Raw genomic sequence first — 55,207 nt, forward strand, 5'->3', positions numbered from 1 at the left:
GGCCCAGGATGCAGACGAGCTATACCAGCACACGCAGGCACGGGTCGATACCGCCCTCGCCCGTGGGCGTTGCGGTTTGTGGGACTGGGACATGGCGCGCGGGCGGGTCTACTGGTCACGTTCCATGTATGAAATGCTGGGCTATGAGGCGCATGATGCGATCCTCTCGCTCGGCGACATTTCGTCGATCATTCATCCCGACGACGACAAGCTCTATAATGTCGCCTCGCAGGTCGCGGCAGGCGAAATCAACCAGATGGATCGCGTCTTCCGCATGCGTCATGCCGAGGGCCATTGGGTATGGATGCGGGTCCGCGCCCAGGTCGCGGGCGAAGGCGACCTGCATCTCGTTGGTGTCGCCGTGGATGTGAGCGAGCAGCATCGCTTTGCCCAGGCGACCGCGCAGGCCGACCAGCGCATCCGTGAAGCGATCGAAAGCATCTCCGAGACCTTCGTTCTCTGGGACGCCGAAAACCGGCTCGTCATGTCGAACGGCAAGTTCAACGAGTATTCCGGACTTGCGAACGAGTGTCTCCTGCCCGGCATCGGCCGTGACGAGCTGGAGCCGCGCATCCGCGCCGTCGCCTTCGAAAAGCGCATGGCCAATGAGAATGGTCGCAACGGCGCGCTGACCTTCGAAAGGCAGCTTGCCGACGGACGCTGGCTGCAGGTCAACGAGCGTCGGACGCAGGATGGCGGGCTTGTCTCAGTCGGCACAGACATCACTCAATTGAAGGTGCACGAGGAACGGCTGGTCGACAGCGAGCGCCGCCTGATGGCGACCATTCACGACCTCAGCCTCGCCCGCAAATCCGAAGTCGAGCGTACGCTCGAGCTTACGGAGCTCAACAGCAAATACGTGGTCGAAAAGGAACGTGCGGAGGCGGCAAACCGCGCCAAGTCCGAGTTCCTCGCCAACATGTCACACGAACTGCGCACGCCGCTCAACGCCATTATCGGCTTTTCCGAGATCATGCATTCGGGAACCTTCGGCGAACTCGGCTCCGACCGCTATGTCGAATATGTGCACGACATCCACACCAGCGGCAATTATCTGCTTAACGTCATCAACGACATCCTCGACATGTCGAAGATCGAAGCGGGACATTTCTCGCTCGATCGCGAGGAAATCGATCTCTGCCCGCTCATCCACGAAACCGTCCGGGTCATCTCGCTGCAGGCGCAGGAGAAGGACATCAAGGTCGATACGCGCATTGCCGACAGCGTCACGATCGACGCCGACCGCCGCGCGATCAAGCAGGTGCTGCTCAACCTTCTCTCCAATGCCGTGAAATTCACCGATACGGGCGGGCGCATCGCGGTGCGGGCGCGCAAGGTCTCGGGCGCGCTGGTCTTCACAGTCGAGGATACCGGCTGCGGCATCCCGAAATCGGCGCTGAAGAAAATCGGCCAGCCCTTCGAGCAGGTGGAAAACCAGTTCACCAAGTCGCATGCGGGCTCCGGACTTGGGCTCGCCATTTCCCGCTCGCTCACGGAGCTTCACGGCGGCGCGCTGAAGATCCGTTCAACCGAGGGGGTCGGCACCATTGTCTCAGTGCGCATCCCGACGCGGGCGCTGGAAGTCGCCTAGCTACTTCTTTGCTTTCTGCAGCAATGAGTCAAACGTCTTGCGTACCGACATGGCTGTCTCCTGAAGTTGCGCCTCCACGCGATCAAGATCGGGAAGGTCGGAGGCCTTGCAGAGAAGATCGCCAAGCCCTGGCGGGAAATCCTCGCGCTTGACATCGCCATCGAGGCACAGGCGGATGATCTGGGTAACGCCGGTATAGAGGTTCGCGGCCTCGACAAGACGGTCCGCTGTTGCGGGATCGACGAACTCGGGCTTCAGCTTGCGCAGCACTTCTGCCGTGGAAAGGGCCACGACGGGCCCTTCGACATTGCCGGTGAGCACCGCAAACTGGGCGATGAATTCGAGATCGATGATGCCGCCGGCGACAAGTTTCAGGTCCCAGGCGTCGCTCGGGGGTTTCTCCGCTTCAATCAGAGCCCGCATTTCGGCGGCATCCTTGGCGATCTTCGACGCGTCGCGTGGCATCGCAAGGATGCCGGCCACGTCTTCCTGAATTTCGGGGAAGAAAGAGGCATCGCCGGCTACCGTGCGCGCCCGGGTCAGGGCCATATGCTCCCACGTCCAGGCATCATTGCGCTGGTATTTGCGGAAGGCGTCGATGTGCGTGGCGACCGGGCCCTTGTTTCCGGACGGCCGCAGCCGGAAATCGACTTCATAGAGAACGCCTTCCGCCGTCGGCGCCGAAAGAGCCGCTATGAGGCGTTGCGTCAGGCGCATGTAGTATTGCGACGGCGCCAGGCCTTTTTCGCCATCTGACTCGTCCGCATCCTCGTCATGATCGTAGAGCAGGATGAGATCGACATCGGAGCCGGCGGTCAATTCGCGGCTGCCGAGCTTACCCATGCCAAGAATGGCGATGCGTCCACCTTTGATCGAACCGTGTCTTACGGCGAATTCGTCGATCACCGCCTGCAGGGCGCGGTCGATGACGAGATCGGCAAGGTCCGAAAAGGCCTTGCCAGCGCGCGCGCCGTCGATCGCGCCGGTGAGCAGGCGGATGCCGATGAGAAAACGGTGCTCGGCGGCGAAGATGCGCAGCCGGTCGAGAATATCCTCGTAAACCTTGGAGGGCCCGAGAAAATTCTCCAGCCGCTCCGCAAGATAGCTGCGCGTTGGAACATCGGCGAAGATCGCCGGGTCGAGCATGCCGTCGAAAATATGCGGCTTGCGGGTGATGATTCCGGCAAGTCTTGGCGCCGCGCCCATGATCAACACCAGAAGGTCGAGGAGGCGCGGATTTGACTGCAGCAGGCTGAAGAGCTGTATTCCCGCCGGCAATCCCTTGATCATTTCGTCAAACCGCATCAGCGCTTCATCGGCACGGCTCGTCGCGCCGAAGGCCTTCAGCAGGACCGGCGTCAATTCGGTGAGGCGCTCGCGCGATTCCGCCGACTGCGTGGCACGGTAGCGGCCAAAGTGCCAGGTACGGATGACGCGGCAAATATCGCTCGGGCGTTCGAAGCCAAAATTGGCGAGCGTCTTCAATGTGTCCGGATCATCGACATCGCCGGTGAACACGAGGTTTCCGGCCTCGCCGGTAAGTTCCTGCGCCTGTTCGAACAGCGCGGCATAGTGTGTCTCGACGGTCGTGAGCGCCGCGCGGAAATCCGCCGCAAAGCTTTCGCCATCGCGATAGCCCATCAGATGCGCAACGCGCAGGAACTCCTCGTCGTCTTCCGGCAGCATATGCGTCTGCTCGTCGGCAATCATCTGGATGCGGTGCTCGACATCGCGCAGGAACCAGTACTCTCGCGTAAGCGTGTCGCGCGCTTCCTCGCCGATCCAGCCGAGGTCCTCCAGTGCCGCAAGCATATCGACGGTGCGCGAGCCCCTGAGCTTGGGAAAACGGCCGCCGGCAATGAGTTGCTGCGTCTGGACGAAGAATTCGATCTCGCGAATACCACCGCGGCCGAGCTTCACATTGTGGCCACGCACGGCAATTTCACCGTGGCCCTTATGCGCGTGGATCTGCCGCTTGATCGAATGCACATCGGCAATCGCGGCATAATCGAGATATTTTCGCCAGACATAGGGTGCAAGTTCCGCAATCACCCGCTTGCCAGCGGCGATATCGCCGGCGACGGGCCGCGCCTTGATCATTGCAGCGCGTTCCCAGTTCTGACCCCGACCCTCGTAGTAATTGAGGGCGGCGCCGACGGGAATTGCCAGCGGCGTCGAACCCGGGTCGGGACGCAGCCGCAAGTCGGTGCGAAAAACGTAACCGTCCGCCGTACGGTCCTGAAGGATGCGCACCAGCCGGCGCGTCAGTCGCGAGAACGTTTCAACGCAGTCATAGGGGTCGGGAATGGCCGGGCTGTGCTCGTCGATGAAGACGATGAGATCGATATCGGAGGAATAGTTCAGTTCGAACGCGCCGAATTTCCCCATGGCGAGGATGATCCAGCCCGAATCAACCTCCGGATGCTTCAGATCGGGGAGCTTCAATTTGCCGGCGGCATGGGCGTCGCGAAGGAGGAAGCGCGCGGCCGCTCCAACACTCTCTTCGGCCAGGCGCGAAAGCCAGAACGTGGCATCATCGGCCGAAAAAACACCTGACAGATCGCCGAGTGCGATAAGCAGATGCCCTTCGAGCTTGTGCTGCCGCAGTGCCGTCATCAGATCGGCTTCGGTGAGGTCTTCCGCATCGCTGCCGGCCGAGATCTCATGCAACAGCGCTTCAAGCCGCTGGGGGAGCGAACGCTCGAACAGTGGATCGAGCAATTGCGGACGCTGCAGGAGCGTACCGCGCAGATAGGGCGAAAGATCAAGAACGGCAGACAGAAAACCGGCAGCGGGCTTGTTGTCGTTCAGCGCGCTGCTGAAGCCGCAGCCTTTTTCCGCGGCATGGGCAAGAAACTCGCGCAAGAGAGCCGCAGCATTCTTCTTATCCAAGGGCGCCAGTTCCCGCAATACCTGCGAAAAGAATGGCGCATCAGCATTCGCCGCCTTGGATATTCCGCTCATCCGCTTTCCTCTCCCGCCGGAAATGTCAGGACCGCCCGTAACCCCGGCGCGTTGTCTGCTAGTTCCAGGGAACCACCGTGCAATTTCATGACCGCCTTGGCAAGGCTGAGACCAAGACCGGAACCGGGTTGCGAACGGCTTTCCTCGAGTCGCACAAAGCGTTCTGTCGCGCGCTCCATCTGATCGGCGGGAATGCCTGTTCCATTGTCCGCAACGATGACTTTCACCTTGTCATCCGCTCTCACGACGGAAAGCGAAACCTCCACGGGACGGTCGATGCCGCTGGCATATTTGATCGCGTTGTCGACAAGATTGGACACGGTCTGCGCGACAAGTTCGCGGTTGGCCCTGACAGGCGTTGCATCAACGGGTCCGAGCAAGAGCTGGACACCGGCTTCCTCGGCGGAAGGCTCATAAAGCTCGAACACGTCCTCGGCGATCACCGAGAGCGGGATTTGTTCGAGCGCTTCCGTTGAATAGCCGGATTCCAGGCGCGAGATCATCAGTATCGCATTGAAGGTGCGGATAAGCTGATCGGAATCGCTGATCATGCCTTCCATGGCAGCGCGCCATTGTTTCGTCGTCCTTGCGCTGGCGAGGGCAGATTCTGCGCGATTGTGCATGCGCGTCAGGGGCGTCTTCAAATCGTGGGCGATGTTGTCGGAGACATGCCGAACGCCTTCATTGAGTTCCTGAATGCGCGCGAGCATGCCGTTGAGATTCTCGGACAAGCGGTCGAACTCGTCACCGGACCCGCTGACCGGCAGGCGCCCGGCGAGATCGCCGCCCATGATCCGCTGCGATGCGACGGAAACCTTGTCGATGCGCTGCAGCGCGCGGCGGCCGACGAAAAACCAGATCAGGAACGCGCCAATGCCCATGGTACCGAGAGCGGCCATGAGCGCCCGGCGCACGACGAGGCGAACCTGCTCGGGCTCCCCGAGGTCACGCCCGACCATCACGCGAATCCCGTTTGGCATGACGATGACGCGGGCAATGGCGGTGTGGGTCTTTGCCTCGTTGCCCTCGCCGTAACGCTCATAGGTGATGGGACGTTCGATCCAGCCTTCAGTCTGGAGGACGCCGATTTCAATGCTTTGGACGTTTCCGGCAACGATCCGCCCGGCGGGGTCAGTCACCAGATAGAGATAGGCGCCCGGCTGGCGGCCACGCCGATCGATCGAGCGGACAAGCCCGGCAATGCCGCCGCGCTCATAGGATTGACCGATGCTTTCGATCTCTTCGTTGACGGCGGTCTCAGTTTGCGTGGTCAGAAGACGCACAGAAAGGCTGGTCATGTAGAATACGAGGCCCAGCGCGCAAACGGTAAAGAGCAGCAGGTAAAGTGCCGACAGCCGGACGGCCGTCATCTTCATCATGGCGGAGAAACGGCTCATGCACCGGTCTCGGCTGCCTTGAGCATGTAGCCGGCACCGCGCACCGTGTGCAGCAGCGGCGTACCGAAATCCTTCTCGATCTTGCCGCGAAGGCGCGACACATGGACATCGATTACATTGGTCTGCGGATCGAAATGGTAGTCCCATACATGTTCAAGCAGCATGGTACGGGTGACGACCTGCCCGGCATGGCGCATCAGATACTCAAGCAGGCGAAATTCTCGCGGCTGCAGGATGATGACCTGGCCCGCACGTTTGGCCGTATGGGAAAGACGGTCGAGTTCGAGATCGCCAACCCGGTAGACGGTCTCGGCCTCTTTTGGGCTAGAGCGGCGCTGAAGCACCTCGATCCGTGCGAGAAGTTCGGAGAAAGCATAGGGCTTGGTAAGATAATCGTCGCCGCCAGCGCGAAGACCGGTAACGCGATCATCGACCTGGCCAAGGGCGGAGAGGATCAGGGCCGGCGTGTCATTGCCCCGCGCCCGAAGCGCCGCCACGACCGAAAGGCCATCGCGACGCGGCAGCATCCGGTCGACGACGAGCGCATCATAGCTGCCCTGCTCCGCCAGCGCGTAACCGGTTTCGCCATCGCCGGCGACATCGGCCGTGTGGCCGGCCTCGGCAAAGGCCTTTTCCAGATATCGGGCCGCTTCGCGGTCATCTTCAATGACGAGAATCTTCATGGCGCAATTCTAAGCCGGTTTTGGTGAATGCGTTAAGTGGTGCCCCAAAAGAAGTGGGCGGCAGATTAATCGAAGGAGATCTGCCGCCCTTGTTTGCGTTGGCGCTTGCGGGGTGGGGGATGTGAAGCGCCGCCGCAACCTTTAGATCAGGATCAACCCTGATTGATCGGCAGCGCCACGAAGCGCGACTGATCGTTGGTCTGGACCTGCAGGAGGACCGCCTTGCGGCCGGCCTTCGTTGCAGAGGTGATCGCCGTCTCGATGTCCGCGCCGCTCTTTACGGGCAGGTTGTTGACCGAAACGATGATGTCACCCGTGGTGATGCCCTTGTCGGCTGCGTCGCCCTGGCGGTCGACGTCGGTAACCACGACACCCTTGCCGTCGTCGGAAGGCATGACGGTCAGGCCGTAGTCATCAAGAGCCGAAGGCTTTGCAGTCTCCTGGTCCGGCTGCGTGTTCTTCGAGGCCAGCTGATCGTCGCCCGGCATCGCCTTGATCGCAACGTTCAGGGACTTTGCTTCACCCTTGCGCCATACAGTCAGCTCGACATCCTTGCCCGGATTGATCGCAGCGATCTTCTTGGCAAGATCACGTGGGTCGGAGACGGTCTCGCCGTTCACGGCCGTGATCACGTCGCCTGCCGATACGCCAGCCTTTGCGGCGGGGCCATCAGCCTGCGGTTCGGCAACGAGAGCGCCCTTCTCTTCGGCAAGGCCAAGGGATTCAGCGATCTCCTTGTTGACCGGCTGAATCTGTACGCCAATCCAGCCACGCGAAACCGATCCGGTCTTGATGAGCTGATCGACAACGTTCTTTGCTGTCGTCGAGGGGATGGCGAAGGCAATGCCGACGCTGCCGCCCGACGGGGAGAAGATAGCGGTGTTGATGCCGACGACTTCACCGTTGAGATTGAAGGCAGGGCCACCGGAGTTGCCGCGGTTGACGGCAGCATCGATCTGCAGGAAGTCGTCATAAGGGCCTGCGCCGATATCACGGCCGCGAGCAGAGACGATGCCCGCCGTAACGGTACCGCCGAGGCCGAACGGATTGCCGACAGCAACGACCCACTGGCCGACGCGGATCTTGTTGTCGTCGCCGAACGAGACATAGGTGAACTTGCGCTTGTCATCGACCTTGAGGACGGCGAGATCGGTACGCTTGTCCTTGCCGATCAGCTTGGCGTCGAGTTCGGTGCCGTCATTCAGCACGACCGAATAGGCGCTGCCGTCTTCAACGACGTGGTTGTTCGTGACGAGATAGCCGTCTTCAGAGATGAAGAAACCGGAACCCTGGGCAGTCGGACGGATGCGGTCCGGACGGTTGTGATCGCGCGGGCCACCCTTGCGCGGCTCCATGCGCTGGCCGCCTTGGCCACCGAAATCGTAGAAGAAGCGCTTCAACGGATGGTCGTCCGGCAGCTGATCAAGGCCCGGCATGCCCCCCGAACCATCGTCAGCGGTCTGGTGAACGGCGCTCTTGACGCGGACGCTGACAACCGCGGGGCTGACCTTCTCGACAACGTCGGCAAAGCCGGGCTGCTGGGGAGCATCGACACGCACGGCCTCGGCCTGAGCCGGAACGATAGCGGCGAGCGGACCCGTTGCCAGAAAGCCCCCGACGAGCGCCGAGGACAACATTGCGGCAGCGATGCCCTTGCGGAAGTGTGAGGACTTGCGAATATTCGGCATGAATGTATCTCCTTGAAAGTCCGATCGTTAGGAGGACGATCGCTTTATAGCAGTAGTGATACAGATAGGAACGTTACCCCGCTATTTCCGCAACATGACAAATTTGTAAGATTGACGTTGGACGACATGTGGAAAGCTGGCTACAAACCGCAGGCGCTTCCACCTTCTGTTACCTGGAGACACCCATGCCGCCGCTTGGCTCAACGCTGCGTATCCATAAGCCTTACGAAGGCGTTTATGCCTTCTATGATGGACGGATTGACGGGGTGCGCGCCTATTCCGAACGTCCCAACTGGCTGGATGACGGCGCTTATTCGCTTGGCGTATGTTCCTATGCACTGCTGTCTGGAGATGAGGCGCTTGTCTATGACACGAGCATTTCTCTTCCCCACGCCCGAATAATTCGCAAGACCCTCGAAGATGCCGGAGCACGCAGGATTACGGTCGTGCTGAGCCACTGGCATGTGGATCACGTTGCCGGCAACGAAGTTTTCGCCGATTGCGAGATCATCGCCAATAGCCTGACGGAAAAGGCGTTGCGCAATCATCGCGACAATCTGGAAAACAGGGATCCGCCAATCCGCCCGCTGGTCATGCCCAACCGCATTTTCGAGGATGAATTGAGCTTGAAGATCGGTGCGTTCGAGGTCGATTTACGCGTCGTCGATATTCACAGCCGCGATGGCACGATGCTGCTGCTGCCGGCAATGGAACTATTGTTTGCCGGCGATGCGCTCGAGGATCCGATAACCTATGTCGCTGAACCCACCAGGCTGAAAGAGCATCTTGCCGATCTCGCCCGCATGGCGACCTGGGATTTCTCGAAGATCCTGCCCAATCATGGCGCGGAGGATATCATTGTCGCGGGCGGTTATGGGGCGAGCCTTATCGATGCAACAAGAAACTATGTCGAGAAGCTGATCACGGTACGCCAAAACAGGGATCTCGCGAGCGACGACCTTCAAGCATTTGCAGAAGAGGATTTTCGGTCGGGAGCGATCCATTATTTCGCTCCCTACGAGGTCGTGCACCGCGAGAACATCAAGGCAGTTCTCTCGGGAGAAGCGGAAGAATAGTCCGCCTTATTCCTTCGGAGCGGCGAAGATCTTTTTCAACTCGCGTTTTTCGCCATCCGTAAGCGGTGTGATCTGCGCAGGATTAGCGCGACGCCGCCGTATCGAAATAAGAATGGCGAATCCTCCGGCAACAAGCGCAGCGATCGGGAAGCCCCAAAGCAGGAGCGTCGAGAACTGCAGCCGCGGTTTCAGGAGCACAAACTCGCCATAGCGCGCGACAAGAAAGTCGAGCACCTGCTGGTCAGTATCGCCGGCGACCAGCCGCTCGCGCACCAACAACCGCAAGTCCTTGGCAAGATCGGCGTTCGAATCGTCGATCGACTCGTTCTGGCAAACCATGCAGCGCAATTCTGCCGAGATGGTACGGGCACGTTTCTCCAGGGCCGGATTGCTCAACATTTCGTCAGGCGACACCGCCTGCGCCGCGCCAGCCAGGCACAAAGAGAGGCCGAGGATAATTAGAACAAGCAGGCGCTTCATGCCGTCGCTCGCGCCTTCGATAGCTTGGCTTTCGCCGGCGCACCAATGCGAAGACGCCGGTCGAACAGCGAGAGACAGCCCCCGCCCATCATCGCAACGCCGCCGAGCCAGATCAGAGTGACCAACGGTTTCCACCACACCCTCACAACGACGCCGCCATCCTTGGCCGCATCGCCGAGCGAAACATAGAGCTGGCTGAACCAGAACGTCTTGATGCCCGCCTCCGTTGTCTGCATCTTGCGGACGGGGAAGAAACGCTTTGACGAAAGGAGAACCGTCACTTCGGTACCCGAACTGTTAAGGACCGTAAAGTGACCCTGATCTTCGGTGTAGTTGGACGATTTCACGGACTCGGTCCGGTCAAAACGCAACGTATAACCGCCCGCGGCGATGGTATCGCCGGGCTTCATCACGAGAACGCTTTCCGTTGCAAAAGTCGACACCGCCACAATGCCGAGCAGAGTGACGCCGAGTGCGAAATGCGCGAGCGTCGTGCCGAAAACCGAACGCGGCAGACCGACGAGGCGCTGGAAGGCAGTGCTTGCAGAGGTCTTGCCGAAACCGGTCTTGAGAACGAGATCGGTGATCGCGCCAAGCATCAGCCACACTGCAAGACCGATACCAAACGCCGCGAGAACGCCGGACGCCGACGTCTGGTAGAGCACGAGACCAACGGCAATGAGCGCGATAAAGAACGCGGCCATCAATCGTTGCGCTACGGCGAGAATATCTCCGCGCTTCCAGGCAAGGAGCGGTCCGAACGGCACCGCGGCCAGCAACGGTAGCATCAGCGGGCCGAAGGTGAGATTGAAAAAGGGCGCGCCCACCGAAATCTTCTCGCCGGTCAGCGATTCGAGCAGCAGCGGGTAAAGGGTGCCGATCAGAACAGTTGCCGCTGCCGTTGTCAGGAAGAGGTTGTTGAAGACGAGCGCTCCTTCGCGGGAGATCGGTTGGAACAGGCCGCCGGGTTCCAGCGTCTGCGCCCTCCAGGCGAAGAGCGCCAGCGATCCGCCGATGAAGAGCACAAGGATCGCGAGGATGAACAGGCCGCGTCCCGGATCGGTCGCAAAGGTATGAACCGACGTCAGCACGCCGGAGCGAACAAGGAATGTGCCCAGCAATGACAACGAGAAAGTGAGGATCGCGAGCAGTATCGTCCAGATTTTCAGCGCCGAGCGCTTCTCCATGACGAGCGCCGAGTGCAGCAGCGCCGTTCCCGCGAGCCACGGCATGAACGAAGCGTTCTCGACCGGATCCCAGAACCACCAGCCGCCCCAGCCAAGTTCGTAATAGGCCCAGTAGGAGCCCATGGCGATGCCGCCGGTCAGGAACAGCCAGGCGGTCAAAGCCCATGGGCGCACCCAGCGCGCCCAGGCGGCGTCGATCCGGCCATCGATCAGGGCCGCGACGGCGAAGGAAAAGCAGACCGAGAACCCGACATAGCCGAGATAAAGCATGGGCGGGTGGATGGCGAGGCCGATATCCTGCAGGATCGGATTGAGATCCTGGCCTTCGATGGGCGCGGGATTGATGCGGGTGAAGGGATTGGACGTCGCCACGATGAACAGAAGGAAGGCACTGCCGATCCAGGCCTGCACACCCAGAACATTAGCTTTGAGCGCCGGCGGCAAATTATTGCCAAAGAAAGCGACGAGCGCGCTGAAGAAGCTGAGGATCAGCACCCAAAGCAACATGGAGCCTTCGTGGTTGCCCCATACGCCGGTGAATTTGTAGAGCAGCGGCTTTTGCGAATGGGAATTCTCAAAGACGTTCTGCACCGAGAAATCGGAAAGGACATAGGCTGTCGTCAACGCAACGAAGGAGAGCGCGATCAGGGCGAAGACCGTGAAGGCCGCGGGAACTGCGACCGCCATCATCCGCTCGTCGTTGCGGCGCGCGCCCAGAACAGGCAGGACCGCCTGCACTATTGACAAGGCAAGGGCGAGTACCAGCGCGAAATGTCCAAGTTCCACTGTCATTGCTGCTTTGCCTCCCCTTGCCAGACACCCTTGGCTTTCAGACTGTCTGCAACCTCCTTGGGCATGTAGTTCTCATCATGCTTGGCGAGGACGCTATCGGCAACGAATGCACCGCCCGGCGTGAACCTGCCCTCGATCACCACCCCCTGGTCCTCTCGGAAGAGGTCCGGCAAAATGCCCTCAAACGTCACAGGCACGCTTTTGATGTGATCGGTAACGGCGAAACTTACTTTCGCGCCCTCACCGCGCACGACGGTACCCTTTTCGACGAGCCCGCCCAGCCGGAAGCGCGACTCCGACTGCATATCGGTTGCCTGAATATCCGACGGCATGCGAAAGAAGGCGATCTTCTGCTGAAGCGCAAACAGCACGAGCGCTGCCGCGACGCCGAGAACGAGCAGCCCGCCGCCGATCACCGAAAGCCGTTTCTGTTTGCGCGTCATCAATTTTTCTCCGGCGTCCCGGGCTCGTCTTCAAGCCCGAGGTCCTTGGCAACCGCATCAAGCTGAGCGACCTTGTCGGCACTCAGAACCAACTTTGCACGCCCAAGCGCTTCAATCGCATCGTTTGGGCGGTTGAGAACCACGTAGGAGCGAACCAGCCGTTCCCAGCCCTCCACATCATCAGGCGATTGTTTCAATTTTTCGGCAAGCCCGGCGACCATCGTTTCGATCATCTCGGCACGATCCTGGCTGCTCATGCCGGCTGCCGCTTCGACCTGCGAGGCATCGGGGCCCGTCTTTTCGACATTGCTGACATCCGGCGCATCACCTGAGATTTCCTGGTCCAACCTGGTCAACGCGGCCTGCGCCTGATCGCGCCATGGAACGTCCGCGGGTGCTTCGACCAAAAGCTTCCTGATCAGATCGCGGGCTTCCGTGAGGCGACCCTGCTGCATCCACCCGTCAATGATGAAGAATTGCGGACGCATGTCCTTTGGATCGAGTTCAAGCGCGTGCTTAAAGACCGCCTCCGCCTCAGGCGTGACCTTGCCGTCGGCGGCAGCCGTCATCGCCTGCCCGAGGCCCAGTTGCCGCGTCGCGGTGTCGCCATTGAGGCGGATTGCGTTCTGGAACGCGGTTATCGCATCGGCAGGCCGGCCAATGCGAAGATAGATTGGCGCCAGCACCTCCCAGCCCTGCCCATCGTCCGGATTGAGCGTGAGGTGAGCCTCGGCGCGCGCTATTAGCTCGGCGGGCGTGCTTTGATCCGGCGGGCGCGACAGACGCTCGGCCAGCGGCTGTGCCGGAAGATCAGGCGAGCCCGTCTTCGTATAAATGCCCCAGGAAATCAATGGAATGGCAATTACGGTTGCGAGCGTGAGCCATTCGCGCAACGCACTTTTCTGCGGACGAATGCTTGTCCTGTCGACTTCGACGGCCTTTGCAGATTTCAGCAGGCGGCGGCCGATCTCGGCCCGCGCCTGTTCGCTGCTTACATGGTCGATGAGCCCGCGCTGTTCGTCCGCGTCAAGTTCAAGCAGCTGATCCCTGTAGACTTCGACATCGTATTGACTGTCCGATGCCGATGGCTTGACGCGGCGCGTCAAGGGCAGAAGCACGAGCAACGTCGCGCCCACGGTCAAAATTGCAGCGGATATCCAGAAAACCATGGGTTGAGACATAGACTCCCATCCGCCTAAAATCCAAGGGATTTCGCAGATAGGGCATTTCGCCGCAAAACTAAAATGTGATCAGATTGCTGCTATGTAAGCGGTGTCCAGGTGCCGTCTTCATTTCGGCAAGCCGTCCCGCGCGCTGATTGCGGCGTGCCGTCTATCCTCACGGTATGCGTGTACTGGCGGCAATTTTGCGATCCCACCTGATAGGGCTGCGCGGCAACGACCTCCCCGGAGCGAGTGCCAGTGCTGTTCTTCCACTCGACGGTCTTGCCGGCGGGAGAATACTCCAATGCCTGGTATTCGGCTTGCAGGGCGCGCTTGCGATCGGAGGCATCGAGCGACGCATTGCCGACCAGCCCATTGCCGAGAGCGGCAATCACGCCGGAGGCCGGCGCCTTTGCGCCTCCCGTGAGGCCGCTGATCGTTCCGCCGCCACTTTTCGATGCTGAGGTCGTCGAGCAGCCGGCGAGGAGTGCGACCGCTAGGAAGGAAATGGCAATCTCAAGTTTCATCATCTGTCCGTCTACAAATACATCAAATACATGGGCAGCAATCGTTTATGGCCTGATTGAGCGCCGTCTTGCAAGCCTCATTCAGGTTCCGGCGACGGGCAGTGTCAAACGGGCGCTCAAGCCGCCAAGATCGGCACTGCGTTCCAGCCGAAGCGTGCCGCCATATTCACGCACGGTGTCGTGGACGATGGAAAGCCCAAGACCGGTGCCCGGCTTGCTCTCGTCAAGACGCTTGCCGCGCGTCAGGGCATCCTTGATCTGTTCGGGGGCGAGCCCCGATCCATCGTCATCGACGCTGATCTCGAATCCGGCATCTACCTGGCTGAGCCTAAGCCTGATGACGCAATTTCCCCATTTGCCGGCGTTCTCAAGCAGATTGCCGACCATTTCTTCAAGGTCTTCCTGTTCGCCTGCAAAGATGACATCGTCCATGTAATTGTCGAAGCGCACTTCCTTGTCGGGATTGAGCTTCGCAGTTACGCGCACCAACCGTTCGAGAATCGGCGTCACCGGCGCTCGAAACACCACGCTGTCGCGCTGGGCGGCGACGCGGGCGCGTTGCAGATAGTGCTGGACCTGTACCTGCATAGCCGCGCTCTGCTCGGCGATGAGGCGCCCCTCGGTGCCGCCGATCGTGCGGCTTTCATTGACGAGCACGGAAAGCGGCGTCTTCAGCGAATGGGCGAGATTTCCGACCTGGGTTCGCGACCGTTCCATGATGCGACGATTGTTGTCGATCAACGCATTCATCTCGCGGGCAAGCGGCGCGATCTCATCGGGCAGGTTCTCATTGAGGCGTGTTACCTTGCCCTCGCGAATGTCGGTAAGGCTCCTTCGTACACGGTCGAGGGGTCTCAGGCCGAATAGGATGACGGCAGCGTTGATCAGCGTGCCGCCCAGGCCGAAGATACCGAGGTAAAAATACAGCGTATGGCGAAAATTGGCGATTTCGCCTTCAACTTCGCTGAGATTGCCCATGACGCGGAACCGGGCGACACGGTTCTCCGCGTCGAGGACGACCTCCGTTTCGACGACAGAGAGCTGCTGCCCATTTGGCCCCTCTTCCGTGTATGAGCGCTGAAACGAGGTGTCGAAGGGCACGAGGAGCGTGGTCGGCGAGTCGATGCTCTTGTCGCCAAGCGAAATGGAGCGGAGCGAGCCCTTGAGGTTGTCACCCACTGGCTCGACCGACCAGTACCAGCCCGACATGGGGCTCGAATAGCGCACTTCTCCAGGATCGGGACGGCCTGCAAGTGCGCCGTCATTGACGCTGACCGACGCGATGACGCTGAAGAGATGGGCCGAGAGCAATTGCTTGAAGCTTTGCAGGCGCGCCTCGCCATAGAGCGCCGAGATGATCGTGGCGATCGCGAAAAACGAAATGATGGTCCAGAGCGTCGACAGGGTGATGACGCGCAGGGAAAGCGAACGCAGGCTGGGAAGATAGCTGCTCAGGCGGATGTTCACGCGTTCGCCCTTTGTCCTTGTGGTGATCGAAAGGTGGTCCGTAGCCGGCAGGCGGGACACAATCAGGACTTGCTGTCCTGTGACTTGATCCGGTAGCCCATGCCGCGGATCGTTTCGATCAAATCCATGCCCATCTTCTTGCGCAGACGTCCAACAAAGACTTCGATCGTATTGGAATCTCGGTCAAAATCCTGGTCGTAAAGATGCTCGACGAGTTCGGTGCGCGAGACCACTTCGTCCATATGATGCATCAGGTAGGATAGAAGGCGAAACTCGTGCGAGGTCAATTTCAGCGGCGTACCGTTGACCGTGGCTTTCGATGTCTTCGTGTCCAGCCGCAACGGTCCGCATGTAATCTCTGACGAAGCATGTCCCGCGGCGCGGCGGATAAGGGCACGCAGGCGCGCTAGAACTTCCTCGATGTGAAAGGGCTTGGCCACATAATCGTCCGCGCCGGCATCGATACCGGCAACCTTGTCGCTCCAGCGATCGCGCGCAGTTAGCAACAGGACCGGCATGCTGCGGTTGTCCCGCCGCCACTTTTCAAGAACCGTCAGGCCGTCCATCTGCGGCAGACCGATATCCAGCACTGCCGCGTCATAGGGCTCCGTATCCCCCAGGAAGTGCCCCTCCTCGCCGTCAAAAGCCTTGTCGACCACATAGCCGGCCTCGGTCAGCGCTTCGACCAGTTGGCGATTGAGGTCACGATCATCTTCGACGACGAGTATTCTCATCCATTGTTTCCCAAGCGCAAACTCAGTTTGCCGGAACGGCCACTTCGACGCGGCGTGGCCGTTCGCCATCCCGGCCTGGAATGAGCACCACGACAACGCATACTTCCTTGCCGTTCTGCACAACGGACGTGGCGCGCGCAAGGGTGCCGCCTTGCGAGTCCGCGACCTGTTGGCCGACAGACGAACAATCCGCGGCTTGGGCGCTGCCGGCCCCAAGGACGCCAGCGACCGATATAAGGCCCGCAAGGGGCAGGGAGAAAATCAGGTGTTTCATCATGGCGTTATTAGTATCGCTTGGTGTCTGAACGATGCATGAACAGTTGGGATGCAAAGGGCAGGATTGCCACTACGTCACGCCTTTTAACACTATATTTCTTTACGTGAAATGAGCGACGTCGCACTTATGCGGCCAAATAACGCTGCGATTCCGCTGAGCGCGGTCATGAATTGTACGATGGTCTCGGTGAGTTCGGCCGGTTGGACATGCTCAACGGAAATGTTGAAGAAGCCCGAGCAGGATAGCAAAACCGTAACGATCGATGCCCAGATCGTCTTCGAAAGGTACCAGGGTTTTTCATTGGTCATAATCAAATCCCTTTAAAAAATGGCTTTATTTCAATAGTTTATGGCGAATTGCCAAATGAGCCTGCCGGCTGGGTCCCGTGACGGCCGAAATCATCGCGACGTAGAAGTCAAAGTCTGCATCAGGATTGCCCAAGTCGTCCCGGCGCTGCGGCAAGCCATAAAGCCAGCTCGGACCAGCAACCTCCGCGGAACGCACCACGCGCTCGCCAAGGCGAATCTCGATGCGGTAGGCCTCTCGTTCCTCGCCGAGTGGTATGTCGGCGGCAAGCCAACTATCCGCATCGATTCGGCCGCGCCTGATCCAGCGGAAGCGCAAATCGCCATTGGCCTCAAGGCTTGTTTGCAGGTGCACCGGCTCAAGCGGTTGCAGAGCGCGCAGGCCAGCCGTCGCCGCGACGGTCGTATAGAATTGGTCGGTAAATTCCTCGCCGGACGCTCCGATGCGCCAATTCAGGGTAAGCCCCGCCTCCTGCGGTTTCAGTCCGATCGGCGCGACGGCACGGTCGAGCAGGATCAATGTCGTTCCTGCCGGCCTTGCTTCGCGCGCTTCCCGCTCTGTTCCGCACTGCCCACGCAACAGCCCGGACAGCCGCCAGCGATCGCTCTCAACCTCTTCGGCGTTCTGAAACTGCAGCATTTCCCAATGGCCGCCTGCGGTCGCCAGCAAAGCAGTGTTGCCGCCGTTGAGCATTTGGGAAAGGGTAATTGACCGCAGTTCGCTGGAGTGGAGATGAACTTCGAGGAATTGCCCGTAGATGAGCCGTCCGCTTTCGCCACTGACAGAAAAAGGAACAGTCAGTTCGCCCATTATGGCCGGGTCTGTCAGCTTCGCCCGGGCTTCGAAGCCCGACAATTCCGGTGAAGCGAAGGCGCTGACCCCACGCCAGGGTTTGGCGAGAGCCGCAATCCGGAATTGATCCGCAGGCTTTTCGATCCCGGGCCACATCGGCAGATCGATGAGCTCGAAATGCGGCTTCCCGACGATCATGACGCTGCCGGCAACGGGGGCCGCAGGAAGGTCTGCCTTGACGGGGTAGCGGACGTGGCGCGACATCGCCCTCGCGGCAACGCGGCGTGTTCCGCCATCCTCGAAGGAGGTGACCACGAAAACCGATGCGGCATTCTCGCCGGGGAGCCTGATCTTGTCGCCGGGTTTCAGCGCCGCGTGCTTCCAAGGGAGTTCGCATACGAGCGAACGGCGTGCGGCGCGGCGCGCTTGCAGCCGCTCCTCGGCCAGCGAAACGGCCTGTCCCTCATCGATCATTCCTGCAAAGGTGAGGTTTTCCGTGCCTTTGCCGTCGGGCCGTTCGGCGAAGGCCACAGCCCCCTGAAAGTCGAGCAAGGGATCGCGATAGGCAATTTCGACGCGTGACGGCTGGTCCATCAACTCGTCCAACCGCCATTTGACCGGGCCGGAATCCTCCTGTTCCACTAACTCGTCGATCAGAGCCGCCTCGCCGCTGAGCCGCGAACTGCTTCTGAAGATCAGCCGCCCGCCATCCTCGAAGGCGTCGATCCCGAAAAGCGTCAACAGCGGCTCGAGCGCCGCCCGCACGCTTGTGGGCTCATCGATGACGTAGCCACTGACGAAGCCATCGACGGCGCTTGTGTCAAAATTTGTCGCCCCAAAATCGCGGAGGATCGCCGAGAGGAGCTCGTCCAGCGCCACGCCGGAAAGCCGTCCGTTCAACCAGTGACCGGTGGTCCAGTTGCCTCCGTCTGCCCACAGCTTGCGATTGAGCGGGAACTCCGGAAACGGTCGCGTGTCCCAGGCCCAGACATAGAGGCGCTCCTTGTCCAGCATCTGGCCATCGCCGCCCGCAATCCAATGACTGAAGTGCGCGCGCAAATATCGGTTCTGGGCAAGATCATTGCGCCCGTGGTCCGAGAAATAGGGAAATGCGCCTTCAGAGGATTTCATGTCCGGAAAGACATTCGGCTGGTTCGGCCCCTTGTCGGCCGCCGGACATCCAAGCTCCGTAAGCCAGACCGACTTCATCATCGGCCGCCAGGCGGTCGGCGTGGCGCTTTCAACCCCGCCGATGCGGTTGAAATGCAGGTTCTGCCACCAGCTCGGAATGTCCTTGTAGCGGTAGATCCATGGCTTGCCTCGCCCATCGGTGATCGGCGTCCGCTTTCGCGTCGTCCGGTCGGTGCTGGATGCATAGTACCAATCAAACCCTTCACCGGAAGCAATCTGCGATCGCAGGGCGGCGACGTCGTAAGGTGCCGCGAAACCGTCCGGCCCTGGCACGCTATAGTCCTCGTCGCGCCAATCGCTGAGCGGCATATAATTATCTATGCCAACGGCATTGATGTCGGGATGCGCCCAAAGAGGGTCGAGATGGAAATAGACATCGCCGGACCCGTCCTGTGGATGGTGGCCGAAATACTCGGTCCAGTCGGCGGCATAGGTCAGTTTGCAGCCGGCGCCGACCACCTTACGGACATCGGACGCGAGTTGGCGCAGCCCGTCGACAAACGGAAAGCCGTTCGACTGGTCCCTGACGATGGTCAGTCCGCACAACTCCGAGCCGATGAGGAAGGCGTCGACGCCGCCCGCCAGTTGAGCGAGATGCGCCATGTGCAATATCATGCGGCGATAACCCCAATCGTCGGCATCTCCCTTGAACTCGACCTGCCCCTTCTTGACGCTGAAGTCTTTTGCCTTGCCGAGAAATGCCGCGATCTGGCCCGCTGCGTTGGCCGTCCGATTGGCGGTGGCGGGCCGCAACGGCGCCGGGTGGCAGGTTATGCGGCCCCGCCACGGAAAGGTCGCTTGACGGCTGCCCCCGTAGGGATCGGGCAGTTGGTTACTGTCTGGAATATCAAGCATGATGAAGGGGTAGAGCGTGACCCCGAGCCCCCTCGCCTTCGCATCTATGATCGCGGCGATCACGCTTGCATCGGACGGCGTGCCGCCGTAGGCCGCGCCCTCGGCTGTCCGCGAGATCAGATGAGCGTCGGATCGAGCGATCCCGCCGGCGCCCCAGGGCTTGCTTTCGCCACGCGCCTTTCGCTCCATCACGCCCGGCTTGATCCGGCACTCACCGGCGCGCAGGTCCGTCCCGAACCACGGGACCACGATCGCGACATGCTTCAGCGAGGGGCAAAGCGCCTGTAGCTCGTCCATCGAGGCCTGCCAGTCGCTCTGCGCGCGCAGGCAATTGCGATTAAGCGATCGCGTCTCGCCCTTGCTCGGCTCGTCTGTCACAGGTTGCGGCGATAATCCGAACTCGGTCGCGCCAGGTATCAAAGCGACTGCCGGCAGATCACGAGCGGCAGCACCGACAGCGCGAACCACCTCAAACTGGAATTGCGGAATACGCCCGCCAAACTCATCGACAGGCATGCGCTCGAAGACCACATAGGCCGTGCCGCGATAGGCGGGGGCATTGCCGGCTCCCTGCTTGGCTTCGATCAAGGGATCGGACGGCTGGGTCTCGCTGCCCTTGTACACCCGCATCGTGCATTTCGTCTGGTCGAATTCCTTGCCGTCGGCCCACATGCGGCGGATCAGACTGATCTCGCCATTGGCCACAGCGATGGCAAAATTGGCAAAATACGAATATTCGGTGACTTTCGGCCCGCCCTTGGAGCCGCGCCGATCGCTCTTGACCTCTTCGAAACGCGTCGCCCAGACCAATGTGCCAGGCAAACGCGCGGTTCCGTAGAGACGCGGCAGCCCGGCACCTTCTTCTGCAACGGTCGGCCGCATCGACGACATCCGGCCCGTTTCGACGCGCTCGCCAAACAGGGCCTGATCGATGAGATAGCCACCGAGCGAGGCGGCCGCGGTCCCGATTGCGGCTGCCACCGTACCCTGGCCCAGCAGCCATCCCGCCGCAGTTGTCAGAACAATTGTTGCCATCTAATTGGATCTTTCAGCAATCTGCTGCCGGTTCAGGAAATGCGAAGGCTCCGGCAACCCGGCGGCGCCATTGCGGCACAAGGGCCGATTCCAGTACCGCATGTCCTTCATAGGCGTGAATGAAGCGCTCAGGACCGGCCAGGATACCGAGATGCTTCGCAGCGACATTGTCTCGCCAGCGAAAGACGAGCAGATCGCCGGTGCCTGCTTCGCAAGGCGGCTTTTCGATCATGTGCCGCTGCGCGGCTTCAAGCAGCGGATCGCCACCGCCCGCCTCTGCCCAATCCGCCGAATAGGGTGAGACCTGTTGCGGCTCGCTGCCATATAGCGCACGCCAGATGCCGCGTACGAGGCCCAGGCAGTCGCATCCGACCTGGCAACGTGATCCCGCATGGCGGTAGGGTGTGCCGATCCAGCGGCGCGCTTCGGCAACAGCAAGGTCAGCAGCCGTCATGGTACCAACGGCCCGCCATCAAAATTGCCCTTGCCGTCGGCGTAATTGTAGGCGGCATCGTTGCCCGGCAGATGCGGGAAGCCGCGAAAGTTGACGCTGTTGCCAAACTTCGCCTTACATTGGGCAAAACTCTTGTCGCATCCCGGCAAAAGTTCGAACCGATCGCCGACCTTCGGATCCGGAAACTGCGCGTCGCGCAGGCCGAGCCGTATTCCGCCGCCATATTGCCCGCTGCTTAGAGCAACATTTGACGTGCCGTTCATCCAAGTGAGCGCTCCATTGTCAAACCACTGGCCAGTTGGCGGCTGCAAACCAGAGACCACGATTTCGCGATCGGATAAAATCTGGATCACCACGCCGGCCTGTTTAGCGGCACCGTAGCCGCAACGACGGTCTCCGAGTTGGGCGTCGCATCGACGCGTGACGCGCCTGCCGCTGATCTTATCGAGGTCGGCGGCACTGCTTTTCAGTTCCGCCACAAAACGCCCGCCGGAGCGGGTAATCGCGCCAATACGCGAACTTCGCAGAAGGGTGCACTGGTCGGGAGTGCTCCAGTTGACGAGCCAGGTTTCTACCACCGCCAGATCGAATGCCCCGCGTTCGATGTCCGCATCCGCGATTCTCAAGGACGAAAGCGCGCCCTCCACTTCCGCGCTGTCGACGCTGAGCCCCAATGAGGTCGTTGCCTCGCTGCCGCTGAGGCCCGTCTGGGGCTCGCAGGCAACGCTGGCGACGGAGAGTGTCCGGTCGTGATCTGTGAAGCCGAAGGCCACTGCATCGCGCCGGCGGATAATCCAGCAGAAACAATGCGTTGTAGCTTCACCTGCAAGATGTGATTCCAGCAATGGCGAAATTTGCGTCATGCCTTCACCTCGATGATCGGTATGGATGGAATTTCGCCTGCCTTGAATGATCTCAGGCTGATTGCCAGACGATCCGTATCGAAGCGGGCCGGCACGTCGAAGCTGAAACCGGCGGTGATGCTTGCTCCCGCAGGCGGGACTTTTCCCTGCTGGAAACTGACGCGTCCGCTCATGGTATCGACGGCGAAATCGCCGCCACTTCGCTCTACCCCATTGACCGCGACGCGCACGCTGCCGGGCTCGGGCTTGGTGATGGGCCTTGCATATTCACCGTATCGCTTGGTCAACTGAAATATGGCGTTAACGCCATCGCCATGCCCAAGCCACTGATCGGCAGGAGAAACCGACTGTCCAGACTTGCATGACAAATGATCGAAAGGGTCGCGGAACCGGAAAGCGTAGAGCGAGCCGCGGCGCGCCTCGAAGAATGTCATTACGCTCTCGAGATCGGCGAGCGACCGAATGCCGGTGCCCGCATCATAGTGACGCCGCGATTGGGCCCAGCGCGCATTGCGCTGTTCGAGACCGGAGGTCAGCGGAACGATCTCATTGCGCCATTCGGGGCCGCCGGTCGCGCCGAACGACACGCCGGTTGGAAAACGCACGTCATGGAAACCAGTCATGGTTGACCGCCTTTAAAGGGTTCGCGCCCCGCGTTGAACCGCACGCGCCAGCATGCCGGTCATCTGCGCTTCCGATTTGCGGAAGGAGGCGGCATCCGGCGTCGTCACGTTGAAGGTGACATGGAGGGGTGCGCCGCCACCCTGGGATACGACACCAAGCTTGCCGTCGGCACCGCGCGCCAGCGGCATGATCGCCTCGGCGCCGGCTTCGCCCATCAATCCCAATGCACCGCCATCGTTGAAGTAAGTAGGACTGTTGACGACACCGCCCTTCGCATGCGGCTTTGCCCCCTGCAGACCGTTGAACAGCCCTTCAAGCCAGCCGGACGCCATTTTCTGCAAGGGTGCAAGACCGGCGCCGAGGGCCATGTTGGCAAGGCTCATTCCGAGGTTGCGCAAGACATCCTCAAAATTCCTGCCGCTGACGGCCGCACCCTTCAGCGCGTCGCTTATGGTGCGGCCGAATTGCTTCGACCTCGCTTCAAGGTTGGTGAGAACATTTTCGACGGACTTCCCATCCGCCGTAATTTTCAGCGGCACGGCAAATTCTTCGGTGGCCATTCATTGCTCCACATCATCGGGAAACATGCGCATAAGTTGTTCAATTTCGGATCGTGTAGGTGCCAGGAGCGCACGCGGCCGCGCAAAGGCGGCGTTGAGTTCCCGCAAGGTCATGGCCCAGAACGCCGATGGCGCGAGCCGCAGCAGGCCCAATCCCGCCTTCATGATGGCGTCCCATGGAAAGGCGTCGACTGGCTGATCTGCTGCGGCTTTCAAGGGTTTGGCGGCGCTTGCTCCGATTTTGAATCACCGAAGGTCGCGCTCAGGAGTTCGCTCACGATTGTTGCAAAGCCGGCGGCTGCGCCCTCCGTGCGCATCAGGGCCACTTCCTCTGGCCCTACATCGTTCCCGCCGCCTCTAAGTCCAGCAGCGATGATCTTTATGAGATCGCCGGCAGAAAGCGCGCCGCCGGCAAACCGTCTCAGCAATGCGCCAAGATCCTGCGCCCCGTAGGCGTCCTCGAGTTCGGCAAGGGCACCAAGCGTCAGGCAAAGCGTGAAGTCGCGTCCGTCGAGATTGGCGCTGATCTCACCACGGCGGCGGTTAGGCATGGGCCGCCTCCGTGAATTCTACCGGACCCGCGGATTCCAGCGCGATCTCGAAGGTCACCTCGCCGTCATGCGCCCCGCCATATTCCAGCGCCATGATCTGGAACAGTCCGCGCAGGATGCCGAAATCCGGCAGGACGACCTGCCAATTGGCGATGGTGCCGTCGAAGAAGGCCTGGCGGATAAGCGCGTCGGATTGTGCATCCTTGAACAGCCCGGAGCCGCCGATCGAGGCGCGCTGCACACCGCTTCCGCCGAGCAGTTCGCGCCAGCGGCCGATGGCGTCGGCATCCGTCACGTCGACGGCTTCGGCGTTGAAGGCGATGCGCTTGGAGCGCATGCCGGCAACGGTGATATAGCTGCCGGCGGCGTTGGCGATCTTCAACAGAATGTCTTTGCCTCTTTGGGCACCCATCTCGTGTCCTTTCTTATGGCTGTTCTTCGGTGACGGCGCGGTAGCGGAGCACACCGAGGTAGCCGTCTCGATTGTCTTCGGGCCGCGCCAGCGACGATTGCGGAATCAGGTTGATCAGCCGGTGGCCGGTGAGCGTCAGTTGCGTCCCGGTCAAAAGCCGATCGATTGCATGCATAATCTGCATCACGGATTTGCGGCCGCTCGCACGATCCCAGACATTCAGCGTGAAGATATGTTCGCTGCCACGCTCGCTCGCCGTGCTCCAGTCGTAAGTCGTCGAGGCGCCAAGCGTCACGTAGGGGAATTCCGCCTGCGCCGGCACGCGGTCGTAGACACGGGAATCTATCAAGTTCTTTAGTGATGGATCTGCTTTCAAGAGTATTAGAACCGCCTTCTGGAGTTCCAGTCCGGCGCTCGTCATCGCTTCGGCTCCGGCTTGGGATGGCCTGAGACGCGCACCGGTGTCTCAGGCTTCGGTGCTGCGATTTCCTTCTCGGATAAAGCGACAGCTTGCCAGCGCAGGGTCCTTATGAGATCGGCGACCGTCAGCTCCATGGTGATTTTCATTGAACCTCCTCGCGCACGCGGCAGACAAGATAGCGGCCGCTCTCATCCGGATCGTGCAGTGTCAAAATCTGGAAAATGCGGTTGCCTTTGCGCAGGCGCATGGCGCTCGTGATATCGCGGCGCATGCGCAGGGTTATGCGATGCGTCGCCTCGGGAAGCGCCTGTTCGCCCAGCCAGCGCACCCCTGCGTCTATGGGCTCGACCTGCGCCCAAAGCGTGCCGATTTCGGTCCAGGCGACGACAAGGCTGCCGGCATCGTCCATGTCGTACCGGGGCTCCTCCAGCGACAATTCCTGCGACAATCTTCCAGGATCGATGAACAGCGTCGGCATCAAAGGGATATCCTGCGCCAAAGGCCGACCGTCCGCTCGAAGGCTGGCGGATAGGAGACTGGCTGCTGCGAGACATCGAAGACGCCGCGAAACTCATACCAGTGCGCGACAAGGGTCATGATTGCGTGGCGCAAGGCATCGGGGACGTCCGTGCCTGCCTCCCCGAAACCGGCCTCGAAATCGATCTCGAGGCCGGAGAGCGCCGCATGGCTCGGTGCAGCAAGGTAAAGCCGCGCTGGACGGGTCGAACCGTTCAAGTGAATAGAGTCTTGTGCAAGAGCGACCGGCGTCCCGTCGTCCTGGTATGCTGTGACCGAAACAATGGAGCGCAGGGGATATTTGGCAATCTTGATCAAGCCATGCCTCGGCCAGCGATCGGCATAAAGTCGCCAGGTCTGGGTGACGAGCGCAAGACCGGTCTGTTGCTCCAGCGTTTCGCGCGCCGCCTTGATCAGACCAATCAGGAGCGCGTCCTCGCTGCCATTGTCGAGACGCAAAAACTGGCGCAGTTCCGCCAGCGTCACCGGCTCGAGCGCCGGCGCCGTCAAAATTGCAAGAGTCATGGAAGTGTCCTGATTGGAATGGGTTTTTGGTGCCACACGGCACTCTTCCGCGAGGAAAGAGTGCCGCCGTGCCGGGTTCCTTATGAGACCGCGAACTTCAGCAGCTTGATCGCTGCAAAATCCTGGACCCCGCCGCCGACGCGCTTGGTCGTATAGAAAAGCACGTAGGGCTTGGCTGAGTAGGGATCGCGAAGAACACGCACGCCCGTGCGATCCACGACCAGATAGCCGCGGGCGAAATCGCCAAAGGCAATGGCAAAGCCGCTGCTGGAGATATCCGGCATGTCCTCGGCCTCAGTCAAACCAAAGCCGAGCAGCGACGCCTGCTGGCCCGGTGCGGCAGGCGGTACCCAGAGATAGTTGCCGTCATTATCCTTGAGCTTGCGCACTTCCGCCTGCGTCTTGCGGTTCATCACCCAATTCGCATTCTGGCGATAGCCGGCCTTTATCGAATAGATCGTATCGAGAAGAATGTCGGAGGCGGCAGTTGCCGGAAACTTCGCGGCGACGCCAGTCGCGAGGAAGCCGATCTTGCCCCAGGCCCAGGCATTTTCCGCCACCGTGTCGTAGTTCAGAAACCCGCGCGGCTTGTTGACGCCGTCGCCGGAGACGAATGCCTTGCCTTCCTGCTCGGCAAAGGCGGTTTCCACCTCCGCCGAGATCCACTGTTCGACGTCGACCGCGCCATCGTCGAGCAGCGATGCAGTCGCCGCCGGCATGGCGTAGAGTTCCATGGTCGGGAACTGTAGCTCCGCCAGCTTGGAGGCATCGGTCTGCGGCCTCGCATCGGTTTCGCCAACCCAGCCTACTGCCGGCCCCTTGATCGAAAAGGGCTTCTTCAGAAGCGAGCTTGAAACCTGCCGCACTGACGCAAGGTTGCGGATTGGCGAGATCGCGGCCAGCCGTGTACCGATTTCGCGTTCCATCTCCGGGGGCACGAGGTAGCCACCATCGGTGGCGGAGCCGATCGACAGCGCCTTGGCTTCGATCGGGCGCAGACCGCTTTCGTCGCCGCGCCGGACATAGTTGTCAAAAGCCGTCTTGTGCTCGAGCGAGACCAGAGGATCAAAACCGCCCTCAAGGTGGGGACGTGCCCGCTTCAGCAGCATGTGGTCGATGACCCGCTTTTGCTCGTCAAGCGCGTCATTGATGCGGTCGAGCTTTTCATTCGTCAGCACGTCCGTTCCGCCCCGGCGCTCGATTTCCGCAAGCCGGTACTCGTTGGTGCTTTTATACTCGTCGAACGAGCGCATGAACGCATCGAAGGAATCGTCCACACTGCTCGCGTTTTTCGTCTCAAGATCAGGCATTGATGTCTGTTGCGTCATCGTTTTTCCTTTGGTCATTGAAATGGCGTTGCGGCTCTGATGTATCTGGCAGCGGCACGAAGCTTGGCTGAGAGGCGCTCCGCTTCGGTGGGAGCCTGCCGGGCGATGCTCTTCACTTGGCCGACGCGAGCCGAGGGCAGCATCGGGAATGTCACCACCGAGATCTCCCATAGATCGGCTTCCTGGATATGGCGGATGCCGGCCCTGCCGGATCTGGCGCGCACCGTTCGAAACCCGATCGAAAGGCCATCGATCGCCCCCGTTCGCATCAGTTCGAGGATTTCCCCGGCACGGGCGACTCCCTTGGTCAGCCGGCCCTCTACATAAAGACCGCGGCTGTCTTCCCTTATCTCGGTCCATACCCCTATCGGCTGGTTGGGATCATGCTGCCAGAGCATGCGGATGCCGAGCGCGCCGCGTTCGCGTACGGATTTGGCAAAGGCGCCGGGTTCTATGGCGTCCTTGCCTAGATCGACCTCGCCAAAGAGGCTGGCGTAACCGGAGAAGCTGCCATCGGGCGTAACCTTTTCGATGGAAAGCCCGGCAAATTTCTTCTCGATCACTGGAGATATCGCTTTAGCGCGCATCCGCGATGTCCTTTTTGTTTCCATTGCTTGCGTGACAATGCGGAGTTTTCGATTCACCCGTGCGGGCGGCAAGCCGCGCAAACAGGCCGAGCGCCGTCCAGGCCGCGAGACTTGCGGCCGTTGCGCCCATCAGCATCAGTTCGCCGTCACCGAGCTGACCGCGAATATCGAGCTCCACCGCGATCTTGACGCCTGCGGCACCGCCGAAAGCGAGCCCGCAGACAATACCGACGATAAAGCGGATCGCAGCTTCGCTCTTGTCCTTCGGCAACATGTAGGCAAGCGAAACAGCCGATCCTGCTACGGCGCCGACCACTTTCGCCGCTAGTATCCAGGCGGCGTCCGACCAATGTGTCATCGTCAATCTCCCGAAGTTTTCTGCGTGTAGCCGACGGCCTCGCGCTTCTCCTCATCGCTGAGGAACGGCGCGGCGGCGATGCGTTGCCAAAGGGCGTCGCGCTCCTGCGCCAATCCGTCGACGCGGTCGAGATCAGGTTCGAGCCTGAATTTGCCGCCATAGGCGGGGCCGAGCCAATTGCCGAAAGCCTTTGCCGTTCGCACCACCAGCGGAATGACGCTGAGGCGATAGAATGCGCGGTTGGCTTCCGCATAATTGGCGTAGGTGTTGTCGCCCGGAATGCCCAGCAACATCGGCGGGATGCCGAAGGCGAGCGCTATGTCGCGGCTTGCCGTATTCTTGGCGGCGACAAAGTCCATGTCGCGCGGCGACAGACCCATCGACTTCCAGTCCAGTCCGCCCTCAAGCAGGAGCGGGCGCCCCGCCTTGGCGGCGCCCGTATAACCTTCTTCAAGCTCGGCCTTCAGACGGTCGAACTGTTCTTCGCTAAGATGGCTCGTTTCGCCCGGCGCATAGACCAGAGCGCCCGATGGGCACGCCGAATTGTCAAGCAACGCCTTGTTCCAGGTCCCTGAAGCATTATGGATGTCGAGCGCCATCGACGCCGCTTCGAGCGGCGCAAAGCCGTAATGATCATCGAGCGGGTGGAACAACTTTAAATGCAGGCAGCGGTCTTCGCCGAGCGGCACCGTCCGCTTCTGCACGCCGGCACCATAGGTGAGCGCGGTCGGCCAGCCGCGATCGTCCGCGACGATACGCACGCGGTCGGGTCTGAGAAGATAGAGTTCGCTCGCGCCGCTGCCGCTCTCCACCCGCTCCACATAGGCATTGCCCGACAGAAGGAGGTGACCATAGAGCTCTTCGAAAAAGCTCGAGCCATCCATCCCGCGATGCGGATCGGCGAGAAGCTGGAGGGCGGGATGGCGGCTGTCTTCAGCATCGCCTTCATAGAGCAGCCAGGGGATCGAACTTGCAGCTTCGGCGAGATGGCGTACGCAGCGATAGACGACAGCGTTGCGCATGAAGCCTTGCCGCGACAGCCCGCAATAGCCGCTCTGCGACCAACGCGCTTCGCGCTCGAGCTGCAGTGCCACCAGGCCCGGCGCGGATTTACGCTGGAGATGCGGGTTCTCGTTCGCGGCGCCGCGGCGCCACGGCCATTGAATTGCCATTTGACTATTGCTCTCCGTCTGACGGATTGAATTGAGGCAGTCGCCGTTAGGCCACGACGCGCACGCGCGGACTGCCGTCGCGGCGACGGAACAGATCGCCCAGCGCCCAGACCAGGGCGTCCACACGATCGGGCGAACGTCCGCTCGATAGACCGGAGGCGGTGAAATCGCACATCTCGTCCTCCAATTGCCGGAACCGCCCGGCGTGACGCACCCTTCCCTGTTGGTAGAGCGCAGCCATCGGTTCGGCGCGCAAAGCCTTGCCGCGATTGGCCCGTACGGAACGCACCGGTACTGCCACATCCTCAGCCGAGATAACCGCCGCGACCATATCGCCACCCTGGTTGACCTCGGCGATGATGAGGTCCGCTTCAAGGCGGTGAAAGAGTGCAATTGCCCGCCTCGCCCACTCGTGCGGCTTCGCCGGGGCAAGGCTAGCATCGGCCAGTACCCAGGCGATGCCGGCGCCATCGAGGCCTGCGGCGACGATCCCGCAGGCATCCGACTTCTTGTTCGCGCTTGCCGGCGGATCGATAGCCACAACGATGCGCTTCAGATCCGGCACATCAGGACAGTGGATCTTCTCCAGCAATGGGCGCGACCACAGGGCGTCGGGGTTGTCCTCGATCAGTTCACCATCAAGTTCCTGTCGGCCGAGACGCGTTCCGCCATATAGTTCGCTGACATGATCGATAAAGCCCGGGGCGAGGTTCGCCGCATTCTCTTCGGTTCGCATGCGCCAGACCGGAATTGCCGGATCGGCGATCATGTCTTTCAGGAGCGGCAAAGGACGCGGCGTCGTCGTGATAACCTGACGCGGCTTCGTGCCGAGCCGCAATCCGAATTGCAGCATGTCCCAGGTCTCCTGCAGATTGCGCCATTTCGCCAGTTCATCGCACCAGGCGGCGTCGAATTGCGGGCCGCGCAGGCTATCCGGATCCTCCGAGGAGAACATCGAGGCCGTCGCGCCATTAGCCCAGAGAAGCCGGCGGCGGCTTGCTTCGAAGCGCGGACGCTCGGCCCGCGACACCGCCATGATCCCCGAAGGTCCGTCGATCATGATTTCGCGCACGTCGGCAAGGGTTTCGCCGACAAGTGCGATATTACCGGATTTGACCGTGGAAAAGGGCGGAAGTGCGTGAACCATGCCGTTGACCCATTCTGCACCCATCCGTGTCTTGCCGGAGCCGCGCCCGCCGAATATCAGCCATGCGTGCCATTCACCGCGTGGCGGCTGTTGTGCATCGCGCCCCTGGATCATCCATTCCCGGACCGCGGCTCTCGTCTCCCGTTCGTTCAGATTGGATCTGGACCAATTCTCTTGCCCGCATTTCCGCAAGTTCATCGATCCTCTCGTCAATGCGCGTCAGGACGTTGCGCAATTCGTCGGTGCTGAGCCCGCCAACGGCTTCGAGTCTTACGGCGGCAAATCGTTCCTGGAGATCGCCCACCTTTTCGATGGTGCGGGTGAGCAACGCCAGCGTGTCGAGTTTGGTCTTGCTGAGGCTGTCTTCCTCGAGCGCAGTCAGCGCTTCCACCTCTTTTTGCAAGAGGTTCATGATCTTCTCGGCGAGCCGCAATTGCCGGCTCTTTTGTTCGAACCCTCCGCCGGACAACCCATGGCGCTTCAGGGCGCGCAGGAACTGCGCTTCGTCCTCCCCGAACAACGGTGCGATCTCGGCTGATGAAATGCCATAGTCACGGCAGAGCGCAACTGCGCTCCGCCGCCGCATGACGGACGAGGAAAAGGCCATGAATGTCCTGAGAGATCGCTTTGCGAACCGTCAACGATCGCAGGGCGATGCTGCCCTGCGGAGCGCTGAAGTCACATTTTCGACGATGACCAGAACCTACAGGACGACCGTTACGCAGTCAAGGACTATTTTCCTATATATGAATTTTTTCTTTCTAGGCCGCCTTGTGCCAACCCAGAGCCAGCATACCAGCGCCAATCATCAGCGATCCGCCGGAGCGATTGACGATGCGCTGTACCTTTGGTTTGCGGATCGTGTGGCGGGCCATGGATGCCATCAGCGCATATGTGCCGGCGTTCAGCGTTGCCAAAAGCAGGAACGTCGTCTCGAAGATGACCATCTGGCCGAGTACGGGACGCGACAGGTCGAGGAACTGCGGCAGGAACGCAACGAAGAAGATGATGCTCTTCGGGTTGAGAGCGGTGACGACATAGGCATGAAGAAAGACCGGCAGCGCCTTCTCCTCCTTGACCGCCGCATCGCCGCCACCAGGATTGGAAACAGGCGCTCGCCAGAGCTTGATGCCGAGATAAATCAGATAGGCTGCGCCCACCCATTTGAGGACGGTGAAGATCGTTGCGGAGGCGGCAAGCAGGGCGCCAAGGCCGAGCATTGAAGCTGTCATCGCGGTAAAATCGCCAAGCGCGACGCCGGCAACCGTTGCCACGGCAAAGCGGCGGCCATGGCCGAGTGCGTAAGAGATGACAAGAAGGATGGTGGGGCCGGGAATGGCCAGGAGAATTGCAGATGCCGCAACGAATGCGAGCCAATGTTCAATCGACATGCGTACCATCCTCGATTAAAAAATGGCATCAATCCACCGGTGGCTACCAATTGCAAGCGCAATTTGCAGGCTTGCGCTTCGGCAACACTCCTCGATCAAATCAACTTGCGCGGCTCGTCGCGTCTTGTGGCCTTAGTCATAAAAGCGGTATTCTTTAGTCTAAGAAGCCACCATATAATCTCTGCAAAACAGCCGTCCTAAGAAGCTGTTAAATGTAATCCGCTACACCATGTCCAATCAGGGTGGACGTGCCAAGCGTAGGGCAGGCAAGAACTCATGGAAGAGCCCAGGCCAGGCAAAGAACGGAAGCGATTCAAGGTCTCGCCGCTGCTGGGCCTTGATGCCTGGATCGATTCAACCCTTTACGAATTGCGTTTTCGCCTCGTCGAGTTCTGGGAAGATACGACGATTTTCTTTCGCCGGTTCCATGTCACCGGCTGGCGACGCGTCATCATAGAATTGCTGGGCGAAGGCTTTACCTGGGGCACCGCGGGGTCGGTCGTCATGCTGACGCTTGCCATTCCCGCCTTTCACGAAACCGAGAAGAACTGGCGCACGCGCGACGACTTTGCGGTGACGTTTCTCGACCGCTATGGCAATGAGATCGGCCAGCGCGGTATTCTCCATCGCAGCGCCGTTCCTATCGATGAATTGCCGGATCACGTCATCAAAGCGGTCCTAGCCACCGAGGACCGGCGTTTTTTCGATCATTTCGGTATTGATTTCCTCGGCCTGTCGCGCGCCATGACAGAAAACCTGCGCGCCAATTCCGTGGTGCAGGGCGGCTCGACGATCACCCAGCAGCTTGCCAAGAACCTTTTCCTTACCAACGAACGCAGCCTCGACCGCAAGATCAAGGAAGCCTTCCTTGCCCTTTGGCTCGAATCGAACCTCACCAAGAAGGAAATCCTCCAGACCTATCTGGACCGGGCCTATATGGGCGGTGGCACCTTCGGCATCGCGGCCGCGTCGCAGTTCTACTTCGGCAAAAGCATCAAGGACGTCAATCTTGCGGAAGCGGCGATGCTGGCCGGCCTCTTCAAGGCGCCCGCCAAATATGCACCGCACGTAAACCTGCCAGCGGCCCGCGCCCGCGCCAATGTCGTGCTGACGAACCTTGTCCAGGGTGGGCTGATGACGGAAGGCCAGGTGGTAGGCGCCCGCCGCAACCCGGCAACCGTCGTCGATCGCGGCCGGTCCGAGAGTCCGGACTATTTCCTCGACTGGACTTTCGACGAAGTGCGCAAGGTCGCCCAGAAGTTGCCGACACATACGCTCGTAGTGCGGACAACAATCGACATGGGCATCCAGAAGGCGGCCGAAGAGTCAGCCGAGTATCACCTTCGCCAGTACGGCAAGGAATACAACGTCACGCAAGCGGCCATCGTCGTTCTTGAAAACAATGGCGCTGTGCGGGCAATCGTCGGCGGACGCGACTACGGCGAAAGCCAGTTCAACCGCGCGACTGCGGCGCAGCGTCAGGCGGGATCGTCGTTCAAGCCATATGTCTATGCCGCCGCGATGGAAAAGGGCATGACACCGAAGACGCTGGTGTCCGGCGGCGCCGTCTCCTGGGGCAACTGGTCGCCCCAGAATTATTCGCGGCAATATCTCGGCAAGATCGACCTGACGACGGCGCTGGTCAAATCCATCAATACGGTGCCCGTCCGGCTTGCCAAGGATTATCTGACGACCGCGCCCATCGTTGCACTCGCCAAGGCAATGGGGGTCGAATCGCCGATCAGTTCGCACAAGACCATGGTCCTCGGCACATCCGGCATGACGGTGCTCGACCAGGCGACCGGCTATAACGTCTTTGCCACCGGGGGCATTGCCGGGATGCGGCATCCCTTTACGCAAATCCTCAGTCAGAATGGCGACGTGCTTTGGGACTGGAAGAAGGATGGCGAGAAACCGCACCGCGTTCTTTCCGAGACGGCCAACAACAATATGAACATCATGTTGGCTCAGGTGCCGGAATGGGGCACCGGTCGGCGTGCGGCGCTATCCATGACGCGCGTTGCCGGCAAGACTGGCACGACGCAGAGCTATCGTGACGCCTGGTTCGTCGGATTCACCGGCAACTACACGGCAGCCGTATGGTTCGGGAACGATAATTTCACCCCGACCAAGGAACTCACGGGCGGCATCCTTCCTGCAATGACCTGGCAGCGCTTCATGAACTACGCGCATCAGAACATCGAACTCAAGGCCATACCAGGGATTGACCCGACCATGCCGAAACAGGAGAAGGTCGCCGAGGCCAAGCAAAAGGCCGCCGACGATGACGCCGATGCCCTGACCGCCATCGAACGGCCGCGGGTCCTTTCAGGGGCGACCGCTACGGCCGTGCGCGAGATCGGACAGGCCCTGAAAGCCGCCCCGCAATTGAAACTGCCGGTCCCGCCCGAAAAGGTCTCGGTGCTTTGATTGCGTCCCCGAGCACGCCCGTGTAGTCATCGTATTCATGCTTCGCAATGTTCTCCTTGCCCTCCTTGCGCTTGTGATTGCCGTCGGCGGCGGAACGCTGAGCGCATGGTATGCGGTGAGCCGTTTCGACGGCTTCGGTTCGCTCGCCATCGGACAATGGACGGCGCATCCCGATGCTGGCACGCCCCTCTCCGATCCTTATGCGAAAGCGCGGGCGGCGCGCGAAGGCGCCTTTCCGCTGGGCGGCACCGAGGGCCTCGTCTTCTACGCCTATAGCGACAATGAGGGCAAAACGCTGGATCGGCGCTGCACGTACAAGGTGGAAGGAAATACACCAAACACCCGTTTCTGGACACTTTATGCCGCCGACCGCGCGCTGACCTCGCTCGAGCCAGGCAAGGACAAACTCCCCGCGCTGCACTCGCGGCAGATATTTCGCAATGATGATGGCGGTTTCAGCATCAGCGTTTCGCCGACGGCGCAACCGGGCAACTGGCTGGCCACTAGCGGCGGCGGACGCATGGTGCTCGTCATGACGCTCTATGACACTCCGATCGCCGGCAATTCCGGTCTGGTCAATATGGCATTCCCGACGGTTACGAGGATCGGGTGCGATGGCTAGGTTTCTTCGTGCAATCCTGTTTGGCCTTGTCGGTGCCGCCCTCATCCACCTCGTGGTGGTGCTGCTGGTGCCCTATTACTCCGACCGCAACAGCTGGTCCCGGGTCGCCGCCTATGGCGACGATTGGCAGTTCCATCGCGTCACCCGCGACGGAGCGCCGGGGATGGTTCCCCTCGCCTTCGATCCGCTGTTCCAGGCATCCGTCTGCCGCTTCGACATCACGGATCTGCCCGCGCACATTACCGGCCTTGGAACGACACCCTACTGGTCTATTTCAGTCTACAATCGGCAAGGCGAAAACCTTTATTCGATCAACGACCGCACGGCGATCGCCGACCAGCTCGACCTTGTCGTGGCAACGCCCCTGCAAATGATCGAGCTCAACAAGACCAAGCCCGAGTCCGCCGAGAATTCGGTCCTTATCGAAGCGGACATGGATGAGGGTTTTGTGGTCGTGCGCAGTTTCATACCGGACGCCTCGTGGCAGAGCCAGGTAACGGCGTTTCTTGACAGCGCGGCCTGCACGCCGCTGCTTTAACCAGGGCCTGTTGGCAAAGTATGGAGGCGTAGTTTTGCCGCTGCCAATGCTGGAAACGCTGCGGATGTTGCGAACACGCAGGACATGCAGCAGAAAACGTCGATTGTCCTGAGCTGGACGAGTTTTTCTGCCTCTTGCAGCCTAAACAAGAGTTCCAACGATTTGTCACTCTACGCTGCAAACTCCACGTAGCAATCATAGGTAACAATATCGACCATGACGCTCATCTTATGGAAAATTTTAAGGTTGATCTCCTCATCTATTCGATAGCTATCGTACACCAGAGGATCATCGATGGGATTACCAAATAACGCTTGGAAAAACTCGTGATCGTCGCGCATAAGGTTCATCCGGTTAACGAGATTATTTCCAGTTTTCTCGTATAGACTGATGTACCTTGGCACTGTAATTCTCCTCAAGTTCACGTAATTCTGGTGGCTCTGTCTGCTGCCTGTCCTGCGATCGCACCAACCCTACGAGAAAGTTGCTTGGGGGGGCCGGCATTGTGGCATTCTGCATAATCGTTCTAGTACTCGTTTGGGACTTTGGAAATGTTACATCATATTTCATTCGGTGTTCCTGATATGGAGCGCGCTTCCACATTCTACGACGCTGCTCTAACAGCGCTTGGCTACGTGCGTGTCTGGGAGGATTTAACTCCGAACGATCCCCATCAAGCCATCGGGTACGGCTTACCCGGCGGTGGTGACAAATTCTGCATCAAGCTTACAGCGGAGCGTTTGACTGTGCCCTGGGCAGGTTGTCACCTTGCATTCGCAGCTCCCAACAGACAGGCTGTTGTGCTGTTTCACCAAGCGGGAATAGTTGCAGGTGGCCGTGACAACGGAGCGCCCGGTTTGCGCCCTCACTACGGAGAGAATTACTTTGCCTCCTATCTGATCGACCCCAACGGATATCATCTTGAGGCAATCTGCAAATCAGCCGAATAGCGAGCTCAGTGCAGATCCTAAACTATCGTATCACGCTGTGCCGACTACCCCGGCTGGGGCGCCGGATCAAGGAACCTGCGATTTGGTTTTGGTTTGGCGCGCTTTGGCGGCTCAGGCGCATAGCGTTCGTAGCGCACGCCCGGAAAGATCGTGATTTCGGCCTGGTGGTGCCGATTTATCTCTGCGCTAGGCCGGCGCTTGCTGGTGGTGCTGCCTGGAAATGCTATGACAAATCCCATGACTTCATCCGTATCGGTCTCTGGTTGGTCTCCCTGGATACTCCGATGCCTACGCGCGCAAGAACTGCGCCATAATTTCATTAGACATACCGATGGTTAACGGCTTGCTAACGCTTGGCGGCTAATTTTAGCCATTGTTTAACCGCGTTGTGTTCCGAGTGGAGTGTGTTCGTGAAGTATCCTGAGTTTCGGGCGCTTGAAGACCGCAACGGCGGCAGCAAGGCTGACGATCTCCTCACCGCATCGATTACCGCTTTCTGCTGCATCGCAAGGCCAGCACGGAGCGACGCACAGCAACTCGAAGACCTTGCCGTTCCCCTGCTCGCCCTCGCCTCGCCGCGCGTCCGTCGCCATGCGGCTGCTGCCTTGTCGGAAATTCCGCACGCACCGAAGCGCCTGATCCTGGCCCTTGCCGAGGACGACATCGATATCTCGGCAACGCTATTGCTGCGCTCGCCGCTGCTCACGCCAAAGGACCTCATCGACATCATAACCCACAAGGGGATCTCGCACGCCCGGGTCATAGCCCGCCGGCGATCGGATGATCCGCAACTTCTGGGTGTCCTGCGCAGCTTCAAGGATACGGCCATAGACAATGCGCTCGAGATCAAATCTCATTTCGACCTCGACGACGATGCGCCGATTGATGATGCAGCGGTCGCGCCAGAATCGCCCCGGCTGCGCGAAACCCGCGAAGCGCTGAAGGCTCTGATGCGCGATGCTGCCTTGTCCGATGAAGGCACGCTCGCCAACCACCTTGTCGATGCTGCACTGCTTGACGAGACGATGTCGTTCGAACGGGAGTTGGCCATCGCGCTTAACCTTGATGTCGAGACGGCACGAAAAATCACCGGCCACGGATTGAATGCCGAATTGACCATTGCTCTGGCGTCGCTTGGCCTTTCAGCGGAAGCGGCACATCTGGTCCTTACCGGGCTCTTCGGCCTGGTGCACAAGGATCTGCGATCCCTGCGCCTGTTTATCCAGTCTTATCGCCAGATCGACCGCGACAAGGCGCAGGCGACCGTCGATCGCTGGAAAACCGCTGAAAACTCGGAAAAGCTGCGGCAAAAGCTGCGCGAGATGGCCGAGGATTACGAAGACGGCAGACGCCGGGTGTCTTAGAGCGTTTCTATCAAGCGCCCTACCCCCAGATTACTCTGGAGAAATCGGGAAGAGTCCGGCGCGATCGTCGCGGTAGTCCTCAATCTCGACGACCCAAAGATCACGGTCCCAGCGCTTCTGCTTTTCGAGGTCGGCATCGGCTGTGGTCTCTTCCACACCTTGCCTGAGGGCAGAAAACAAACGCTCCTGCGGCTTCGTTTCGTCATAGGCCATTTGCGGCGCCGGACCGAAGAGGTCATAGGTCCCGTCGGCATTGCGGAACTTGATGAAGATCGCACCCGCCTCGGCAGCGCCCTTGTTGGAGAGCGCCGCGAACGCACCGCTATTATTGACGCGGCGCACGAGCGCCGAAACCCAGAACTCTGATGTAAGACGCATTTTTTAGGCTCCAATCAGTTGATCAGGCCGATTTCCTGCATCTTGGCAAGCAGTTTCGTATCAGGCTCTCCCGTCACCGGAAGTCGGAACAGTTTCTGAAACTCGCTTACGGCAGCCTTGGTCGATGCGCCAACCTTGCCATCGATCTCCACCATATCATTCCCGAATGCCCGCAGGCCCGCCTGCACGCGCACTATCTCGGCGGGGGAAAGGCCGCCGGCTGCACTGCTCGCGGCGACATCCTGCGCGGGATTTGTAGATATTTTCTGGACGGTCACTTCTTCGGTCTGGGCCGGCTTCTTAGCCGGAACCGCAATGCTCGCCGTCGTTTCGCTGGGCTTATCGACAGTTGCCTCGGTATCGATGCCGATTTCGGCGGCTGCCTTGCGATAGGCTTCGATAGCCGCCCGGGTACCCTTGCCGGAAATGCCATCAACCGTGCCGGTGTAGAGCCCAAGCGCCAGCAGCTTTTGCTGCAGCTTGGCAACCTCGGGATCGCCGCCGGGCGCCAGCACCGGATCGCCATTGATGGCGGCGGCAATCGGATCCTGGCTCTGGGGAACGGGAACCGACGTCACCTTGCGGATCGGCGCATCCATTGGCTGATTGTCCGAGTTATCGGAGGCCTTGCCGAGCGGGTTCGCTTGCTGCTTGATCGGCTTGAAAACGAGCTCCGGCCTTGTGCGGAAGAACACACCATCATGCACGTGCGGCTGATACCAGAGCGCATTGGCAGAGATGAAGCCGAGCGTCACCAGGAAGGCGGTCGTGCCACCGGCGATGGCCGGATTGCTCGCCACCAACCCGCCGGCGGCCAGCAGAACCATCGTTACCCGTCCGCGCTTCGGGGCGCGCCGCTTCTTAGGCCGATTTACGGGTTTCGGCATGGGAACCTCCCCTCATATCGCTATCAATCCTGAACTCGACCACGTTTGCCGCCTCATCCTCGATATGATCTTCCATTTGCGGACCTTCGAGCGGGATGCGTACATCGACGACAGTGCCCTCGCCCGGAGTGCTCTTGATGTTGAGGCTGCCGCCGTGCAGGCCGACGAGGCCCTTGACGGTCGCAAGACCGAGACCGGTACCTTCGTGTTTGCGCGTGTAATCGTTCTGAACCTGCCGGAAGGGCTGGCCCAGCGTCTTCAGGTCAGCTTCCAGAATGCCGATCCCCGTATCGCTGATGGAGAAGGCCAGCATTTCATCTTCGATGAGCGCATCGATCGTAACCACGCCGCCGCTCTCCGTGAACTTGACAGCATTCGACACGAGATTGATCAGCACCTGATTGATGGCACGCCGGTCTGCAACCACAGTCCCGACCCGCGGGCTGACACGGTCGCACAAAGTCACGCCCTTCTGCGCGGCCTGGTGCGCCATCATGTCATGGACCATCGTCACGGCATCCTTGAAGGCGAAACGCTCGGTGACGATGGGATAGGTCCCGGCTTCGATCTTCGAAACGTCGAGGATGGCATTCACAACCGAAAGGAGATGCGTTCCCGAACGGTGCACCAGTTCGACATATTCGCGCTGGCGCGAATCCGGCAGCTTGCCGCAGATTTCCTGAAGCAGCAGGTCCGAGAAGCCGATGATCGAATTCAGCGGTGTGCGCAATTCGTGGCTGACCGAAGAAAGAAACCGGCTTTTGGCGATTTCAGCGGTTTCAACCTCGCGGCGCGCATGGGCAAGTGCGTTCCTGTCGGCAACGGCCTGGGCGATATCCGTGGCAACCACGAGGAAACCCCTGCCTTCGCTGTGCGGAACCGCGCGCAGATGGTGCGTGGCAAAGCGGATAGTGTGCGCATGCTTCGACGTTTCACCTGCTGCGACGCTGCGCAGCTTCACATCGGCGGTGGCGACGGGCGCGCCTCCCTTCAGATCCGCGAGGAAATTTGCGTACTGCACACGGTCCGAAACGTGCACTCTCTCCATCAAAGCTGTGCCGATGAGCAGGTTGCGCGCAATGCCGAACTGTTCCTGCGCCCGGGGCGAAAGGCACTCGACCGTTCCATCCGTCGCAAGCCTGATCACTACACCTTCGATGACGCTTTCGAGATCGGCGATGCGATCGTCGCGGCGTGCCGACCGTGCATGGCGGGAAAGCGCAATGCCCGTCCGGGCCAGCAGGATGCCCATATAGCCAAGCGATGCGAGAAGGACAGGTGCAGAAAGGGCCACCAAACCGCCGTTCTCGAATGCCACAATCGAAAGGACAACAAGGACCGCTCCGGCAGTGCAGCCGGCCACTCCCAGCGCAGTCCTGGATTTATGGACGAACCATGTCTCGAGCGGGATCGCTGCCGTCATCAGCCACAAGAGCAGGCTGGCCGATCCTGCGCTGACGCTGATGGCGGCAATCGCCGCGCCGTACACAAGTAACGCAGCCGCGCCGACAGTCGCGCTCTTTCGCGAAATCGACAGTGCGCCGCAGAAGATCATCGGCAATGCCAGAACCCCGACGACGAGGCTCACGATGACTGCGATATCATTCGTCAAAGGGTGAGTCGTCAGCATGGGTACCGCCAGAAGCAACGGCATCGCAAACATGCTGCCGGCGATGCGTGCGTCGCGTGCTCGTTCCGCCGCGTCCACGACGGATGCATTTACCCAGCGCTTGCAGAGACGATCATAGGTCTCGACAATACTGGATCGAATGACGGAATGAATCGGCACCAGCTTTTTCCTGCTTTCCGCACGTTCCGGCCTAAGCCGGATGAAATGCGGTCATTTTCCGAATGTCGCTTGCAACATTCTTGTCGGCGTTAACTTTTGCAGACGAGGCTTTAAGGAAAGGATAAAGCGGGCCATGCCCCGACCGGTTGTGTCCCGTTTCGAGCGATTGTGGCGGGCATGGTAAATGAAGGGTTGCCCTTGGCCGCCGCGCTTCCTTTTCGAATCGTAAGTATGCAGTTCCGCTTCGAAGAATTCTTAATCCTTCGTTTCTATGATCGCTCAAATTCGGAGGTTTGCCGCAACGAGTTCTTGCCGGTTGTGTGGCAGGCTTATCCCATAAAACGCCACCACTGGGGATCGGGCAAAGGAAAAGGAATGGGTTTCCTGATCAGATTTGCAATCAAGTTCTGCTTCTGGATGATGCTGGTATCGCTGTTCATTCCGCCGGCGAAGGACGAGCACGGCGGCAACCAGCCTGGTCCGCTCGAAGCTTTCACGGCTGCACGGGAAGCCATTGTCGACCTTGGCGATTTCTGCAACCGCAAGCCGCAGGCCTGCGAGACAGGTAAAGCCGCCTTCGCCAATGCCGGCGAACGCGCCGGCGACGTTGCCAAGGCAGGTTACGACTATCTCGACACACAACTCGGCAAGGACGTGCCCCGGCCGGACGCCGCGGTCGCCGCAGCTCATGGCGACGCAAAGCCCGTTGCAGGCGCCGATGCCATCAAGGCGAAATTGCGCGAACTCGCATTGCGCGAATTGATCGAAGCCGCTGACCGCCAGAGCGAAGCCTCAACCAGCGTCGACAAGAAGGCGCAGACCGGTACAGTCGTCCCAAACTAGCCGGCGTGGCGAGGCCAATGCTTCATCCATCGGACGAAACCGACGCCCGATGGATTTAAGGCAAATTCACCCTGCCCTTCGGGAGCCTGGGTGGCGACACCCACTTTCCGCGTGGATTGTCTCGCCATCCGAGAAGCAGAACCGTTTTTATCTAGGCAAGACGTGCTCTAATCCCGTGACGTTTGCCGCCAGGTTGCCTATATGTGCCTTGAAAGGATCCAAGGCATGGCACAGACAATCGACGACATTATTGCTGATTTCGATTTTCTCGATGATTGGGAAGATCGCTATCGCTATGTCATCGATCTCGGGCGTGACTTGAAGCCCTATCCCGACTCCGCCCGCGATTCTGCCCACAAGGTGAGGGGATGCGTCAGCCAGGTTTGGCTGAAAAGCTCCCTGAATGGCGACGTGGATCCTGTCATTGATTTTCTCGGCGATTCAGATGCGCATATCGTTCGCGGCCTCGTCGCCATCATGATGGTGCTCTATTCGGGCAAGCGCGCATCTGAGATCATGGCGATCGATCCCGACGCCATCTTGAAAAAGCTTGGGCTCGACGAGCATCTCACGCCGCAGCGGTCGAATGGCCTGCGCGCCATGATCGGCCGGATCCGCAGCGAAGCGCAGGCTGCCCTCGCCGCAGCGTAATCTTCAAAGTGCTGGACGGAAATCTTCGGTTCCCCAGTGAATGATGCGCTGGCTCCGCCGTGACGGCATTGTCGGATGATAGTGACGGTCAAGCGCAGCAAGCGCCGTTCTTAAAATCAGCTTTGCCGAACGGACGGGCCACTGCCGTTCCCGTTCGACAAGCTCCAGCCCCTTCAAGAAGCAACAGACGTCGACCAGGACGCCGGAAAGCTCCGGCCCCACCGCTTCCAATGCGCGCTCGACACGCTGACGGGCAGCAAGCGCCGCATCGGTGATGTCGAGGACGCCGTTTGAACGCGAGGCGCTGCCCGTAACGTCCCAATTTGCCCCGATTGAGGGCATCAGGTTGCCAATCGTGTAGTCCGCGCGCAGCCGTTCGCCCGCCTTGAACGCTTCGTCGTTGATAAAGGGCGCTCCGCCGGCATCTTTGCGCTTGCGGAGCGTGGCAAGGGGCGATTCACTCTGGTTGCTGCGTACCTGGGACGTGCCATGTCGGTCAGCAAGGACCATGGTCGTCTCTTCGCGATGCTGGCCGGCAAAAGGATCGTCTGATAAGACGACCCGGCGCAAATGCGCTTTGCCGGCTTCGCTGAGGGAAAGTTCCGTTCCGCGCAGTGTCGCGCTGCCGTTGCTTAGTGCCGATTTGACTGCGGCATGCTCGACAGAAATCGCGCCGTGCTCGCGGCTTTCCAGGGTCACCCGCCCATTTCCGGCTTGATCGACGAGGAAACCCGGGCCTTTAGCCAGAAAGCGCAACAGTCGCAACTCGCGGTTCTTATCGTGTGCTGCTCGCATCAGCGCACCGTCCCGTCGCGCATGAATGCGACCTTCACGATGTTCTCGATCGTCTGGACAATATGGTCAAACTCCAGCTCCTCGCGCATATCCTCGATAAGATGGCACGCGTGGTTCACCGTGCTCCGGTCGCGGCCGAAGGCGCGCCCTACCTCGCTCATTGTCAGAGCAAGCGTCACATGCGCGACATACATGCCGATCTGCCGAACCCTTGCCACCGGGCGCTCGCAGCGTGAATGTGAGCGCAGTTCGCGGCCGCTCACATTGAAGAACGTCGAAAGAATATCGATCAGGCCATCGCAAACCTGGAGCAGCCGCTCGTCAAGAGGCGCTTCCTCGTCGATGGACACAAGCTCCGGTACCTTCGGTTTACCGCGCCTTGGCCGAAGCGAGTGGATCATCGCCTTGGCCTCAGGGGCGGAACGGATCAGATTGAGCAAACTCGAAGACATCCTGGCTCCAATTTCTAATAGGAATATCTTCTTATATTGGACCCTTCAAGTGCGTGGATAAGTTTTCCTGACAGCCTATCTTAAGGATCTGTACTTACATCGTATTTTTGCCTTCAATCTCCAAAAGCGAGGACATAAATCCTACACCCAGCGTCATCGCGCATACTCGTTTGATCCACAACATAGGGGACAAAGCGTGTCGGCGATCGATTGGAACAGACAGAAAATCGCATTTCTAAAATCGCAGGAGCAAGAGACAAGCGATGCTCGACAGCGACTTGCGCTGCAAATTCTTTGTGGCGAGGATCTGGGTACGGTTCTATTGCTAGACGCGGCGAAGAAGGAACATTTGTGCAAGCGGCTGAAGCGGCTGATCGAACGCGAACGCCTCAAGGGCGCCGCAGGCCACTGGAGTTATGACCTTAACCGCCATATTGGCCTGAAGGAGGCGCTTGAAACGCTTAAAATATCGCTTTCCGGCAGCAGTGACCCGGAGAAACAGATCCGCACCGCTTGAATGCAAAAACGGCGCCCTGCGGCGCCGTTCCGTCTGCGTGGCATATCGCCCGTTGCTCGATCAGGCAGCCTTCTTGCGCTTGCGACCGAGGCCCATGTTCTTGGCAAGGCGCGAACGCGCTGCTGCATAGTTCGGAGCGACCATCGGATAGGACGGGTCCAAATCCCACTTTTCGCGATACTGTTCCGGCGTAAGGCTGTAGTGGGTCATCAGGTGACGCTTCAACGACTTGAACTTCTTGCCGTCTTCGAGGCAGACGATGTAGTCGTCCGCAACGGACTTCTTCGGGTTGATGGCCGGCTTCGGCTTTTCCTGAACAGCAACGACTGTTTCGACGCTGCCCCCAACTCGGCCGAGCGCAGCATGAACGTCGGCGATGAGAGTAGGCAAGTCACCGGCTGGCACCGAATTGTTGCTGACATAGGCAGCAACCAGTTCGGCAGTGAGTTCAAGCAGGACGTCGCCGGCAGTTGTGTTTGAATTGTCGAACGTGGTCATCTAAGTCCAATTCCTTCGTCTATTTTTTTATCTCGGTAGGTAGATTAAAATCACCAATATAAAGTCGAGAACACGCGAGGTCTCCAACGCCTTTGATGACACTCTATTGCGGAACGCATTTTATTTGTCAAATCAATACTTCGTTCAAAAAAGAAATATTTCAAATAATCCCGTGAATAGAGATTAACAGGACGCAAACGACGATGGACGCAAGAAAGCCAAGGCCCGGCCACAGGTGCGACAACACTTAGGGAATGCTGACAGCGATTTGCGGCATACCACTAAGAAAAAAAATGGCAAAAATGAGGAACAACGGTCTGCGTCCCAAGCATTCTATAATAACAGATATTGCCGATTCTAGTGTTCATGCCTACATCTGGCGTAAAAAGGAACCCTCAATGACCACAAGAACATTCAAGGTCGTCAAGTCGGACGCACAGTGGCGTGAACAGTTGACACCCGAACAATACCAGATCACGCGAAATCACGGGACGGAACGTGCTTTTTCCAGTCCGAACTTCGACAGCAAGTTGAAGGGGACCTACAAGTGCGTCTGTTGTGACCGGCCGCTCTACCGCTCCGAGACAAAGTATGACTCGGGCACAGGTTGGCCGAGCTTCTACGCGCCCATCGAGCCTGAGGCCGTTTTTGCTGTCGAGGACCGCTCCTACGGCATGCTGCGCACGGAGATAAAGTGCTCGGACTGCGACGCCCATCTCGGCCACGCTTTTCCCGATGGGCCGCCGCCTACGGGCGTGCGCTATTGCATGAACGGCAATGCGCTCGTCTTCGATGAGGATTGACGCGGCGCCGGCGTTTCTTGCACATAGTTTCACGTGTATTTCCGCCCGCGGGACGCTCCCGTCGGTAACCATGAAAGTTTTTAGATGACCAATCCTTCGCGCTTCCCCGCTCTTGCTGCACCTCAATCCGAAAAAAGGCCCGTCTCCGACACACGGCACGGAATTACCCGCGTCGATGACTATGGTTGGATGCGGGCCGAGAACTGGCAGGACGTTTTTCGCGATCCCGCTACGCTTGATCCGGCAATTCGCCAGCATCTCGAAGCGGAAAACGCGTATCAGACAGCGCTGATGGAAGATACCAAACCGCTTCAGCAGCGGCTCTTTGACGAGATGAAAGGCCGGATCAAGGAAGACGATTCGTCAGTACCTTCGAGAGATGGTCCTTATGCATATGGCACGTCCTATAAGGTTGGTGGCCAACAGCCGCGGTTTTTCCGCACGCCGCGCGATGGCGGCGATGAGACCATGCTGCTCGACGGCGATCTCGAAGGCGAAGGCAAGCCGTATTTCCGTCTCGCCTCGGCCGATCACTCGCCCGATCACAACAAGATGATCTGGGGGTACGACGACAAGGGCTCCGAGTTCTTCACGCTGAAGGTACGCGACCTGGCAAAGCTTCAGGACCAGACGGACAGCGTGAGCGACACGACCGGCGGCGGTGTATGGAACGCGCAGTCCAATGGCTTTTACTATACGCGGGTCGATGCCAATCACCGGCCATCGCGTCTCTACTATCATGAACTCGGCCAACCGGAGAGCGAGGACCGCCTCATTTATGAGGAAAAAGATCCAGGCTTCTTCCTCGGCGTCGGCGGCAGCTCGCTGAACGACTTCATCTTCGTCGATATTCACGATCACCAGACGTCAGAAATATGGCTGATCCCCGCCAACGACCCGACCATCGAGCCAAGACTCGTTGCGGGGCGCGAGCCCGGCGTCGAATATAGTCTCACCGAAGGCGGCGACGTGTTTTACATCCTCACCAATGATGAGGGCGCCAAGGATTTCAAGATCATGAGCGCTCCGGTGGACGCGCCCGAAAAGTCGAATTGGACCGAAGTGGTCGCGCACAAATCCGGACGTCTTCTCCTTGGTCATTCCGCCTATTCCAGCCATCTCGTTTGGCTTGAACGCGAGAACGGTCTGCCGCGTATTCTCATTCGCGATCGCAAGAGCGGCGAAGAGCACGCCATCGCCTTAGACGAGGAAGCTTATGCGCTTGGTCTCGAGGGAAGCGCCGAGTACGACACCGACGTCATCCGCTTCTCCTATTCGTCAATGACCACGCCAACGCAGGTCTATGACTACAACATGCGTACTCGCGAGCGCACCTTGCTCAAGACGCAGGAAGTTCCATCCGGGCACAATCCTGAGGATTATGTGACGCGTCGCTTGCTGGCCCCTGCCCCCGACGGCGAGCTTGTACCTGTCTCGATCGTCTATCATCGCGACACCAGGATCGATGGCACAGCACCGTGCCTGCTCTATGGTTATGGGTCCTATGGGATCAGCATACCCGCGAGTTTCAATACCAATTGCCTCTCGCTTGCCGACCGAGGATTTATCTACGCGGTTGCGCATGTTCGCGGCGGCAAGGACAAGGGCTATGACTGGTATGAGAACGGCAAGCGGCTCAACAAGAAAAACACGTTTACCGATTTCATTGCCGCTGCACAGCACCTCGTAGCCGAAGGGTACACGAGCCACGATCGCATCGTCGCGCAAGGCGGTTCGGCCGGCGGCATGCTGATGGGCGCCATCGCTAACATGGCGCCGGATACATTCGGCGGCATCATCGCCGAGGTGCCATTCGTCGACGTAATCAACACCATGCTCGACGATACGCTGCCGCTGACGCCGCCCGAGTGGACGGAATGGGGAAATCCGATCACTTCGGCCACCGACTATGAATATATGTCCTCCTATTCCCCCTACGACAACGTTGAAGCCAAGGCCTACCCGCCAATTCTGGCCGTCGCGGGCCTGACTGATCCGCGCGTTACCTATTGGGAACCAGCGAAGTGGGTGGCCAAACTTCGTGAGCTCAAGACCGACGACAACCCAGTACTCTTCCGCATCAATATGGAAGCCGGGCATGCGGGGGCTTCGGGGCGTTTCTCACGTCTGGAAGAGGTGGCCTACGTGTACGCCTATGCGCTGAAGCTCGCCGGAAAAACACAAATGTGAACACCATCGCAGAAACTTCCGAATGCCCCGTGCCGTTGCTCAATGAAACGAACGCGCCATGTTGCGGCAGATTGAGTATAACTGCTGTGTTGGCCACGGAGGTTTCTTGCAATGTTACAAAGCAGGCTCATGCTATTGGCTGCTATGGGGCTCGCCGCCCAGCCTTTTCTCGCCGTTGCCCACATTGATCGTGCGGCGGCCGTACTCAAGAATGTAAGCGAATATGCCGGGCGGCGATGCAATACGCCGCCGCGCGGCTCCGGCATCATCATCGGCTATTATTCAGGCACGACCGACAATCCGATCATCTCGTTTGGCGGCGATGAAGCGCCCGTCTTTGCGGTCCGTTGTTTCACTTCGTTACAGGAATGCCAGGGCTGGCTCTATACGATGCGCAGCAAATATAATGATGGCCCATCTGTTCTGATCCGCTGCGAACGGCGCTGATCGCTGGTATTCACTGTGGCGCCGGAGCCGGATAGCCATTCGGGTGCGGCGGCACTGCCTTCAAGTAGGCGGCGATTGCCTCACGATCGGACGCATCGATCTGGGCCATGTTGTGGATGACGTCGGCCATGGAACTTCCAAGCGAATCGAATTCCGGCGTGAAACCGCTCTCGAGGGCGTAAGCGATGTCCTTCTCCGACCAATCGCTGATGCCGCCCTCCCCGTCCGTAATGTTGGGGACGACGCCCTTGCCTTCTGCCGCCTTGGCCCCCGCAAGCCATCTGCCCTTGTCGAGCCCGCCTATGGCGTTGCGCGGTGTGTGACACTCGCCACAATGTCCGGGACCCTCAACAAGATACTGGCCGCGCTTCACCGCATCCGTCGCCTCGGCAATGGCAAGGACGGGTTTCGGCGAAAGATAAAGCCGCTTCCAGAGCCCCAGACCACGCCGGACATTAAAGGGGAAGCCGAGTTTGTGCGGACCGGAAACATTGTCCGAAGGCGGCAAGGTCTTGAGGTAGGCGTAAAGATCGGCAACGTCCTGTGGCTGCATGCGCGCGTAGGACGTATAGGGGAACGCTGGGTAGAAATGCCGGCCATCGGGCGCAACGCCAGCCATCATTGCATTGGCGAGGTCCTCGAACGACCAATCGCCGATACCCTGTTTTGAGGGGGATATATTCGGCGTCACGAAGGTCCCGAACGGGGTGACCAGGTTGACGCCGCCGGCCAGGACCAGCCGTGCATCACCCTTTGAGCCCGGTGCTGTATGGCAAGAAGCACAGCCGCCCTGCCAAAACACTTTTACACCGCGCTGAACATCGCCGGGTGTCACCCCGGCAAGTTGTGACGGATCAAGCCGGACGGGCGCCGTAAGATACCAGAAACCCGCTCCAGCGATGACCGCGAGCAAGATGACGATGAGCGCGGCCCTGCGCATCATCGATACGGTCTCAGTCTTTCTTGATTCGAAATGCCTTGTGGCACGTGCCGCAATTCTCGGTCACCTGATTAAAGACGACCTTGAAGCTGTCGAGATCCTTTGGCTCGGCGGCTGCTGCCTTGGCGGCGTCGGCCTTGTACTTGGTCATGGCCGCTTCAAAACCAGCGCTGTCTTCCCAGATTTTCGGCGAGGCTGTTGTCTTGCCGCCCGTCTCGGAGCCTTTCGGGAATAGCGTCGCGATATCGATTTTCTGCGCATCCTCGTTCAGATGCTTCAGCGCGGTCATGACCAATTGGGCGTCAAAAGGCTTTTCGCCCTTGATGATCGGTGTGATGCTACCCACGGTCTTGCCCTGATCCTTCATCAGTGCCTGTCGGTCCGCGATCGGATCTGCATGCGCTGACATCGAAAAAACAGCGACCGCAAACAGCGGCGCCGCAGTCAAAGCGATCAGTCTATTCATGGGTGTCTCCCAACTCTTGTGGCTAAATATGGTTTGGCTTCAAGGGTTTCCGGTTGGCACTCTAGATCAAAGGCAGCAAAAATCACCCGTACCGCTCGATCAACTTTTCGTTTGTTGAAAGACCCCGGCACTTGGCCGGGGTTTGTGCGTCTCAGAGTGAAAAGTAGACGCCGGTACGATAGTAACGCCCGCGATTGTATCGCCGATCATCCCACCCGCGATAGTGCGGGCGATCCCAGCGGCGATGGTATGGACGATCCCAACGGCCATAGTGACGACGGTCCCAGCGGCGATCCCAGCGTCTATCCCACCGGCGATCCCAACGATGATGACGCCTTTCCCAACGATAGTTTCGGCGGTCCCAGCGATCATGGACCGGTTGTACATTCGGGTTTGGAACACCGGCACGCGTGGCATCGACCGGCCGTTCAATAGCGACTGGCGCAGCGCTTGCGATTCCGGTCGCACCGACCGTTCCAAACGAAATAAGCGTGGCACATATGGCCGAAATCAATTTTCGCATCATTCCTCCAGTGAAAGCCGCTTCAGTTGGCTTCAGCGGGTTCAATATGGAGCCTAAGACTTTAGGCAAAGCTCCTGAACGCTGGATGAATAACGAATGTGTCAGAGATTGGATCGATCCGCCGCGATCACTTATCGAGTCAATTTGCTCACATATGTGACATTGTCTCGGCCATGCCGCGCGCTCAACCCTGCTATCCCTGGGCGGCCACGCTTCCAATTGGGCGAATAATAAGTGACGACGTTCGGACGGTTTCGAAGCGAAACTTCAGACGTTCTTTTGATTATTTTCTTTGACGGTAATATTTCAAGCGAAACCGACAGAGCTTGCGTAGCAGCAAAAGAATTTGAATAAAATGCAACGCAATTCAACAACCCCACAATAACAATATATGCACACTTTTTCATGGTTAACCTCCGTTTACGCCGATTATTTTTATTATTTTTACTAGATCAGAGCGGTTTGTGGCTTGCTTTCCCAATTAGTTGCTAGTCGTTATTTTGAGACTGTTACAATTTCTCGTCCAATTCGCGAATATCCTAATGTTTTCAGAGTGATAACTCGCTCAGCCATTGTGCGCTGGACTGTTAGGGTTAATAGAGATTTAAGCGTGTCGGCGCGCGTCAAACGCCATTTGGTGCGGATACTGACAAAATATGGCATGATATTTCAGAGAGATTTTGCAATGTCCCGATCAGAACGCCTGCTCGACCTTATCCAGATCATGCGCCGCCACCGCCGTCCGGTAAGTGGTAAGGTGCTCGCCGATGAGACCGGCGTGAGTATTCGTACGCTCTATCGCGACATCGCTACGCTTCAGGCGCAGGGCGCGCATATCGAAGGCGAGCCGGGTCTCGGTTATATGTTGCGTCCGGGCTTCATGTTGCCGCCGCTTATGTTTTCCGAAGACGAACTTGAAGCGCTGGTCCTCGGCTCCCGCTGGGTCGAAAAGCAGCCAGACAAACGACTGGCGCTTGCCGCGCGAGACGCACTATCGAAGATTGTCGCTGTTCTTCCGGATGACTTGCGCAGCGATGCCAATTCCTCGGCCCTACTCGTCGGCCCACCGGGTTCTTCGCCGGATACGATCGACCTCGCCGCGCTCAGGAAAGCGATTCGTTCAGAACGCAAACTTGAAATCACCTACAGCGATGGCAATGGAACACAGTCGCGCCGTTTGATCTGGCCTTTCGCTCTCGGTTTCTTTGATCGCGTCCGTGTCGTTGTCGCCTGGTGCGAATTGCGTCAGGACAATCGCCATTTCCGCGCCGACCGGATTTTGGCCCTTCAGACCACGGATACACGCTATCCCAAACGCCGCCATGCGATCATCAAACAGTGGCGGGAGGCCGAAGGCATACAACCGCTGGATTGAGCGTCTGCTACTGCCAAAAACTGACAGTAGTTGAGGCTAGAGTGCTCCCGTCAAACAGGAGGCAAGAGTGTTAAATCCCAATTTCATGCTGATTTATGTGAAGGATGCAAAACGCAGCCGGCATTTCTATGCCGAATTGTTCGATCGAGACCCTGTAGAGGAGTCTTCCTACTTTGCGATGTTTGTCCTCGATTCGGGCCTCAAATTCGCAATGTGGTCGCGCGAAAAGGTCCTGCCGGCACCCACCGAACAGGCTGGCGGGAGCGAACTGGTTTTCGGCGTCGATAGCGATGCGGCGCTGGAAGCGCTGTATAGTGAATGGATAGAGCGCGATCTCGCCATTGCTCAACAACCGACACGGCTGGATTTTGGATATAGTTTCGTCGCGCTTGATCCGGACGGACACCGTCTGCGCGTCTATGCGCCGGCGGAGGACGCTACCCAATGACCCGGCACAGGATCGCCGTCGCATCGGCCGACCACGTCCGCAGGGGGCTCAAGGGCGGCTTCATGCAGGTTTGCCACGGCAAGATTGCACCATTGAATCGTATCGAGGCCGGGGATCATGTCGCCTATTATTCGCCAACTGAAATACTCGGCAGCAAGGACGGGCTGCAATCATTCACGGCCATTGGTACTGTAAAAACCGGCGATCCCTACAATTTCGATATGGGAAATGGCTTCGTCCCGTCCCGGCGTGACGTCGATTGGGACGAAGCACACACAGCGTCGATACGTCCTCTGCTCGACAAGCTTGAATTCACTGCGGGCAGGCCAAACTGGGGCGCCCAACTGCGCTTCGGCCTGCTTCAGATCAGCGCTGGTGATTTTGCACTGATTGAGGCGGCCGTGAAAAACAAGACGGCCCCGTGAGAACGGGGCCGTTTGTGTGACTAGCGATCTTGCTGCCTGGATAGTTGTGAGAATCATCGCTTGTTGAAAGTTTTTTATTGACGATGGTTTGAGGAGCGCTCACCCGCTTCGCTAGTCGGTAGGAACATAAGGCACGGTAAAAGAAGCACGGCCTTGGCAGCTGATGTGTTGAAGACTTTGAGCCCTTGAGACCGTCCGTTAAGGGCAGCAACGCCCTGCATCGGTACAGTTCGATATGCATGTGCGCTCAGCAGATTTTTTTAGCTTTCGACCGCAGAAGGGTGGCAATATATCGTTTCATTAACTGCTTCCGTATTAAGTGACTAAAATCTCAAAGGCATTTTCTTGAATGTGTTCGTTATAGCGTTGGAACTTTTTGGGAAAAGTGACAACGTTGTCCCTATTTGCCCCTATCGAGTTTGTTTATAATTATCCCATTGGTCGGATTGAGTAATTTTTGAAAGATATTTGCATGCCGCCATCCAGTTTCGGGGCTGATCTCCTGGTCGTCGAAGATCAACACTTGATGCGACTCGCCTTGGTCCACGAACTCCAAACCGCATTTCCTGCCTCGGTAGTTCATGCAGCGGGGAGCATAAGTACGGTAATTGAACTGGCCGAATCGATCCCTTTCGCGCTTGTACTCATCGACCCGGGCCTTCCCGGCTACGATCCCCATTCAGCGCGCGACCGACTGCGCGTCATCAGGTCGATCGTGGAGCAGACACCGGCGGCCATCCATGTCGTCATCACCGGCTCGGACAGCCTGGAAGAATGGGAGGCGTGCCAACGGCTCGGCGTTGCCGGGTACATCGCGAAGAACAATCTCAGGCCCGGCGCCATGGCCGATATCGTGCAGGAAATCGCCGAAGCGGGAAAATCGGTCGGCCTTGACCACGATGAAAGCACCGAGCCGGAGGTCTATCATTCGGCCCTGTCCCCGCGCGAGCAGGAGGTACTTGTCTGGATGCGGCAAAGGCCGTCCGGCGTCAGCAGAAAGGAAATTTACGATCAACTGGGATCGCATCTCAACATCGACGCGGCTTCGGCCGAGCGCTATTACAAGCGGGCGAAGGCAAAGCTTTTGAAGATCGGTGTGTTGTCGAATCTGTTTTGATATGTGCTAATGTCTGTTCGTTGTTTGATTCTATTTATTTTAGCTTTTTCCGCACCGGTCAGGGAATTCTAAGCGGTCACGACCTCTGGCAAATCGCTGGGCCTTCACCGTTATTCTTTTGCCGCCCGCGGACAATTTTGTTCGATGGATATTATGAGGATTACTTTCGATACGCACGAAATAATCGTGCCAATTCTTCCCGGCGACGTATCGGAGAAAATCTGGTCGGCACTGCAGAACGGTACCTATGAGGCCAAGGAGGCTTTTTGGGTGAAGCGCGCCGTCCGTCCCGGCGATCGAATTCTGGAGCTCGGCACGGGTCTCGGCATCATTGCGTCGGTAATGGCGGCAACCGATGACGTTCGCATTCTGGCGTTCGACGCCAATCCTGAAGTCGTCGCGCTGGCGCGGAGGGTGATCGATACAAATGGCTTCGATAATGTGACCATCAGCCACGGCCTTCTCATGGCCGGCGAACCGCGCGAGGTACCATTCTATGTGCGCAAAGATTTCTGGATGTCTTCGACATTCGCAGACCAGGGCCCCTATGAGCACGTCATCACTATCCGGTCAGTGGAAATTGACGAGATCATAGCCGCCGCAGGGATAACGATCCTCGTGATGGACATCGAGGGTGGTGAATACGAGTTACTCCGCGGCGCGCAATTACCAGGTGTCGAGCGCGTCTTCCTGGAGTTGCACGACCATCTTTACGGACTGGATGGCGTTATGCAGATCATAGCGGCGATGGCGGCGAACGGTTTTGCTTTTGATCCGCGCGGCTCCAGCGGAGCCTGCGCATTGTTTAGCCGCGATCTGACGCCACGGGCATTTGACGAGGCTTTCGCCCTTGCCATCGCATAGGTTGCTCAAGGCTTGGTCGCTTGTTGTTTCCGTCGGCCTTTGTCTCGTTGCAGGATGTGCCGTAGCCCAACAGTCGGACGACGCGGCATTAGTTCTCAGAGATACGTCAGGTCAGATTGTCAGGAGTTACACGCGTGATCAATTCCGGGAAGAATTCACGGCTCGGGAACGAAACACCGATACGCCCTGGAGCCTAGGTGTACCTGTCGGCTTTCGCGGGCCCTTCCTTAAAGACATATTGGCGAGGAACAACCTCCTCGGCGGCTCATTTGAAATTAGCGGCGCCGACAGTTTCGTAGCCAAGATCAGTTCGGAGGAGATCGAGCGCTACGCGCCCATTCTCGCGACAGAGAAGAAATGCACGGACGAAGACAAGTACAGCGGCGCCTGCAGCCCCGGCCAAACGTATCGGCTCTTGTCAATTGACGATGGCGGGCCACTTTATCTCATCTGGCCGCTCCACGACTTACCGCCAAGATATCTCCCCAGCCGCAACGCTATTTGGGTTTGGTTCGTCGTATCAATCAAGGCCCTTTCATGAAAAGGTATCTGTCGCAAGTTTCCTCGTTTCTTCTTTACGCCGGCCTCCTGACGTCGGTAGGCTTGACGATTTGGGTGCTCCTGCGAACAGATGTCTACAGGCGAGAGACTGAAATCGTTTTCGGGCAAAGTTCGGAGGTGCAGTGGCGAGCATCGCAATCGCGCGACAAGGTGGCGCGGATTGTTGGCTATCTGAACATCGCAGTCCAGACAGGGCAGCGTGACCCGCGTTTGCTCACGGAGATCCGGATGCTGCGATTCAACCTCAAATCACTCGCCGCCCTCGAATATGCCAAAGATTTCATGCCACCAAACGACCCCAACGGCCTCGACCGCTCGATAGGACTGCTCGATACGGTCGTTTTACCCAACGTATTGGCTCAGACAAATTATAACGAGGTTCTGCACGACGTCGCCCTCATCGACCTCTACCTGGCCGGCCTTCTGGGCGCCACGGTGGACCATAGTCAGGCGATAAGCGCTACAACGCGCATTGGAATTGACGCGGCCCGGAATCGCCTGACGTTTTTCGCGGCGCTTTCGGTGATCATCTTGAGCGCCATAGCGATTTACCAGCACAACAGGGACAAGAGCCGCGAGGATCAGCACATAAGGTCCTTTTCTCTGCTTTTCGCCCATATGACCCGCACGCGCATTGCAGCGCTGCGCCTGTTCCTCACCTATATTGATGGGAAAGTTCAACCATCCGCGGAAATGACGGAGGCTGCTCTTGCCACCATTCTCGAACTCGATTCAATCAATGAAGGGCTCATGCTGATTGGCCACAGGCGTTCCGAC

The 55,207-nt window shown here is 59.1% G+C and carries 61 protein-coding genes (2 of these 61 only partly in view); 20 read left to right on the forward strand and 41 right to left on the reverse strand.

Features of this window, described 5'->3' with window-relative positions:
* Positions 1-1,591 carry the 3' portion of a PAS domain-containing sensor histidine kinase gene (locus HQ945_RS02770; protein ID WP_174207631.1) on the forward strand. The gene continues 731 nt to the left of window position 1, outside the view, so 1,591 of the gene's 2,322 nt are visible here — the last part of the coding sequence; its start codon lies off the left edge, out of view; its stop codon occupies positions 1,589-1,591.
* On the opposite strand, the gene HQ945_RS02775 is transcribed toward HQ945_RS02770, so the two are convergent.
* The 4 genes from HQ945_RS02775 to HQ945_RS02790 form a co-directional block, all read right to left on the reverse strand.
* Positions 1,592-4,555 carry a bifunctional [glutamine synthetase] adenylyltransferase/[glutamine synthetase]-adenylyl-L-tyrosine phosphorylase gene (locus tag HQ945_RS02775; protein WP_174207632.1) on the reverse strand — a complete coding sequence of 988 codons (2,964 nt, stop codon included), beginning with the start codon at positions 4,553-4,555 and terminating at the stop codon, positions 1,592-1,594. It lies immediately after the preceding gene.
* Complete coding sequence (locus tag HQ945_RS02780; protein ID WP_113282009.1) at positions 4,552-5,952, reverse strand: sensor histidine kinase; 1,401 nt, start codon at positions 5,950-5,952, stop codon at positions 4,552-4,554. The genes HQ945_RS02775 and HQ945_RS02780 overlap by 4 nt, the downstream gene beginning before the upstream one ends.
* Positions 5,949-6,635 carry a response regulator transcription factor gene (locus tag HQ945_RS02785; RefSeq protein ID WP_027229934.1) on the reverse strand — a complete coding sequence of 229 codons (687 nt, stop codon included), beginning with the start codon at positions 6,633-6,635 and terminating at the stop codon, positions 5,949-5,951. The genes HQ945_RS02780 and HQ945_RS02785 overlap by 4 nt, the downstream gene beginning before the upstream one ends.
* A 152-nt stretch (positions 6,636-6,787) precedes the next feature.
* Positions 6,788-8,323, reverse strand: a complete 1,536-nt coding sequence (locus HQ945_RS02790; RefSeq protein ID WP_027229935.1) for a Do family serine endopeptidase — start codon at positions 8,321-8,323, stop codon at positions 6,788-6,790.
* Positions 8,324-8,508: 185 nt separating this feature from the next.
* On the opposite strand from HQ945_RS02790, the gene HQ945_RS02795 reads away from it, so the two are divergent.
* On the forward strand, positions 8,509-9,399 hold the full coding sequence (locus tag HQ945_RS02795) for an MBL fold metallo-hydrolase (protein ID WP_113282010.1): 891 nt from the start codon (positions 8,509-8,511) through the stop codon (positions 9,397-9,399).
* A 6-nt stretch (positions 9,400-9,405) separates the two neighbouring features.
* On the opposite strand, the gene HQ945_RS02800 is transcribed toward HQ945_RS02795, so the two are convergent.
* The 28 genes from HQ945_RS02800 to HQ945_RS02935 form a co-directional block, all read right to left on the reverse strand.
* Positions 9,406-9,879 (reverse strand): cytochrome c-type biogenesis protein, encoded by a 474-nt coding sequence (locus HQ945_RS02800; protein ID WP_091919246.1) that lies wholly within the window; start codon positions 9,877-9,879, stop codon positions 9,406-9,408.
* Positions 9,876-11,858: a heme lyase CcmF/NrfE family subunit gene (locus tag HQ945_RS02805; RefSeq protein WP_113282011.1), complete on the reverse strand. Its 1,983-nt coding sequence runs from the start codon at positions 11,856-11,858 to the stop codon at positions 9,876-9,878. Before HQ945_RS02805 ends, HQ945_RS02800 begins: the two co-directional genes overlap by 4 nt.
* Positions 11,855-12,301 (reverse strand): cytochrome c maturation protein CcmE, encoded by a 447-nt coding sequence (gene ccmE / locus HQ945_RS02810; protein WP_027229939.1) that lies wholly within the window; start codon positions 12,299-12,301, stop codon positions 11,855-11,857. Before ccmE ends, HQ945_RS02805 begins: the two co-directional genes overlap by 4 nt.
* Positions 12,301-13,482 carry a c-type cytochrome biogenesis protein CcmI gene (ccmI, locus tag HQ945_RS02815; RefSeq protein WP_113282012.1) on the reverse strand — a complete coding sequence of 394 codons (1,182 nt, stop codon included), beginning with the start codon at positions 13,480-13,482 and terminating at the stop codon, positions 12,301-12,303. The genes ccmE and ccmI overlap by 1 nt, the downstream gene beginning before the upstream one ends.
* A gap of 80 nt (positions 13,483-13,562) precedes the next feature.
* Positions 13,563-13,991, reverse strand: coding sequence for a hypothetical protein (locus tag HQ945_RS02820; protein ID WP_113282013.1), 429 nt, complete (start codon positions 13,989-13,991; stop codon positions 13,563-13,565).
* Between the two features lie 81 nt (positions 13,992-14,072).
* The gene (locus HQ945_RS02825; protein ID WP_113282081.1) at positions 14,073-15,374 is read right to left on the reverse strand and encodes an ATP-binding protein; all 1,302 of its coding nucleotides are present in this window, start codon (positions 15,372-15,374) and stop codon (positions 14,073-14,075) included.
* A gap of 146 nt (positions 15,375-15,520) precedes the next feature.
* Positions 15,521-16,192, reverse strand: a complete 672-nt coding sequence (locus HQ945_RS02830; RefSeq protein ID WP_027229943.1) for a response regulator transcription factor — start codon at positions 16,190-16,192, stop codon at positions 15,521-15,523.
* A gap of 22 nt (positions 16,193-16,214) precedes the next feature.
* Complete coding sequence (locus HQ945_RS02835; protein ID WP_036813231.1) at positions 16,215-16,469, reverse strand: hypothetical protein; 255 nt, start codon at positions 16,467-16,469, stop codon at positions 16,215-16,217.
* 89 nt (positions 16,470-16,558) lie between these two features.
* Positions 16,559-16,777 (reverse strand): hypothetical protein, encoded by a 219-nt coding sequence (locus HQ945_RS02840; RefSeq protein ID WP_091919251.1) that lies wholly within the window; start codon positions 16,775-16,777, stop codon positions 16,559-16,561.
* 25 nt (positions 16,778-16,802) lie between these two features.
* On the reverse strand, positions 16,803-20,648 hold the full coding sequence (locus HQ945_RS02845) for a baseplate multidomain protein megatron (protein WP_113282014.1): 3,846 nt from the start codon (positions 20,646-20,648) through the stop codon (positions 16,803-16,805).
* Positions 20,649-20,661: 13 nt separating this feature from the next.
* On the reverse strand, positions 20,662-21,102 hold the full coding sequence (locus HQ945_RS02850; RefSeq protein WP_027229946.1) for an NlpC/P60 family protein: 441 nt from the start codon (positions 21,100-21,102) through the stop codon (positions 20,662-20,664).
* Positions 21,099-21,965, reverse strand: coding sequence for a DUF2163 domain-containing protein (locus HQ945_RS02855; protein WP_113282015.1), 867 nt, complete (start codon positions 21,963-21,965; stop codon positions 21,099-21,101). Before HQ945_RS02855 ends, HQ945_RS02850 begins: the two co-directional genes overlap by 4 nt.
* Positions 21,962-22,588 carry a DUF2460 domain-containing protein gene (locus HQ945_RS02860; protein ID WP_174207633.1) on the reverse strand — a complete coding sequence of 209 codons (627 nt, stop codon included), beginning with the start codon at positions 22,586-22,588 and terminating at the stop codon, positions 21,962-21,964. The genes HQ945_RS02855 and HQ945_RS02860 overlap by 4 nt, the downstream gene beginning before the upstream one ends.
* A gap of 12 nt (positions 22,589-22,600) precedes the next feature.
* Entirely contained in the window at positions 22,601-23,149 is a 549-nt protein-coding gene (locus HQ945_RS02865; protein ID WP_113282017.1) for a phage tail tape measure protein, read from the reverse strand.
* A complete protein-coding gene (locus HQ945_RS02870) occupies positions 23,150-23,365 on the reverse strand; it encodes a rcc01693 family protein (RefSeq protein ID WP_280139055.1) in 216 nt (71 codons plus the stop codon).
* Positions 23,362-23,700, reverse strand: a complete 339-nt coding sequence (locus tag HQ945_RS02875) for a gene transfer agent family protein (protein ID WP_113282018.1) — start codon at positions 23,698-23,700, stop codon at positions 23,362-23,364. The genes HQ945_RS02870 and HQ945_RS02875 overlap by 4 nt, the downstream gene beginning before the upstream one ends.
* Positions 23,693-24,112, reverse strand: a complete 420-nt coding sequence (locus HQ945_RS02880; RefSeq protein ID WP_113282019.1) for a phage major tail protein, TP901-1 family — start codon at positions 24,110-24,112, stop codon at positions 23,693-23,695. Before HQ945_RS02880 ends, HQ945_RS02875 begins: the two co-directional genes overlap by 8 nt.
* Before the next feature lie 13 nt (positions 24,113-24,125).
* Positions 24,126-24,533 carry a DUF3168 domain-containing protein gene (locus HQ945_RS02885; protein WP_113282020.1) on the reverse strand — a complete coding sequence of 136 codons (408 nt, stop codon included), beginning with the start codon at positions 24,531-24,533 and terminating at the stop codon, positions 24,126-24,128.
* Positions 24,530-24,679 carry a hypothetical protein gene (locus HQ945_RS02890; RefSeq protein WP_162737278.1) on the reverse strand — a complete coding sequence of 50 codons (150 nt, stop codon included), beginning with the start codon at positions 24,677-24,679 and terminating at the stop codon, positions 24,530-24,532. Before HQ945_RS02890 ends, HQ945_RS02885 begins: the two co-directional genes overlap by 4 nt.
* Positions 24,676-25,011: a phage head closure protein gene (locus HQ945_RS02895; protein WP_027229954.1), complete on the reverse strand. Its 336-nt coding sequence runs from the start codon at positions 25,009-25,011 to the stop codon at positions 24,676-24,678. Before HQ945_RS02895 ends, HQ945_RS02890 begins: the two co-directional genes overlap by 4 nt.
* Positions 25,011-25,574 (reverse strand): head-tail connector protein, encoded by a 564-nt coding sequence (locus HQ945_RS02900; RefSeq protein WP_027229955.1) that lies wholly within the window; start codon positions 25,572-25,574, stop codon positions 25,011-25,013. The genes HQ945_RS02895 and HQ945_RS02900 overlap by 1 nt, the downstream gene beginning before the upstream one ends.
* A gap of 80 nt (positions 25,575-25,654) precedes the next feature.
* On the reverse strand, positions 25,655-26,902 hold the full coding sequence (locus tag HQ945_RS02905) for a phage major capsid protein (protein WP_113282022.1): 1,248 nt from the start codon (positions 26,900-26,902) through the stop codon (positions 25,655-25,657).
* Between the two features lie 14 nt (positions 26,903-26,916).
* Positions 26,917-27,489, reverse strand: a complete 573-nt coding sequence (locus HQ945_RS02910) for an HK97 family phage prohead protease (RefSeq protein WP_113282023.1) — start codon at positions 27,487-27,489, stop codon at positions 26,917-26,919.
* Complete coding sequence (locus HQ945_RS02915; protein WP_113282024.1) at positions 27,479-27,847, reverse strand: DUF6107 family protein; 369 nt, start codon at positions 27,845-27,847, stop codon at positions 27,479-27,481. The genes HQ945_RS02910 and HQ945_RS02915 overlap by 11 nt, the downstream gene beginning before the upstream one ends.
* A gap of 2 nt (positions 27,848-27,849) precedes the next feature.
* Complete coding sequence (locus tag HQ945_RS02920) at positions 27,850-29,019, reverse strand: phage portal protein (RefSeq protein ID WP_113282025.1); 1,170 nt, start codon at positions 29,017-29,019, stop codon at positions 27,850-27,852.
* A 46-nt stretch (positions 29,020-29,065) separates the two neighbouring features.
* Positions 29,066-30,280: a DNA-packaging protein gene (locus HQ945_RS02925; protein WP_113282026.1), complete on the reverse strand. Its 1,215-nt coding sequence runs from the start codon at positions 30,278-30,280 to the stop codon at positions 29,066-29,068.
* Complete coding sequence (locus HQ945_RS02930) at positions 30,240-30,773, reverse strand: hypothetical protein (protein WP_113282027.1); 534 nt, start codon at positions 30,771-30,773, stop codon at positions 30,240-30,242. The genes HQ945_RS02925 and HQ945_RS02930 overlap by 41 nt, the downstream gene beginning before the upstream one ends.
* Positions 30,774-30,927: 154 nt before the next feature.
* On the reverse strand, positions 30,928-31,557 hold the full coding sequence (locus tag HQ945_RS02935; protein WP_113282028.1) for a LysE family translocator: 630 nt from the start codon (positions 31,555-31,557) through the stop codon (positions 30,928-30,930).
* A 276-nt stretch (positions 31,558-31,833) separates the two neighbouring features.
* Between HQ945_RS02935 and HQ945_RS02940 the strand changes: the two genes are divergently transcribed.
* Genes HQ945_RS02940 through HQ945_RS02950 form a run of 3 tightly spaced genes read left to right on the forward strand, consistent with a single transcriptional unit; the run spans position 31,834 to position 35,147 of the window.
* Entirely contained in the window at positions 31,834-33,987 is a 2,154-nt protein-coding gene (locus HQ945_RS02940) for a transglycosylase domain-containing protein (RefSeq protein ID WP_091919280.1), read from the forward strand.
* Between the two features lie 37 nt (positions 33,988-34,024).
* Positions 34,025-34,609: a DUF1214 domain-containing protein gene (locus HQ945_RS02945; RefSeq protein WP_027229964.1), complete on the forward strand. Its 585-nt coding sequence runs from the start codon at positions 34,025-34,027 to the stop codon at positions 34,607-34,609.
* Positions 34,602-35,147 carry a DUF1254 domain-containing protein gene (locus HQ945_RS02950; RefSeq protein WP_113282029.1) on the forward strand — a complete coding sequence of 182 codons (546 nt, stop codon included), beginning with the start codon at positions 34,602-34,604 and terminating at the stop codon, positions 35,145-35,147. Before HQ945_RS02945 ends, HQ945_RS02950 begins: the two co-directional genes overlap by 8 nt.
* Positions 35,148-35,317: 170 nt before the next feature.
* Here the strand turns inward: HQ945_RS02950 and HQ945_RS02955 are convergent, their stop codons facing one another.
* Positions 35,318-35,572, reverse strand: coding sequence for a DUF7683 domain-containing protein (locus tag HQ945_RS02955; RefSeq protein WP_027229966.1), 255 nt, complete (start codon positions 35,570-35,572; stop codon positions 35,318-35,320).
* Positions 35,573-35,698: 126 nt separating this feature from the next.
* On the opposite strand from HQ945_RS02955, the gene HQ945_RS02960 reads away from it, so the two are divergent.
* On the forward strand, positions 35,699-36,097 hold the full coding sequence (locus tag HQ945_RS02960) for a VOC family protein (protein ID WP_113282030.1): 399 nt from the start codon (positions 35,699-35,701) through the stop codon (positions 36,095-36,097).
* A gap of 410 nt (positions 36,098-36,507) precedes the next feature.
* A complete protein-coding gene (locus HQ945_RS02965) occupies positions 36,508-37,461 on the forward strand; it encodes a DUF2336 domain-containing protein (protein ID WP_113282032.1) in 954 nt (317 codons plus the stop codon).
* 30 nt (positions 37,462-37,491) lie between these two features.
* Here HQ945_RS02965 and HQ945_RS02970 read toward each other — a convergent pair whose 3' ends face one another.
* Genes HQ945_RS02970 through HQ945_RS23075 form a run of 3 tightly spaced genes read right to left on the reverse strand, consistent with a single transcriptional unit; the run spans position 37,492 to position 40,515 of the window.
* Positions 37,492-37,839 (reverse strand): DUF1491 family protein, encoded by a 348-nt coding sequence (locus HQ945_RS02970; protein WP_113282033.1) that lies wholly within the window; start codon positions 37,837-37,839, stop codon positions 37,492-37,494.
* A 14-nt stretch (positions 37,840-37,853) separates the two neighbouring features.
* Positions 37,854-38,726 carry a peptidoglycan-binding domain-containing protein gene (locus HQ945_RS02975; RefSeq protein WP_113282034.1) on the reverse strand — a complete coding sequence of 291 codons (873 nt, stop codon included), beginning with the start codon at positions 38,724-38,726 and terminating at the stop codon, positions 37,854-37,856.
* On the reverse strand, positions 38,701-40,515 hold the full coding sequence (locus HQ945_RS23075) for an ATP-binding protein (protein ID WP_113282035.1): 1,815 nt from the start codon (positions 40,513-40,515) through the stop codon (positions 38,701-38,703). The genes HQ945_RS02975 and HQ945_RS23075 overlap by 26 nt, the downstream gene beginning before the upstream one ends.
* Positions 40,516-40,890: 375 nt before the next feature.
* On the opposite strand from HQ945_RS23075, the gene HQ945_RS02985 reads away from it, so the two are divergent.
* Both HQ945_RS02985 and HQ945_RS02990 read left to right on the forward strand, forming a co-directional pair.
* Positions 40,891-41,358: a DUF5330 domain-containing protein gene (locus HQ945_RS02985; RefSeq protein ID WP_174207634.1), complete on the forward strand. Its 468-nt coding sequence runs from the start codon at positions 40,891-40,893 to the stop codon at positions 41,356-41,358.
* Positions 41,359-41,583: 225 nt separating this feature from the next.
* Entirely contained in the window at positions 41,584-42,009 is a 426-nt protein-coding gene (locus HQ945_RS02990) for a SufE family protein (RefSeq protein ID WP_113282037.1), read from the forward strand.
* A gap of 3 nt (positions 42,010-42,012) precedes the next feature.
* Here HQ945_RS02990 and HQ945_RS02995 read toward each other — a convergent pair whose 3' ends face one another.
* Both HQ945_RS02995 and HQ945_RS03000 read right to left on the reverse strand, forming a co-directional pair.
* A complete protein-coding gene (locus HQ945_RS02995; RefSeq protein WP_113282038.1) occupies positions 42,013-42,804 on the reverse strand; it encodes a DUF6456 domain-containing protein in 792 nt (263 codons plus the stop codon).
* Positions 42,804-43,256 (reverse strand): helix-turn-helix domain-containing protein, encoded by a 453-nt coding sequence (locus tag HQ945_RS03000; RefSeq protein WP_091950116.1) that lies wholly within the window; start codon positions 43,254-43,256, stop codon positions 42,804-42,806. Before HQ945_RS03000 ends, HQ945_RS02995 begins: the two co-directional genes overlap by 1 nt.
* 205 nt (positions 43,257-43,461) lie before the next feature.
* Here HQ945_RS03000 and HQ945_RS03005 point away from each other — a divergent pair, with 205 nt between their 5' ends.
* Positions 43,462-43,773 carry a cytoplasmic protein gene (locus HQ945_RS03005; protein ID WP_113282082.1) on the forward strand — a complete coding sequence of 104 codons (312 nt, stop codon included), beginning with the start codon at positions 43,462-43,464 and terminating at the stop codon, positions 43,771-43,773.
* A 60-nt stretch (positions 43,774-43,833) separates the two neighbouring features.
* Here the strand turns inward: HQ945_RS03005 and HQ945_RS03010 are convergent, their stop codons facing one another.
* Positions 43,834-44,271, reverse strand: a complete 438-nt coding sequence (locus HQ945_RS03010) for a Ros/MucR family transcriptional regulator (RefSeq protein ID WP_027229976.1) — start codon at positions 44,269-44,271, stop codon at positions 43,834-43,836.
* 398 nt (positions 44,272-44,669) lie between these two features.
* Between HQ945_RS03010 and msrB the strand changes: the two genes are divergently transcribed.
* From msrB to HQ945_RS03025, 3 genes are all read left to right on the forward strand, one after another.
* Entirely contained in the window at positions 44,670-45,074 is a 405-nt protein-coding gene (gene msrB / locus HQ945_RS03015; protein WP_113282039.1) for a peptide-methionine (R)-S-oxide reductase MsrB, read from the forward strand.
* 84 nt (positions 45,075-45,158) lie between these two features.
* The gene (locus tag HQ945_RS03020) at positions 45,159-47,264 is read left to right on the forward strand and encodes a S9 family peptidase (protein ID WP_174207635.1); all 2,106 of its coding nucleotides are present in this window, start codon (positions 45,159-45,161) and stop codon (positions 47,262-47,264) included.
* Between the two features lie 111 nt (positions 47,265-47,375).
* Positions 47,376-47,711, forward strand: coding sequence for a hypothetical protein (locus HQ945_RS03025; protein ID WP_027229979.1), 336 nt, complete (start codon positions 47,376-47,378; stop codon positions 47,709-47,711).
* 10 nt (positions 47,712-47,721) lie between these two features.
* Here the strand turns inward: HQ945_RS03025 and HQ945_RS03030 are convergent, their stop codons facing one another.
* Positions 47,722-48,654, reverse strand: coding sequence for a cytochrome c (locus HQ945_RS03030; protein WP_174207636.1), 933 nt, complete (start codon positions 48,652-48,654; stop codon positions 47,722-47,724).
* 10 nt (positions 48,655-48,664) lie between these two features.
* On the reverse strand, positions 48,665-49,117 hold the full coding sequence (locus HQ945_RS03035; RefSeq protein ID WP_174207637.1) for a c-type cytochrome: 453 nt from the start codon (positions 49,115-49,117) through the stop codon (positions 48,665-48,667).
* Between the two features lie 410 nt (positions 49,118-49,527).
* On the opposite strand from HQ945_RS03035, the gene HQ945_RS03040 reads away from it, so the two are divergent.
* From HQ945_RS03040 to HQ945_RS03070, 7 genes are all read left to right on the forward strand, one after another.
* Entirely contained in the window at positions 49,528-49,800 is a 273-nt protein-coding gene (locus HQ945_RS03040; RefSeq protein WP_174207638.1) for a hypothetical protein, read from the forward strand.
* Between the two features lie 525 nt (positions 49,801-50,325).
* Positions 50,326-51,015, forward strand: coding sequence for a helix-turn-helix transcriptional regulator (locus HQ945_RS03045; protein ID WP_174207639.1), 690 nt, complete (start codon positions 50,326-50,328; stop codon positions 51,013-51,015).
* 67 nt (positions 51,016-51,082) lie between these two features.
* Positions 51,083-51,463 (forward strand): VOC family protein, encoded by a 381-nt coding sequence (locus HQ945_RS03050; RefSeq protein ID WP_174207640.1) that lies wholly within the window; start codon positions 51,083-51,085, stop codon positions 51,461-51,463.
* Positions 51,460-51,888 carry an EVE domain-containing protein gene (locus HQ945_RS03055; protein WP_174207641.1) on the forward strand — a complete coding sequence of 143 codons (429 nt, stop codon included), beginning with the start codon at positions 51,460-51,462 and terminating at the stop codon, positions 51,886-51,888. The genes HQ945_RS03050 and HQ945_RS03055 overlap by 4 nt, the downstream gene beginning before the upstream one ends.
* 472 nt (positions 51,889-52,360) lie before the next feature.
* Positions 52,361-53,005, forward strand: a complete 645-nt coding sequence (locus HQ945_RS03060; protein ID WP_113282045.1) for a response regulator transcription factor — start codon at positions 52,361-52,363, stop codon at positions 53,003-53,005.
* A 153-nt stretch (positions 53,006-53,158) separates the two neighbouring features.
* On the forward strand, positions 53,159-53,869 hold the full coding sequence (locus tag HQ945_RS03065) for an FkbM family methyltransferase (protein WP_425500625.1): 711 nt from the start codon (positions 53,159-53,161) through the stop codon (positions 53,867-53,869).
* Positions 53,870-54,406: 537 nt separating this feature from the next.
* Positions 54,407-55,207: the 5' portion of an ATP-binding protein gene (locus HQ945_RS03070; RefSeq protein WP_113282048.1), read on the forward strand. Its footprint extends 441 nt past the window's final position; the window shows 801 of its 1,242 coding nt (coding positions 1-801); the start codon lies at positions 54,407-54,409; the stop codon falls past the right edge of the window.

It is taken from the genome of Phyllobacterium pellucidum, from assembly GCF_013327855.1.
Lineage (GTDB): Bacteria > Pseudomonadota > Alphaproteobacteria > Rhizobiales > Rhizobiaceae > Phyllobacterium > Phyllobacterium pellucidum.

What these genes read in the sequence shown, in the direction of transcription:
- HQ945_RS02775 (WP_174207632.1), bottom strand. Translation starts at nt 4,555, where the DNA reads ATGAGCGGAATATCCAAGGCGGCGAATGCTGATGCGCCATTCTTTTCG.
- HQ945_RS02780 (WP_113282009.1), bottom strand. Translation starts at nt 5,952, where the DNA reads ATGAGCCGTTTCTCCGCCATGATGAAGATGACGGCCGTCCGGCTGTCG.
- HQ945_RS02785 (WP_027229934.1), bottom strand. Translation starts at nt 6,635, where the DNA reads ATGAAGATTCTCGTCATTGAAGATGACCGCGAAGCGGCCCGATATCTG.
- HQ945_RS02790 (WP_027229935.1), bottom strand. Translation starts at nt 8,323, where the DNA reads ATGCCGAATATTCGCAAGTCCTCACACTTCCGCAAGGGCATCGCTGCC.
- HQ945_RS02795 (WP_113282010.1), top strand. Translation starts at nt 8,509, where the DNA reads ATGCCGCCGCTTGGCTCAACGCTGCGTATCCATAAGCCTTACGAAGGC.
- HQ945_RS02800 (WP_091919246.1), bottom strand. Translation starts at nt 9,879, where the DNA reads ATGAAGCGCCTGCTTGTTCTAATTATCCTCGGCCTCTCTTTGTGCCTG.
- HQ945_RS02805 (WP_113282011.1), bottom strand. Translation starts at nt 11,858, where the DNA reads ATGACAGTGGAACTTGGACATTTCGCGCTGGTACTCGCCCTTGCCTTG.
- ccmE (WP_027229939.1), bottom strand. Translation starts at nt 12,301, where the DNA reads ATGACGCGCAAACAGAAACGGCTTTCGGTGATCGGCGGCGGGCTGCTC.
- ccmI (WP_113282012.1), bottom strand. Translation starts at nt 13,482, where the DNA reads ATGTCTCAACCCATGGTTTTCTGGATATCCGCTGCAATTTTGACCGTG.
- HQ945_RS02820 (WP_113282013.1), bottom strand. Translation starts at nt 13,991, where the DNA reads ATGAAACTTGAGATTGCCATTTCCTTCCTAGCGGTCGCACTCCTCGCC.
- HQ945_RS02830 (WP_027229943.1), bottom strand. Translation starts at nt 16,192, where the DNA reads ATGAGAATACTCGTCGTCGAAGATGATCGTGACCTCAATCGCCAACTG.
- HQ945_RS02835 (WP_036813231.1), bottom strand. Translation starts at nt 16,469, where the DNA reads ATGATGAAACACCTGATTTTCTCCCTGCCCCTTGCGGGCCTTATATCG.
- HQ945_RS02840 (WP_091919251.1), bottom strand. Translation starts at nt 16,777, where the DNA reads ATGACCAATGAAAAACCCTGGTACCTTTCGAAGACGATCTGGGCATCG.
- HQ945_RS02845 (WP_113282014.1), bottom strand. Translation starts at nt 20,648, where the DNA reads ATGGCAACAATTGTTCTGACAACTGCGGCGGGATGGCTGCTGGGCCAG.
- HQ945_RS02850 (WP_027229946.1), bottom strand. Translation starts at nt 21,102, where the DNA reads ATGACGGCTGCTGACCTTGCTGTTGCCGAAGCGCGCCGCTGGATCGGC.
- HQ945_RS02855 (WP_113282015.1), bottom strand. Translation starts at nt 21,965, where the DNA reads ATGACGCAAATTTCGCCATTGCTGGAATCACATCTTGCAGGTGAAGCT.
- HQ945_RS02860 (WP_174207633.1), bottom strand. Translation starts at nt 22,588, where the DNA reads ATGACTGGTTTCCATGACGTGCGTTTTCCAACCGGCGTGTCGTTCGGC.
- HQ945_RS02865 (WP_113282017.1), bottom strand. Translation starts at nt 23,149, where the DNA reads ATGGCCACCGAAGAATTTGCCGTGCCGCTGAAAATTACGGCGGATGGG.
- HQ945_RS02875 (WP_113282018.1), bottom strand. Translation starts at nt 23,700, where the DNA reads ATGCCTAACCGCCGCCGTGGTGAGATCAGCGCCAATCTCGACGGACGC.
- HQ945_RS02880 (WP_113282019.1), bottom strand. Translation starts at nt 24,112, where the DNA reads ATGGGTGCCCAAAGAGGCAAAGACATTCTGTTGAAGATCGCCAACGCC.
- HQ945_RS02885 (WP_113282020.1), bottom strand. Translation starts at nt 24,533, where the DNA reads ATGACGAGCGCCGGACTGGAACTCCAGAAGGCGGTTCTAATACTCTTG.
- HQ945_RS02890 (WP_162737278.1), bottom strand. Translation starts at nt 24,679, where the DNA reads ATGAAAATCACCATGGAGCTGACGGTCGCCGATCTCATAAGGACCCTG.
- HQ945_RS02895 (WP_027229954.1), bottom strand. Translation starts at nt 25,011, where the DNA reads ATGCCGACGCTGTTCATCGATCCTGGAAGATTGTCGCAGGAATTGTCG.
- HQ945_RS02900 (WP_027229955.1), bottom strand. Translation starts at nt 25,574, where the DNA reads ATGACTCTTGCAATTTTGACGGCGCCGGCGCTCGAGCCGGTGACGCTG.
- HQ945_RS02905 (WP_113282022.1), bottom strand. Translation starts at nt 26,902, where the DNA reads ATGACGCAACAGACATCAATGCCTGATCTTGAGACGAAAAACGCGAGC.
- HQ945_RS02910 (WP_113282023.1), bottom strand. Translation starts at nt 27,489, where the DNA reads ATGCGCGCTAAAGCGATATCTCCAGTGATCGAGAAGAAATTTGCCGGG.
- HQ945_RS02915 (WP_113282024.1), bottom strand. Translation starts at nt 27,847, where the DNA reads ATGACACATTGGTCGGACGCCGCCTGGATACTAGCGGCGAAAGTGGTC.
- HQ945_RS02920 (WP_113282025.1), bottom strand. Translation starts at nt 29,019, where the DNA reads ATGGCAATTCAATGGCCGTGGCGCCGCGGCGCCGCGAACGAGAACCCG.
- HQ945_RS02925 (WP_113282026.1), bottom strand. Translation starts at nt 30,280, where the DNA reads ATGATCCAGGGGCGCGATGCACAACAGCCGCCACGCGGTGAATGGCAC.
- HQ945_RS02930 (WP_113282027.1), bottom strand. Translation starts at nt 30,773, where the DNA reads ATGGCCTTTTCCTCGTCCGTCATGCGGCGGCGGAGCGCAGTTGCGCTC.
- HQ945_RS02935 (WP_113282028.1), bottom strand. Translation starts at nt 31,557, where the DNA reads ATGTCGATTGAACATTGGCTCGCATTCGTTGCGGCATCTGCAATTCTC.
- HQ945_RS02940 (WP_091919280.1), top strand. Translation starts at nt 31,834, where the DNA reads ATGGAAGAGCCCAGGCCAGGCAAAGAACGGAAGCGATTCAAGGTCTCG.
- HQ945_RS02945 (WP_027229964.1), top strand. Translation starts at nt 34,025, where the DNA reads ATGCTTCGCAATGTTCTCCTTGCCCTCCTTGCGCTTGTGATTGCCGTC.
- HQ945_RS02950 (WP_113282029.1), top strand. Translation starts at nt 34,602, where the DNA reads ATGGCTAGGTTTCTTCGTGCAATCCTGTTTGGCCTTGTCGGTGCCGCC.
- HQ945_RS02960 (WP_113282030.1), top strand. Translation starts at nt 35,699, where the DNA reads ATGTTACATCATATTTCATTCGGTGTTCCTGATATGGAGCGCGCTTCC.
- HQ945_RS02970 (WP_113282033.1), bottom strand. Translation starts at nt 37,839, where the DNA reads ATGCGTCTTACATCAGAGTTCTGGGTTTCGGCGCTCGTGCGCCGCGTC.
- HQ945_RS02975 (WP_113282034.1), bottom strand. Translation starts at nt 38,726, where the DNA reads ATGCCGAAACCCGTAAATCGGCCTAAGAAGCGGCGCGCCCCGAAGCGC.
- HQ945_RS02985 (WP_174207634.1), top strand. Translation starts at nt 40,891, where the DNA reads ATGGGTTTCCTGATCAGATTTGCAATCAAGTTCTGCTTCTGGATGATG.
- HQ945_RS02990 (WP_113282037.1), top strand. Translation starts at nt 41,584, where the DNA reads ATGGCACAGACAATCGACGACATTATTGCTGATTTCGATTTTCTCGAT.
- HQ945_RS02995 (WP_113282038.1), bottom strand. Translation starts at nt 42,804, where the DNA reads ATGCGAGCAGCACACGATAAGAACCGCGAGTTGCGACTGTTGCGCTTT.
- HQ945_RS03000 (WP_091950116.1), bottom strand. Translation starts at nt 43,256, where the DNA reads ATGTCTTCGAGTTTGCTCAATCTGATCCGTTCCGCCCCTGAGGCCAAG.
- HQ945_RS03010 (WP_027229976.1), bottom strand. Translation starts at nt 44,271, where the DNA reads ATGACCACGTTCGACAATTCAAACACAACTGCCGGCGACGTCCTGCTT.
- msrB (WP_113282039.1), top strand. Translation starts at nt 44,670, where the DNA reads ATGACCACAAGAACATTCAAGGTCGTCAAGTCGGACGCACAGTGGCGT.
- HQ945_RS03020 (WP_174207635.1), top strand. Translation starts at nt 45,159, where the DNA reads ATGACCAATCCTTCGCGCTTCCCCGCTCTTGCTGCACCTCAATCCGAA.
- HQ945_RS03025 (WP_027229979.1), top strand. Translation starts at nt 47,376, where the DNA reads ATGTTACAAAGCAGGCTCATGCTATTGGCTGCTATGGGGCTCGCCGCC.
- HQ945_RS03030 (WP_174207636.1), bottom strand. Translation starts at nt 48,654, where the DNA reads ATGATGCGCAGGGCCGCGCTCATCGTCATCTTGCTCGCGGTCATCGCT.
- HQ945_RS03035 (WP_174207637.1), bottom strand. Translation starts at nt 49,117, where the DNA reads ATGAATAGACTGATCGCTTTGACTGCGGCGCCGCTGTTTGCGGTCGCT.
- HQ945_RS03045 (WP_174207639.1), top strand. Translation starts at nt 50,326, where the DNA reads ATGTCCCGATCAGAACGCCTGCTCGACCTTATCCAGATCATGCGCCGC.
- HQ945_RS03055 (WP_174207641.1), top strand. Translation starts at nt 51,460, where the DNA reads ATGACCCGGCACAGGATCGCCGTCGCATCGGCCGACCACGTCCGCAGG.
- HQ945_RS03060 (WP_113282045.1), top strand. Translation starts at nt 52,361, where the DNA reads ATGCCGCCATCCAGTTTCGGGGCTGATCTCCTGGTCGTCGAAGATCAA.
- HQ945_RS03065 (WP_425500625.1), top strand. Translation starts at nt 53,159, where the DNA reads ATGAGGATTACTTTCGATACGCACGAAATAATCGTGCCAATTCTTCCC.